We start from the raw sequence: 57,530 nt of genomic DNA, 5'->3' as shown, positions 1-57,530 counted from the left end.
CGTGCGGGCCCGGCGTGCTGCCGCGGTACCGGCTGGTGCCGCAGAAGACGGAGTTCACGCTGTGGTTCCGGCCGGTGCCGGGTCACTGAGCCGCGTCTCAAAAAGTCTCATAATTCGTCTCATTAATCCGCGGCGGGCAGGTGGCGGTAGATCGTCGCCCGGGAGACGCCGAGCGCGGCCGCGATGTCGGACGGCGCGCGCCCGGCTTCGTGCAGGCGCCGGGCCGCCTCGATCTTGTCCGCGGTCATCGCCGACGGCCGGCCGCGGCGGCTCCGGCCCCCGGGGCCGGCGGTCTCGATCGGGCTCGTCGCGGAAGGCCGGCTTCCGCCCGCGGGCACGGCGGTGAACAGCCGGTCGACGCCGTCCAGGATCGCCCCGCGCAGCTGCGCCTCCGGGGCGTCGGCGAAGAGGACCACCGGGTCGCTGAGCATGGCGATCGCCTGCGCCGCGCGGACCCGGCCGCCGAAGTCCGCGTCCGGCCCGGCGACCAGGTCGTTGGCCCGGAGCATGCCGTCGCGGAACCGGTCGAACACCGCCGCCGACGCGGTCAGGCCGAGGTCGCGCAGGTTCATCCGGAGCAGGTACCGGTGGGTCAGCCAGACGTCGACGAGTCCTTCGATCGCGGCCCGGCGGGGGTCGAGGGACTCCGCGGCCTTGGCCAACGCGGCTTCGAAGTCGGCCAGCATCGGCTCGGCGAGCGCCGTGACGATGTCCGCCTTGCCCGGGAAGTGGTAGAGCACCGCGGTCTTGGTCACGCCGACGCGCTCGGCCAGCTCCCGCACCGACGTCTCGTGGTAGCCGCGCGCCGAAAACTCCTCCAGCGCCGCGCGCAGGATCCGGACCCGGGTGTCGTCGGTCATCCCCCGAGCCTAGCCGCTTGCCTGACCATCGGACAGGAGAGTAGCGTCGGCACTGACCGATGGTCAGGACTTGAGACAGGGGCCCACCATGACCGAACAGACCGTGCTGATTTCCGGTGCCGGAGTCGCCGGGCCGACGCTGGCCCACTGGCTGGCCCGCGCGGGCTTCCGGCCCACCGTGGTGGAACGGGCCGCGGGCCTGCGCTCGAGCGGCAGCCCGGTGGACGTCCGCGGACCGGCAGCGCGCGTCGCGGAGCGGATGGGCGTCACCGCCCAGCTGCGCGAAGCGAGCACGAGCGCGACGTCGCTGAACTTCGTCGACGACGCGGGGCGGCGCACCGGCCGGATCCCGATGGGACTACTGGGGTCGGCCGGTGACATCGAGCTGCCCCGCACCGACCTCGCGGCGATCCTGCACGACGCGGCGCGCGACCACGCCGAGTTCGTCTTCGGCGACTCGATCACCGAGCTCCGCCAGGACAGTGGCGGCGTCGACGTCACGTTCGAGCGCGGCGCCCCGCGGCGGTTCGACCTGGTGATCGGCGCGGACGGGCTGCACTCGGCGGTGCGGCGGCTGGCGTTCGGCCCGGAGCAGGCGTTCGTCGAGCACGTCGGCGTCTACATCGCGACGCTGCCGCTGGCCGGACCGCCGGCCGACGCGGCGGCGATCGAGATGTACAACTCTCCCGGCCGGGCGGTCGCGGTGCACCCGGCGGGCGGCCACGGCATCGCGGCGTTCATGTTCCGCGGCGACGCGGTGCCGGGGTTCGACCACCGCGACACCGCGCTGCACCGGCGCATGCTCGCCGAAGCCTACGAAGGCGCGGGCTGGCGGGTACCGGAGCTGCTGGAGCAGGTGCGCTCGGCGGAGGACCTGTACTTCGACTCGGTGAGCCGGGTCCGGATGGACGGCTGGCACACGGGCCGCATCGTCCTGGCCGGCGACGCGGCATCGTGCGTGTCCCTGTTCGGCGACGGCTCGACGCTGGCCATGGCCGGGGCGTACACGCTGGCGGAGGAGCTGGGCCGGACACCGCAAGACGCGGCGGCGGCGTTCCGGCGCTACGAGACGGCGCACCGGAAGCTGGTGGAACCGAAGCAGCGCACGGTATCCACGGCGGCGGCGCTGCTGATCCCGGCCACGCGCGGCGGCCTGGCGGCCCGCAACCTCGGCACGCGCCTGCTGCCGCTGGTCTCGGCGGCGCGCCGGTTGGTTCCCGCCCGCGCCGCGTAGAGGCGGTGAGCGAGGCACGGCCATCCAGCCGAAGGGCGGCTTCCCGGCAGCCGCTGGTCCTCGCTCGCACCGACTGATCAGCTTCGCAGCATGGGCGGGTACAGCACTTCAGCCGCACCTCGCCGGTAGAGGCGGGCCGGGCGGCCGCCGTCGCGGGTGGTCGTGCGGCCGGTCGGCTCCAGCAGCCCCTCGGCTCCGGTCACCTTGCGGTGGAAGTTGCGCGGGTCCAGCCGGGTTTCCCAGACCAGCTCGTACACCCGGCGCAGCTCCGCGACCGTGAACTCCGGCGCGCAGAACGCCGTCGCCAGCGGCGAATACTCCAGTTTCGCGCGGGCGCGTTCGAGGCCGTCAGCCAGGATGCGGTCGTGGTCGAACGCCAGGCGCTCGGCCCGCAGCGCCCGCACCGGCGCCCACCGGGCCTCCGCCGCGTCCGTGCCCGCGCGCGGGACCGGGAGGTCCGGCGCCAGCGCCAGGTACGCCACCGTCACCACCCGCATCCGCGGGTCCCGCTCCGGCGCGCCGTAGGCCGCGAGCTGTTCGATGTGGACGGTCCCCGGCGCGAGTCCCGTCTCCTCGGCCAGCTCGCGCCGCGCCGCGCCCGGCAGGTCCTCGTCCTCCCGCACGAACCCGCCGGGCAGCGCCCATTCGTCCAGGAACGGCGAAACTCCCCGGCGGACCACCAGTGCGCACAGCTCGTCGCCGGTCAGGGTGAGCACGACGAGGTCGACGGTGACGGCGAACGGCGGGTGACCCATGCCACCACCCTACCCGCTAATCGTCATCTTGACGATTAGGCCACCGTCCGCATATCGTCACGCTGACGATAAGAGGAGGCTCCATGGCCGACATCGACCGCCGGTTCGGGTTCCGGCACCTGCGCGGCGCCCCCACCGTGCACATCCGCCACTACCGCCGCGGCCGGCTCGCGCACGACGGCGTCGGGCTGTCGTTCTGGTACCGGCCGCTGACTGCGGTGGTCTCGGAGGTCCCGGTCGACGACCGCGAGCTGCCGCTGCTGTTCCACGCCCGCACGGCCGACTTCCAGGACGTCACCGTCCAGCTCGCGCTGACCTTCCGGATCGAGGACCCGGCGCTGGCCGCGCAGCGGATCGACTTCTCCATCGACCCGGACACCGGCCGGTGGCGCAGCGACCCGCTGGGCCAGATCAGCGGGCTGCTCACCGAAAACGTCCAGCAGTACGCGGTCGAGGTGCTGACCCGCACTCCCCTGGCCACCGCGCTCGTCGACGGCGTCCGCGCGGTTCGCGACCGGATCCGCGCGGGCCTGGCCGAAGAGGACACGCGGCTGGCGCAGACCGGTTCGGCGGTGGTCGACGTGCGCGTCGTCTCGATCCGGGCGCAGCCCGAGGTCGAGAAGGCGCTCCAGACGACGGCACGGGAGAAGGTGCAGCAGGAGGCCGACCGCGCGACCTTCGAGCGGCGCGCGCTCGCGGTCGAACGCGAGCGCGCGATCAGCGAAAACGAGCTGCAGAGCCAGATCGAGCTGGCCCGCCGCGAGGAGCAGCTGCTCGCCCAGCGCGGTGCGAACGCCCGGCGTCAGGCCGAAGAAGCGGCGGCGGCGAACCGGATCGAGACGGAGGCGCAGGCCTCGCGCGAGGAGCGGCTGACGCAGGTGAAGGCCGCCGGAAAGCGCGCACTCGGCGAAGCGGAAGCGGCCGGCGAGGCGGCCCGGCTGGCGGCGTACCGGGACCTGCCCGAGGGCGTGCTCGCCGGGCTGGCGCTGAAGGAACTGGCGGGGAACCTGCCGCAGATCGACAGCCTGGTCCTGACTCCCGATCTGCTCACGCCGTTGCTGACGAAGCTGGGCGCGCGGTCGTGAGCATCGCCCCGCGCGTCGTGCTGGTGCACCGGCGCACCGAGCTGGACGAGCTGCTCGCCCGGCACGGCACGCGCGGCCAGGCGGAGTTCTTCCTGCGCACGCGCGGCCGGGACCTCGCCGAAGTGACCGAGGCGGACGCCGCCGTGCGCGCGGCGCTCGCCGCGGCGTCGGCGGCGATCCCGCTGGATTGGCGCCGGGGCGAGGTGGAACGCGCGGACCTCGACCGGTTCCTGTTCACCCCGGAGGACGTCGTCGTCGTGGTCGGGCAGGACGGCCTGGTCGCGAACGTGGCCAAGTACCTCGACGGCCAGCCCGTGATCGGCGTCGCGCCCGGCGCGCCCGGCGTGCTGGTCCGGCACCCGCCGGCCGCCGTCGCGGAGCTGGTCCGCGCCACCGGCGACGTCGAGCACCGGACGATGGCCGAGCTCACCGCCGACGACGGCCAGCGGCTGCTGGCCCTCAACGAGATCTACCTGGGGCACGCCGGGCACCAGACCGCCCGCTACCGGCTGGGGGTCGGTGGCGGGCGGGCGGAACGGCAGGCGTCGTCGGGGATCCTCGTCGGCACGGGCACCGGGGCGACCGGCTGGTGCGGCTCGGTGTGGCGGGAGCGCCACAGCGGACTGCGGCTCCCCACGCCCGGCGAGGCCCGGCTGGTCTGGTTCGTGCGGGAAGCGTGGCCGTCGCCGGCCACCGGGACCACTTGCACCGAGGGGGAACTGACGAAGGCGCCGTTGACGGTCGAGGTCGAATCGGACCGCCTGGTCGCGTTCGGCGACGGCCTCGAAGCCGACACCGTCGCCCTCACCCGCGGCCAGACCGCGACGGTCGTCCCCGCGGCGAAGACCGTCCGTCTGGTGCGGTGACCCACCGGCCCGGCACACCGAGGGGGCGTGCCGGGCCGGTGCGTCAGGTGCCGTAGCGGGCCTTGACGATCGACGGCGTGTCGAGGTTGTGGCCCGCGTCCATGCTCTGGGCCAGCCGCAGGTACTGCCCCTCGGCCCACATCAGCGGGCCCGCGCTGCCGGTCGGACGGCCCAGCCCGAAGCAGCCGGCGTCCGCGCGGTCCCAGACCTGCTCGGGCACGAAGTACCCGTCGTTGACCGAGTCCGCCATGGACTTCAGGTACACCGCGGCCGAGCGGCCGTTGGCCAGTTCGTACTCGCCGCGCTCCCCCGACAGCACCGGCCACAGCCGCCCGAACCGCTGCGGGCCACCGGCCGGCCAGCCGCTGCAGTTCGCGGTGCTTTCGCCGTAGTTGTCGTGCGGGTAGCGGTGGAAGTAGACGTCGCCGTTCGGCAGCGTCACCTGCATCGCCGCGTTGCCGTCGGAGGCGGCGGCCGTGGGTGCCACCGAGTTCGCGATCGTCGCGTCACCGGCCGGGCGGATGCCGAGCCGCACCAGGTCGAGGAACCCGAAGTCGGTGACGTCGTGCTCGTAGAAGCAGCCTTCGTCGAAGCAGATCGTCGCGCCGTCGTTCGGGTTGCCGGCCCGGTCGAGCCGTTCGTAGTAGGTGTGCCCGCCCCAGTAGCCCGACGTCGTCACGGTCCACCCGGCCAGCGAGTTCCGCCAGGAGTCCGCGGTGGACTCCCACGACGACGCACTCGCGGTGTCGCCGTTCGCGCGCGCGATGGCCCCGGCCGCGATCAGGCCGGCGATCTCCGCCGCGACCGACGACGGCGACTTGCCGTACTGCTCCTCCCACCGCTCGGTGGTGTCCGGGCCGGTCGAGACGATGTGGTTCGCCGTCGTCTTGACCTTGGCGTAGGTCGAGGCGTCGGTGAGGCCGGTCAGCCAGGCCAGCAGGATCGCATCCGCGTCCTGGTCGAGCTGTTCGCAGCAGCCGAGCTGCTGGGCACTCGCGCCCGCGACGCCGGAAACCGGGCTGTAGCGGGGAAACGACCCGGCCGGGTACGTCGTGCCGTCGCCCGCCGTGGGGCCGCCGATCCACTGCGAGTTCCAGAGGAACTGGGCCATCCGCTTGGCCTGCGCGCTGTCGCCGGCGGCCAGGAGGCCGGTCGCCTGCTGGTAGAGGTCGCGGCCCCAGACGCGGTGGTAGCCGTCGTTGAGGTGGTCGCCGTTCGTGAAGTCGCCCCACGGCGTCGCCAGGCCCGCGACGCTCGCGCCCGGGTGCTGCTTGTCCTCGGCGGTCTTCAGCGCCATCGCCGCGACGTAGTAGGCGCGACGCCGTTGCGTGTCCCCGGAGACGCTGGCGGGGGCGGGCTTCAGGCTGCCGACGTAGGAGTTCCAGCCGCTGCGGTAGGCGCTCGACACGGCGGAGAACCCGCTGCCGAGAGACCCGGTCGCCGCCGAGGACGCGGCCGCCGCGGTGCCGCCGAAGCCGAGCGCGACGGTGAACGTCGTGTCCGTGCCGACCGGAATCTGTCCACACTGGACGACGTTGCCGTTCCCGGAAACGGTGTCGAACTGGTTGTTCAGGGTCTTGTCGGCGCGCAGGTCGACCAGGCAGTCGCTGGCGGCACCGCTGTAGCCGTTGTCGTGCGCGGTGAAGCCGGTCGAAACGCGCAGCGCGGAAACGACCGTCGTGGCCGTTCCGCCGAACAGCGTCTCGGTCCCGCTCGCCATCAGCGCGCCGCCGTCCCACCAGGCGTTGTCACCCGCGCCGCCGCCGGCCATCGACGGGTTGGCCAGCAGGTAGAGCCGGTAGCTGCCGCCGTCGAGCGACTGGAACCGGGTGTTCGTGACGAGCGTGGCGCGAGCCGGATCGGTGACGTAACTGGTGGTGATCCGGTACTTCCCGCTCTTGGCGGTGTTGGTGACAGTGTACTGCAGCGCCTTCTCGTCGGGCATCGACACGACGTGGTTCGTGGCGTCGCGTTCCAGGTCGACGAAGCTCGAGCCGTCGGTGACGACGAACTGCATGTCCTGGGTGTTCGGGACGTCGGCCCGCGGGTAGAAGACCTCCGAGGTGACGCCGGCGGCGACGGTGAACCACACCGGGCTGCCGGTGGTCGTCGAGGTGCCGAGCGCGGCCTTGTTGCCGGTCGCCCACGAGGCCCCGCCGCCGCAGCAGTCGGTCGCGGTCCCGCTGGCCCGGGCTGTGCCGGGCAGTGCCCCGGCGAGCAGAATTCCCGCTCCGGCGCAGGCCAGAACCGCTTTCCACCTGATCATGGGGACCCTCCGACGGCGTTGTCGTCAATATGTTGCGCGCCGCAACATATTGAGCCGCTTCCGGGTGACAAGCAATGTCCGATCGAACTGGATCGATCCAGCCCTGCGCCGGACGGCTCAGGCGTCGGCTATCCGGTCCAGCCATTCGGCCAGCAGGACGCGCTCGGCGCCGGTGAGCACGGTGGCGCCGTCGAGTCCGGCCCGCAGCGCGATGGCGCGCTCCGGCAGGTCCGAACCCGCCGGTTCCGCGGCGCCGGTGAGGATGCGGCTGAGTACGGTCTCCCGGGCCGTCTCCGACAGTTCGGGATCGCGCTCCTCCTCCGGGGTGGCGATCAGGCTCAGCACGACCCCCATCCCGGTGGCGTGCACCAGCCGCGCCGCGCGCTCGACGCTCACCCGGAGCCGGCCGGCCGCCGCGACGCGCTCGACGATGCTCCGCAGCATCGCCTCGGCTTCCCGCCCGGCGGGCGAGGTACGGCCCGGTCGCGCGTCGCCGTACATGAGCACGTAGAACTCCGGGCGGGACAGCCCGAACTCGATGTGCAGGTCCCAGCCGCGGCGCAGGTCCGCCACCGCGTCACCGGTCGAACCGAGCGCACGCTTGCTCGTCAGGTACTCGTCGAAACCGTACGCGGCGACGGCGTCGAGCAGGCCGTCCTTGTCGCCGAAGAGCCGGTACAGCGCGGGCGGCTGAACCCCGGCGGCAGCACTGACCGCGCGGGTCGAAAGGCCGTCGCGTCCCGCCGCCGCCAGCAGCGCGGCGGCCGCCCGGAGGATCCGCTCACGGGTGTCCGCCGCCGTCTTCGTCACCATGGTTTCAATGATAACAAAGCTCTGGTAGCGCTCGTTCAGTCGCCGAGGTGGTCCACGGCGACGCGGCGGGCGAGCCGGCGCAGCAGCGGCGCGGCCTCGGCCATGCAGCGGGCCGGGTCGGGTTCGAGGTCCGTCAGCGCGTACGCGGCCGCGATGCCCGCCTCGGCCAGGTCCGCCGCGGACAACAGACAGCGCCCGGAGACGGCGACGCAGGGAAGGCCTGCGGCCCTGGCGGCCCGGGCCACCCCGGCCGGGGCCTTGCCGGACAACGTCTGCCGGTCGAGAGAGCCCTCGCCGGTGACGACCAGCGCGGCCCCGGCCACGGCATCGTCGAAGCCGAGCAGGTCGAGCAGCAGCTCGATGCCGGGGCGCATCCGGGCACCCAGCAGGGCCATCGCGGCGAAGCCCGCTCCCCCGGCGGCCCCGGCACCCGCGCGGGAAGCGAATCCTGGGCCGGCGACCGACGCCCAGTGCCGCAACGCCGCGTCGAGCACCTCGACATCGCCCCGGGAAGCGCCCTTCTGCGGCCCGTAGACGAACGCGGCGCCGTCCGGCCCGCAGAGCGGGTTGCCGACGTCGCCCGCCAGCTCGAAGTCCACTTCGGACAGGTCCATTCCGGACAGGTCCAGCGAAGCGAGCCGGGACAGCGCGGCGCCACCGAGGGGAAGGTCTCGCCCGGCGTCGTCGAGGAGCCGGGCCCCGAGTGCGCTCACCAGCCCCGCGCCGCCGTCGGTGCAGGCGCTGCCCCCGACGCCGAGCACGATCCGGCGGCACCCCGCCCGCACCGCGGCGGCGATGACGTCGCCGGTCCCCGCGCTGGTGGCGGTGAGCGGCTCCGGCGGGCCGGGGAGCCGGGGCAGCCCGGACGCCTCGGCCAGCTCGACCACGGCGGTCCCGCCGCGCACCGCGTAGGACGCCGTCAGCGGCGCCCCGGTCGGCCCGCGGGCCGGGACCGGCACCCGCCTGTACCCGGCGGCGACGGCGGCGTCGACCGTCCCTTCGCCGCCGTCGGCCACCGGCAGGGTCGCCACCGTCAGGGCCGGGTGGACGTCGGCGAGGCCGGCGGCCACCGCCGACGCCACCTCCCCCGCGGTCAGCGACCCCTTGAACTTGTCCGGCGCGACCAGGACCTTCACGCGCTCGCCTTGAAGGCCCGCCAGTCGCCGATCCCGGTGATGTCCCGCAGGGCGGCGTGCGAGGTGTAGGGCCGCCGCAGCAGCATCGCGAACGCCGAACTGCCGTCGGCCAGCTCCACCACACCGAGCTCCAGCTCGTGCGGCTCGGCCGGCAGCACCGTGTCCCGCAAGGCGTCCAGCGAGACGTCGTAGACCTCGCCGGCGACCGCCGCGCCGCCGTGCGACACCGGGTACAGCGCCGGGCACTGGTCGCCGACGGCGTAGAACCGGTACTTCGGCGCGGTGTCCGCGACCCCCACGAACGGCGATCCGTCGAGGAGGTGGTGCAGCGGCTCGCCGCGCATGGCGCCGCCGTTGAAGAACATCAAAGGCACGGGAACTCCTTACCGGAAGAGGGCTTCGACGCCGTCGATGGCGAAGTACACCGCGAACACCAGCGCCAGCAGCGACAGCAGCCAGCCGGCCTCACGCCACTTGCCGCGGCCGATCTTGATCAGCACGAAGGCGATCAGGCCGGCACCGACGCCGTTGGTGATCGAGTAGGTGAACGGGATGAGCGCGGCGGTCAGGAACACCGGGATGGTGTAGTCCGGGTCGTGCCACGGGATGCTCCGGCACTGCGCGACCATCATCCCGCCGATGACCACCAGCGCCGGTGCGGCCGCCTGGGCCGGCACCACCCCGGCCAGCGGCGTGAACAGCAGCGTCCCGGCGAACAGCAGCCCGGTGACGACGCTCGCCAGCCCGGTTCGCGCCCCCTCGCCGACGCCGGCCGCCGATTCCAGGAACACCGTGTTCGGCGACGAGCCGGTGACGCCGCCCGCGATCGCGCCCGCGCCGTCGACCAGCAGGATCCGGCCCATCCGCGGGACCTTGCCGGTCTTCGACAGGCCCGCTTCGTCGGAGACACTGGTGATCGTGCCCATGGCGTCGAAGAACCCGGACAGCACCAGGGTGAACAGGAACACCGTGGCCGCGAGCGCGCCCGCCGAGGCGAAGCCGCCGAACAGGTCGATGTGGCCGAAGAGCCCGAAGTCGGGTGCGGCGACGACGTGGTCGGGCAGGGCCGGGTCGGTGCGGCCCCAGCCGCCGACGCCGAAGCCGTCGTGCAGCACGACGGCGAGCACCGTCGCGACGCCGATGCTGATCAGCACCGCGCCCGGGACCTTGCGGGCCACCAGCACGATCATCAGCAGCAAGCCGACGCAGAACACGACGATCGGCCAGCCGGCGAGGTGCCCGTTCGCGCCGAGGCGCACCGGGACCGTGGTCCCGGCCGCGTCCGGCACCCGGGTCACGAATCCGGCGCTGACCAGGCCGACGAGCGCGATGTAGAGCCCGATTCCGATGGTGATCGCCGTCTTCAGCGGCCGGGGGATGGCGTTCATGATCCGCTCGCGGACCCCGCTGACCGCCATCAGCACGATGCAGACGCCTTCGAGCACCACGAGCCCGAAGGCCTGCGCCCAGGTCATCGACGGAGCCATCTGGAAGGCGACGATGCCGTTGATGCCGAGCCCGGCGGCCAGCGCGAGGGGTGCGTTGCCGACGACTCCCATGAGGACGGTCATCACGGCGGCGGCCAGCGCGGTCGCCGTGGTCACCTGCGCGGCCGAGAGCCGCGCGCCGGTGATGTCGGCGGAGGCGCCGAGGATGAGCGGGTTGAGCAGCACGATGTAGGCCATCGCGACGAACGTCGTGACGCCGCCGCGGACCTCCCGCCCGATCGTGCTCTGCCGCGCCCGCAGCTCGAAGAGCTTGTCGAGCAGTGAACGGCGCTGGGGTGGTCCGGGTACTTCGTCTGCTACTGGGGCGTCGATCTCGGTCTGGGTCATGCGTCCTGCCCTTGCCGATGGGGGTTGGCTCCGGTCAGCCGGCCTGGTGGGTCAGTAGTCGGTGCGGTCGCTCTTGCCGAGCCACGCCGCGAAGGGCGCGAAACCGTCCTTTGCGGACACTCGCGTGACGGGGACCGTCCAGGTGTCGCGGGGACGGTCGAACAGTTCGTAGAACGCGCGGTCGTCGAAACCGGCCTTGGCCGCGTCGTCGCGGTCCGCGGCGAAGATCACCTTGTCCACCCGCGCCCACAACGCGGACGACAGGCACATCGGGCACGGCTCGCAGCTGGAGACGAGCACGCAGCCGTCCAGCTTGAAGGTGCCCAGCTCCTGGCAGGCCGCGCGGATCGCGACCACCTCGGCGTGCGCGGTCGGGTCGAGGTTCGCGGTGACCCGGTTGACGCCGGTCGAGACGACCTGGCCGTCCCGCACGACCAGCGCACCGAACGGGCCGCCACCGTTCTCGACGTTGCGGGTGGCGATCCGGACGGCTTCGTCCAGCCACTCCCGCTCGACGGAAATCGACGTGGTCATCTCAGACTCCGGTGATGTGCTCGGGGCGGATCGGGACGCGCGGCAGCTCGAGGCCGGTGGCCGCGCGGATGGCGTTGGCGATCGCCGGCGTGGCGGAGATCGTGGGTGGCTCGCCGACGCCGCGGACGCCGTAGGGCGCGTGCGGATCCGGCCGTTCGAGGACCTCGACGCGCATCGGCGGCACGTCGAGGATCGTCGGGATCAGGTAGTCGGTGAACGACGGGTTCCGGACCTTGCCGCCCTCGACCAGGATCTCCTCCATCACGGCGAGGCCGAGCCCCTGCGCCGAACCGCCCTGGATCTGGGCGACGACGGCGTCGGGGTTCATCGCCTTGCCGACGTCCTGGGCGCAGTCGAGCTGCACCACCTTGACCAGGCCGAGGTCGAGGTCGACGTCGACCACCGCGCGGTGGGCCGAGAAGCCGTACTGGACGTGGGCGTCACCCTGCCCGGTCTCCGGGTCGAGCGGGTACGTCGGCCGGTGGTGGAATTCGCGGGTCTCCTCGATCGCGGTTTCCCCCAGCAGCTCCGCCAGGTCGGCGACGACTGCGCCGCCGGCCGCGACGATCTTGCCGCCGGCGAGTGTCATGCCTTCGGAGACGTGGCCCAGCCGGGCGTACACCGCTTCCGCGACCGCGCGGCAGGCGTTGCGGACCGCGCCACCGGTGACGTAGGTCTGCCGCGACGCCGAACTGGACCCCGCGTCGCCGACGCTCGTGTCGGCCGGGTGCACGCTCACCCGCGTCACGCCCAGCTCGGTGCGGGCGATCTGCTGCTGCAGCGTGACCAGGCCCTGCCCGACCTCCGCGGCGGCGGTGTGCACCATCGCCACCGGCTCGCCGCCGAGCACCTCCAGGCGGACCCGGGCGGTCGAGTAGTCGTCGAGGCCTTCGGCGTAGGAGATGTTCTTGATCGTGACGCCGTAGCCGACACCGCGGACGACCCCTTCGCCGTGGGTGGTGTTGGCCGCGCCGCCGGGCAGCTCCCGGATGTCCCGTGCGCCGAGGGGCTCGGGCGGCAACGGCAGGTCGCGGACCCGCTGGACCAGCTCCGCGACCGGCGCCGGGAAGTCGACCACCTGGCCGGTGACCACAGTGGACCCTTCGCTCAGCGCGTTGCGGATCCGCAGCTCGGCCGGGTCCATGGCCAAGGCCGCCGCGAGCTTGTCCATTTGCGACTCGTAGGCGTACGTCGGCTGCACCGCGCCGAGGCCGCGCATGGCGCCGCAGGTCGGGTTGTTCGTGTAGACGCCCCAGCCTTCGATGTGCGCGTTCGGGACGTCGTACGGGCCGACGCCCAGCGTGGTGCCGTTGCCGACCACGACCGGGGTCTTGGACGCGTACGCGCCGCCGTCGAAGTACAGCTTCGCCCGGACGTAGACGAGCTTGCCGTCGCGGGTGGCGCCGTGCTCGTAGTACATCTTCGCCGGGTGGCGGTGGACGTGCCCGAAGAACGATTCCAGCCGGTCGTAGCTCATCTTCACCGGACGGCCGGTGCGCAGCGCCAGCATGCAGGAGTGGATCTGCATGGACAGGTCTTCGCGGCCGCCGAACGCCCCGCCGACCCCGGACAGCGTCAGCCGGACCTTCTCCAGCGGCAATCCCAGGGCCTTGGCCGTCTGGCGCTGGTCGACGTGCAGCCACTGGGTGGCGAGGTAGAGGTCGACGCCGCCGTCCTCGGCCGGGACGGCGAGCCCGGACTCCGGGCCGAGGAACGCCTGGTCCTGCATGCCGATCTCGTAGACACCGGACACGACGACGTCCGCGGTGGCCTCCGGGTCGCCCTTGACGATCCGCTGGTGGCGCACCAGGTTTCCGCCCGGGTGCAGCTTCGGCAGGGTGTCGTCGTGCGCGGCCCGCTCGGGGTCGGTGATCGGCTCCAGGACGTCGTACTCGACGACGATCTCCTTGAGCGCCTGCCGCGCGATCTCCGGGTGGTCGGCGGCGAGGATCGCCACCGGTTCGCCCTGGTGGCGCACGACGCCTTCGGCCAGCGCCGGGGTGTCCTGGACCTTGAGGCCGTAGACGTTTTCGCCGGGAACGTCCTCGTGGGTGAGGACGGCGTGCACGCCCGGCCGGGCCAGCGCGCGGGAGACGTCGAGGCGGACGATCCGGGCGTGCGGGTGCGGGCTGCGCAGGGTGGCGCCCCACAGCATGTCCTCGTGCCACAGGTCCGAGGAGTAGGCGAACTCGCCGCGGACCTTGAGCGTCCCGTCCGGGCGCAGCGGGCTCTCGCCGATGCCGCCGGCGATGGTGTCGTGCAGCTCCTGCGGGGAGCGGGCCGGGGCGCTCATCGGACGGCCTTCTTCGCGGCGGCGTCGCGGACGGCGTCGAGGATCTTCTCGTAGCCGGTGCAGCGGCACAGGTTCCCGGCGAGGGCTTCGCGGATCTCGACGTCGCTGGGCTCGGGCGTGCGCTCGATCAGGTCGTGCGCGGCCACCAGCAGGCCCGGCGTGCAGAAGCCGCACTGGACGGCCCCGCGTTCGACGAACGCCTCCTGCACCGGGTCCAGCTCGTCCCCCGCTGCGAGCCCTTCGACCGTGACGACCTCGCGGCCCTCGGCCTGGCCGGCCGCGATCAGGCAGGCGCAGACCGGGACGCCGTCGAGGTAGACCGTGCAGGAGCCGCATTCGCCCTGCTCACAGGCATTCTTGGAGCCCGGCAAGCCGAGCCGCTCGCGCAGGACGTAGAGGAGGCTTTCGCCCTCCCAGACGTTGTCCGCCCGGCGGTGCTCGCCGTTGACGGTGACGTTCACGCGCACTTCGCGCTCCCTTCGCAGTATTCGCTCCAGGCCCAGGTCAACGTGCGCCGCGCCATCACGCTCAACGCGTGACGCCGGTAGGCCGCACTCCCCCGGACGTCGTCGATCGGCGCGGCGGCCGACGCAACCAGATCGCCGAAGCGGCGCTTCACCGAGTCGGCGAGGGTCTTCGGCGCATCCCAATCCAGCTCGCCGGCCAGGAACTCCTCCGCTTCGAAGGCCCGGCGGGGCGTGGGTGCGGCCGAGCCGATGCCGGTGCCGACCCGCTTTTCCGATGGGTGCAGGGCCAGGCCGAAGGCGGCCACGGCGATGACCATGGCGTTGCGGGTGCCGATCTTGCTGAACTGCTGCGGTCCGGTGGCCGGGGCCAGCAGGACACCGGTGATGAGCTCGTCGGGTTCGAGGACGTTCCGCTTCACGCCGGTGTAGAAGTCCTTCGCCGCCACGGTCCGGGTGCCGCGGACCGAGGCGATTTCGACCTCGGCGTCCGCCGCAGGAGGGCCGGGTGCGAGTCGCCCGCCGGGGAAGCCGCGCCGAGGTTGCCGCCCACCGAGCCGCGGTTGCGGATCTGCGGGGACCCGACGGTCCGCGCGGCCATCGCCAGGCCGGGCAGCTGCGCGCCGAGCTCGGTGATGACGCGGGTGTAGGGCACCGCGGCGCCGATCCGGAGCCGGCCGCCGTCGGTGCCGTGCTCGTGCAGCTCGGGCACGCGGCCGAGGTCGAGGAGCGACTCCGGGCGGCGGTGGTCGCCGCTCGAGGCACTCTTCACCGCCGAGGGCGCATCAGCGCAGTTGATTTCGACCATCACGTCCGTTCCGCCGGCGATCGGGACCGCGCCGGGGTTCGCGGCCTTCGCGGCGAGCGCGTCGGCCAGCGAGGCGGGTCGGAGGAATTCCACTGTGGACGTCCTTTCGGGGGTGCTTCGCCTCAGGAGTACACACGCTGGGGTGTGGCCGCGACCACGGCAAAACCCCTGAAAGACGGGTGAATTTCCGGCTCGCGTTTGTACTTTCCGACAACCGCCGTCGTGCGCGCGCGGAAAGGCCGCCGTGCGAGGTCGTGGTCTCGCACGGCGGCCGTGGTCACGCGGGGTGCTACGCGGGCTCGAACTCCTTGACGGCGTCGAGGGCGGCGCCCATGGCGGCGTTGCCCTCGCGCTCGATCATGATCTCCACGAGGACCGGGCGGCTGGTGCGCTCGGCCTCCTTGCGCGCCCACTCCAGGGACGTGCGGATCTCCCCCGGCTCGTGCACGCGGGTACCGGAGCAGCCGTAGGCCTCCATGATCTTCACGTTGTCCGTGCCGATCGAGTCGTAGTGGATGTCGACCTCGAAGTTCATCTCGTACCCGGTCTCGGCCTGGCGGATCAGGCCCAGGTACTCGTTGTTGAGCATGATCAGCACGAACCCGACGTCGTACTGGGCGGCGACCGCCAGCTCCTCGACGAGGAACTGGAACGAGTAGTCGCCGACCACGCCGACGACCTCCGCCTCCGGCCGCGCCTTCTTGACCCCGATCGCGGCCGGGATCTCCCAGCCGAGCGGGCCGGCCTGGCCGCACACCTGGTAGTGCCGCGGCTTGTGCGCCTTCTGGAACTGGCCCGACCAGATCTGGTAGAGCCCGATCGCGGTGACGAAGTAGGTGTCCTCGCCGAAGGTTTCGTTGATCTCCTTGAACACCCGCGGCGCCTTGATCGGCAGGCTGTCGAAGTCGTCGCGCCGCGGCAACGCCTCCTTCAGCTCGCCGATCCGGGCGACCCAGTCGCGCCGCGGTGACGGCGAGCGGCGGTCCAGGGCGGTCAGCAGCGCGTCGAGGAACTCCCGCGTGTCCGACACGATCCCGAGGTCGGGGCCGAACACCTTGCCGAGCTGGGTCGGCTCGATGTCGACGTGGATGAACTTCCGCGCCCCGCGGTACACCGACAGCTCGCCGGTGTGCCGGTCGCCGAACCGGGCGCCCAGCGCCAGCACCAGGTCGGCCTCCAGGAAGGCGGCGTTGGCCCACCGCTGCGACGTCTGGATGCCGGCCATCCCGGCGAACAGCTCGTGGTCCTCGGGGAAGCTGCCCTTGCCCATCAGCGTCACCTGCACCGGGACGTCCAGCCGTTCGGCGGCGGCCCGCAGCTGCTCGCTCGCCTCGCCCAGGACGACGCCGCCGCCGGCCAGGATCAGCGGGCGTTCGGCGGCCAGGAGCAGGTCGAGCGCCCGCTCGACCCGCGCGGGCGCGGGCCGCACCGCGGTGACCGGCAGCGGCGAGTCGATCGAGGAGTCCCACTCGATGTCCTGTTTCTGGACGTCGATCGGCAGGTCGATCAGCACCGGCCCGGGCCGGCCGGAGCGCGCGATCCGGAACGCCTCGCGGAAGATCCACGGCAGCTGCGCGGCCTCCTTGACCTGCACCGCCCACTTCGTCACCGGTTTGGCGATCTCCACGATGTCGACGGCCTGGAACGCCTCCTGGTGGAGCTTGCCCGTCGCCGCCTGGCCGGTGATGCAGATGATCGGGATCGAGTCCGCGTGCGCGGTGTAGAGCCCGGTGATCATGTTCGTGCCGGCCGGACCGGACGTGCCGATGGCGACACCGACGTTGCCGTTGGTCCTGGCCCAGCCGTCGGCCATGTGCGTCGCGCCCTCCTCGTGACGGACGATCAGGTGCTCGATCGCCCGGCCTTGTAGGGCGTTATACAGCGGGAGGATGGCAGCGCCGGGGCAGCCGAAGACGGTGTCGACGCCTTCGCTCTCCAGGACGTCGACGACCGCCTGCATCGCGGGGATCCTGGGCATGTCACACCTCCGCCGGGACGCGGCCCGACAACTGTTCGACGACCTTCAGCAAGGCCGAGTGGTCCAGGGAGCCGTAGCCCATGGCGCGGCCGGCGGCGACGAGCTGGGCGACCAGCCCGGTGAGCGGGAGCGCGACGCCGGCCTGCCGGGCGGCCGCCAGCGCGATTCCCATGTCCTTGTGGTGCAGGTCGATCCGGAAGCCGGGCGCGAACTTGCGGTCCACCATGGACCGGCGTTTGAGCTCCAGGATGCGGCTGCCGGCGAGCCCGCCCGCGAGCACGTCGAGGCCCGTGGCGGCGTCCACACCGGACGCTTCGAGCAGCACGATCGCCTCGGCGACCAAGCCGTAGATCCCCCCGACCACCAGCTGGTTGGCCGCCTTCACCACCTGACCGGCGCCGTGCGGGCCGACGTGCACGATGGTCTTGCCGACGGCTTCCAGCACCGGCTCGGCCGCCTCGAAGTCTTCCTCGGTGCCGCCGACCATGATGGACAGCGACGCCTGTTCGGCGCCGGCCTGCCCGCCGGAGACGGGAGCGTCGAGGACGCGGATCTTCTTGTCCGCCGCGGCGTTCGCGACCTCGATCGACGTCTCCGGCCGGATGGTGCTCATGTCGATCAGGAGCGTGCCCGGTCCGGCGGTGTCCAGGACACCGCCCGCGGCCAGGACGACCTCCTCGACCTGCGGGTGGTTCGGCAGCATCGTGATCACCACGTCCGCGCCGGCCACCGCGTCGGCAACCCCATTCGCGGCCCGCCCGCCCGCGGCCGCGAGCTTCTCGCCCGCGGCCGGGTGCACGTCGTAGCCGCTCACGTCGTGTCCCGCGGCGACCAGGTGCGCCGCCATCGGGGCGCCCATCACGCCCAGTCCGATGAAACCCAGTTTCATGCTCGTCCCCTTCGGGTGATCGGCAGCCAGTCGAGCGACGTGAGGGTGTCCGGCTCCGGGACGTACTCGATCCCGACGAACCCGTCGTAACCCGCGGTCTGCAGCTTCGCGAGGTGCCCGTCGATGTCCAGGGAGCCGGTGCCGGGCTGGTGCCGGCCGGGCGCGTCGGCGATCTGCACGTGCCCGATCCGGGAAATGTGCCGCGTCGCGAGTGCGTCCAGGTCGTCGGAGTTGACTGCCAGGTGGTAGAGGTCGGCCAGCAGCCGCACGTTGCCGCGCCCGAGGTCGTCGAGCACGGCCACGGCGTCCGCGGCCGTCTTGAGCGGGTAGCGGTCCGCGCCGGAAAGCGGTTCGAGGACCAGCTGCGCGCCGATCCGCGCGGCGGCGTCGGCGGCCTTGTCCAGGTGCACCCGGGCCAGGTCGTCCTGCTCGGCCGGGTCCTCGCCGTCGAGCCGGTTGCCGTAGAGCGCGTTGAAGCTGCGGCAACCGGTGCGTTCGGCGATGCCGAGGGCCACGACGAGGCTGTCGGCGAACTCGGCCTCCCGGCCGATCCACGAGACGAGGCCCCGCTCCCCCGCCGCCATGTTCCCGGCGTAGAAGTTCAGCCCCCGCAGCCGGATCCCGTCGAGGCTCTTGACGAAGGCGTCCACGTCTTCGCGAGCGGGCACCGCGGAGCCGAACGGCCACCAGAACTCGACATCGGTGAACCCGGCGTCCCGCGCGGCGGCGGCGCGCTCGAGGAGCGGAACCTCCTTGAACAGGATCGACAGGTTGGCGACGTACGGCAGGGAGTGGCCCTCTTCAGGCATCGCGACCTCTAATTTCGCTATACGGAATCTTTCTTTCGTATATCGAGAATAGCTCGCGGTGCGTCTCGGGGTCAACGGCGAGCCGGCGCGCGCTCGAGCCGGCCCAGCGCGAAGACACGCCAAGGAGGTCCGGACGGCCTGTAGCCGTCCGGACCTCCTTGGCGGACCTCAGATCAGTCCTCTGCCCCCTACAGCGGACGGACCCGGAGCGCCGTCCGCGGCAGCTTGCGATCTTCGGGCTGGACGTCGATGGAGAACAAGGCCTCGTCCACGGATTCGTCGTCCCCGCCCCAGCGGACGACGCCGCCCAGATCCGCGATGATCCGGCGGATCGCGGTGACCTGCGGGGCGTAGAAGCCGCCGCGGGAGCCCGGCGGGTAGTGACCCGGCCGGATCCTGACCGCGGTCCCCGAGGCCAGGTTCGACTCGGGCAGTGCCGGGTCGACCGTGGCCGGGGGGCACCAGCCGGTCACGTCGCCGTCGCGCAGTTCGTCCACGTCACAGTGGAACCGGTGGATGACGTGGGCCAGCACCGCGTCCACCACGCCGATGCGCAGCTGCACCCCGGACAGCGGCGTGCCCGGCACGGGGCGCGTGTGGATGTTCCCGCGGCCGTCGGCGACCTTTTCCATCTCCCAGCCGTTGTGCGACGGCGCTCCGGTCAGCACGTCGTTCTGCTTCGGCTGCCGGCGCTTGATCGCCTCTTCCGCCTGATCCGTTTCGGCGTCCGCCGCCGAGGCCGGAGCCAGTACCACCGTTGCTCCGGTCACCGCCGCGGCGATGAGGAATGTCCGACGTCGCAAGGGCATCGCCTCTGCTCCTCCCCTTCTCACAGGTGCCGCGAGATGCCGTTGTACTTCTCGAGGATGTGGTACAGCGCCATGCGTTGCCCCGCGTGCTTCTCCGCTTCCTCACCCCAGCCCTGGTAGCGGCGCAGGATCTCGAAGATCTCCCGCTCGGTGTAGTTCAACGCGATCGGCCGCAGCACCGTCTCGCCGGCCGGCGGGTTCTGGCCGCCCGGTTTGCCGTCCGCACCCCAGATGTGGATCATCGCCACGGTCCGGAGCGCGTATTCGTCGTTCCTGACCTGCCTCCAGGCTGCGTAGATGTCGTCGTCGGCGGCGGTGTCCCGGATCGGGCCGCTGGCCACCCCCTTGGTGATGCAGTGGTTCCACGCCAGGATCGCGGTGGCCCCGAAGATCTGGGCGATACCCGTCGACGAGTCCCTCGGCGCATTCGGTGGCGGCGGTAGGCCCGGCTGAGGGTCGTGGTAAGCCACGACCAACACATCGACGGCGTCGTCGACCGCGTCCCAGTGCCGCATCTCCCAGTACGCCGACGCCTGGATCAGCGCCTTCCGCATGGCGTACCGGTTCGACAGCTCGGTGATGACGTCGTCGTGGTCCAGCACGGTGGTTCGCAGGCATCGCTCGTGCGTGAAGTCCCGTGTGCCGCCGTTGTTCGGGAACCCGATGGACTCCATGTACTTGCCGACGTCGAGTTCCAGCGCCGGGTACACCTCCGGCGCCAGCCGGGTGTCCGGCACGACGGTGCGCGGCGGGTCGAACGAGCTCTGCCCGGTGTCACGGCCCGAGGCGACGTCGACGTCGACGTTGATCAGGCCGTCGCCGGAACCGATCGTGCGCGTCACGATCTGGTCGTACGCCCAGTCCTCCGGCAAGGGGTAGCCCAGGTTGCCGGAGAACCCCGAAGACATGTCCGACACGAAACTCGCCGTCGAGTGTCCGGCCGCGGCGACCCGCGAGCACACGTTGCGCGGGCCGTAGATGCCCACCAGGTACGGGTTGCCGGCGTCCGCCACGGAATCCACGATGCCCTTGAAGTACGGCAGGACGTCCGAGGTCACCTCGCCGTCCAGCGCGTCGAAGTCGACCGCGAAGAAGATTCGCGTGCCGTTCTTGAACCCGTGGTCCCGTGCCGCGTTCATCGCGGCGTAGCCGGCGGCCCGCCCGGTCTCGTACTTGAAGCTCGCCGCGTCCCGCGCGAACGTCTGGTAGATCGGGAAGCACCGCAGGCCGTTGCCGGCGATGGTCTGCAGCTCCCCCGGCTGGATCGGTTTCTCCGGCAACGAGGTGGTGCTCAGCGCGGTGAGGTAGCGGCCGACGTACCTGATGCCTTGGGCCTTCAGCGTCGCCGCGCGGGCATCGGTGATCTTGGTGACGCCGTCGCATGCCTCGCCGCTGCGGGTCTGGTCGCCGTAGGAGACCAGCAGCGACGCCCAGGTGGCGAAGTCGCCGTCGCCGGTCACCGCGAGCTTCGCGAACGACTGGAACGTCCGGACGGCGCTGCCCACCGAGGAATCGAACGTGCCGGTGAAGTCGACCGGCCGCTTGTTCAATGCCAGCACCGCCGAGAACAGCCACACCCAGATTCCCGTGTTGCCGAGGGAGACCGTGTGCTGCTTCAGGCCCGCCTGCGTGCCGGGACCGAACACGCCGGTGGCGGTCCCGTCGGCCATGCCCAGCTCGTACTGGATCGCGAACAGGACCGACTTGGCCACGTCCCGCGAATGGTGGCCGTCGCAGGGGATGACGAAGAAGTCGCGGCGGCCGATGTAGCGCCCGTTCAGCCACTGCTGGATCTCGCGGACCGTCGCGGAACCGGAGTTGACGTTGACGTAGGCGTCCATGGTCAACAGCGCCTTGAACACCTTCGGTGTCAGGTCGCTGCCGGGGAACACCGTCCCGACGCCCATGTCCTCCTTGAGCTTCGTCACCGCGGCCTGGACGCGTGGACCGTAGGCGCCGTTGATGCCGTCGCCGTCGTAGCCTTTGCAGTACAGCGCCGACTGGATGATCCGGCAGAAGTCCGCCGAAGGCATCGTGCCGAAGTTCAGCTTCGGGTACTTCGCCGTGAGCGTGGACAGCGTGGTCGGCCCGAAGCTGTTGGTCACCGGCGAGATGTCCAGCTGCCACTGCAGCGCGCGGGTGAGCGCGTACATGACCTCCCACTTGGTGAAACCGTCCTCCTTGACCGTCATCCCGATCCGGCTGCCGTAGACGTCGTTGACGAACCGCTGGGCCTGTCTGACCATCTCGTCGGCCATCGTCAGCCGACCTGGAACTCGTCGGCCTTGTCGTTCCAGCCGAAGCTGCGGAAGTCGGAGTAGATACCGTTCGCCTTCAGGTACGCCCGATCGTCCGGGAGCACGGAGACGTAGTTGACCAGCGTGGCGCCGCCCTGCGGCCGGTGCACCGCGGCGCTGCTGGCCATGTCGCGGAAACCCCAGTTGGTCAGCTTCTTCGTGCCCGGCACGTTCCACTGCAGGCGCTTGCCGGTGTGGTCGATGTTCTCCCACAGGCACACCCAGGTGATCTGGCAGTCCTCGGCCGCGGCGGGACCGAACCGGCCCGTGGTGGCCGCGAATTCCTGCGGAGTCCGGAAACAGCGGACGTCGCCCACCGCGAACTCGGCGCAGACCTCGGCGTCCGCCCAGCCTTTGCCGAGATCGATGGTCGTGCCGTGGTAGGAGGCCGGTACCCCCACCGGTTCGGCGTTCGCGGGCACCTGGGTGATCGAAAAGGTTCCGATCACCGTCGCGGCCAGGACGGCTGCACTCGACTTGCGCATGGTTCCCCTCGGTTTTCGTGCGTTCTCACGGGTAGTCGGGACGGAAGCGACCGACCATCGTGGGTCTCCCCCCGTCGACACGACTGCGATCGAGGGGAGCTTGGCACTGTTCACTGCAATTGCGCTGCAGTCTTACGGAACGTGACCGGTCGGAGGTACTCGGGGTCGGTCACTTGTTCTCGACGTGCTGCCAGCCGAAGCGGCCCTTGATGCACAGGTTGCCGTGCGTCACCGAGCTCTCGTGCGGTGACGTCACCTTGACGATCTCGTTGTCCTGGACGTGCAGCGTCAGATTGCAGCCGACCCCGCAGAACGTGCAGATCGCCGTGGTCTGCGTCTGCCGCTGTTCGTCCCACGTGCCGGCTTCGCGCTTGTCGTACTCGCGTTTGAAGCTCAGGGCCCCGGTCGGGCAGACCTCGACGCAGTTGCCACAGTACACGCAGGCGCTGTCCGGCAACGGGTTCGAGAACTCCGTCGAGATCCGCGCGTCGAAGCCCCGGCCGGCCACGCTGATCGCGAACGAGTTCTGCCACTGGTCGCCGCAAGCGTCGACGCACTTGTAGCAGAGGATGCACTTGCCGTAGTCCCGGACGTACAGCTCGTTGTCCACCAGGGCCGGCTGGGCCACCGTCGCCGCGTCCGGGCCGAAGCGGTCCGGATCGGCTCCCGTCGAGGCCATCCACTCCGCGACGCCCGGCGTCGTCGACAGGTCCGTCGCCGAGGCCAGGAGTTCGAGGACCACCCTGCGGCTGGTGCGCGTCCGCTCCGAATCCGTGTGCACCACCATGCCCGGCTCGGCCTTGCGCGAGCACGACGGCACCAGCGTCCGTGCGCCCTCGACTTCGACCATGCAGACGCGGCAGGCGTTCGCCGGTTCCAGGGTGTCGCCGTAGCAGAGGGTCGGGATCGCCTTCCCCGCCGCCGTGCACGCGTCGAGGATCGTCGAACCTTCGGGCACCCGGAGCGTCTCACCGTCCACAGTGAACTCGACCAGCCGCTTCGGAATACCGATGTCCACAATGGTCACTACAGTGCTCCCAACCGGTCGATGGCGGATTCGATGGCGTTCCAGGCGGTCTGGCCGAGCCCGCAGATCGAGGAGTCGCGCATGACCTGCCCCACCTCGCGCAGCAGCGGCCGCTCCGCCGAACCGGACGCCAGGACGCGGCGGATCGCCTCCTCCTGCCGCACGGTCCCGATCCGGCACGGGACGCACTGTCCGCACGACTCGTCGCGGAAGAACTCCGCGATCCGCAGCAGGAACCCGCCGAGGTCGGCCAGGTCGTCCAGCACCAGGACGACGCCCGAGCCCAGGGTCGTCTTCGCCGCCCGCGCGTCTTCGAAGGTGAGCGGCAGGTCCAGCTCGTCCGGCCGGACGAACCCGCCCGCGGCGCCGCCGAGCAGCACGGCACGCAGCGAACGACCTTCGGGCACTCTCCCGGCCGAGGCCAGGAGCTCCCGCAGCGTCGTGCCGAAAGGAACCTCGTAAACGCCCGGACGCTCGATGTTGCCGGACAGGCAGAACAGCTTCGGCCCGGCCGAGGCACCGGTCCCGATGGCCCGGTACGCGGCCGCGCCTTCGGTGAGGATCAACGGGATGTTGACCAGCGTCTCGACGTTGTTGACCACGGTGGGCTTGCCGAACAGCCCTTGCTCGACCGGGAACGGCGGCTTGGTGCGGGGTTCGCCGCGGAAGCCCTCGATCGAGTTGAAGATCGCGGTCTCCTCGCCGCAGATGTAAGCCCCCGCGCCGCGCCGGATCTCGATGTCGAACGAGAACCCGACGTGGCCCATGACGTCGACGCCGAGGAACCCGCGCTCGCGGCAGACGTCGAGGGCGTTCCGCAGCAGCCGCAGCGCCCGTGGGTACTCGCCGCGGAGGTAGACGAACCCCTGGGTCGCGCCGATCGCGTACGCCGCGATCGTCATGGACTCCACCAGCGCGAACGGGTCACCTTCGAGCAGCACCCGGTCCTTGAACGTGCCGGGTTCGCTCTCGTCGGCGTTGCACACCAGGTAGTGCGGCCCGGCGGGCTGGGCGGCGGCCGCCGCCCACTTGCGCCCGGTCGGGAACGCGGCCCCGCCGCGGCCGAGCAGGCCGGAGTCGGTGACCTCGCGGATGACCGCGGTCTGCCCCATCCGCAGGGCGTTCCGCAATGCGGTGTAGCCGCCGGTGGCGCGGTAGCCGTCCAAAGCGGACGGATCGACGACGCCCACCCGGCGCAGGAGCCGCCGCCCTTCCTCCTGGTGGATGACGGGCGGCGACCCCTCGGAGTCAGCCGGTTCCCGCCGGGCGGCGAGCACGGCCGACGCGCCGGTCGCCGGGGCCAGCAGCTCGGTCGTCGCCGGGTCGCCGGCTTGGAACGTCAGCGCCGCGGGGGCTCGTTCGCAGACGCCGAGGCACGGGCTGCGCAGCCACGTGACCCCGCCGCGCGCCTTCCCCGCGGCGCCGACGTGCTCGGTGAGGACGTCGCACACGGTCTCCGCGCCGTTGACCCGGCAGGCCAGGTCGGTGCACACGTGCACCACCCGCTCCGGGCGTTCCGCCAGCGCGAACTGCGAGTAGAAGCTCGCCACGCCGTACGCGTCGGCGGGCGGCACGTGCAGCGTCTCGCAGATGAGGTTCAGCGCGCCCTGGCTGATCCAGCCGATCCGGTCGTTGACCGCGTGCAGGGCGGGCAGCAGCTGGTCACGGCCACCGCCGGCGAACCCGGCGACGGCGTCGCGTTCCTCGCGGGTGGCCACGGCGTCCAGGAACTTGAGATCCACCTCAGGCTCCGAGTTCCTGGAGCTTGTCGACGCGGATCGCCGCCGCCTTGTACTCGGCGGTTCCGGCGATCGGGCAAGTCGCCTCGATGGTGAGGACGTTGACGTCGACCTCGTCCGGGAAGTGGAAGGTCATGAACGCGAGCCCCGGTTTCAGCCCCTTGTCCAGCCGCACCGGCGCCACGATCGCACCCCGCCGCGACGAGATCCGGACCAGTTCGTCGGGCTCGACGCCGAGGGTGCGCGCGTCTTCGGGACAGAGGTCGAGGGTCTCGCCCCGCCGCAGCGGTGACGGGAACCCGCTGGACTGGACGCCGGTGTTGTAGGAATCCAGGCGCCGCCCGGTGGTGAGCCGGATCGGGAACTCCTCGGTGAGCAGGTCGACCGGCGGGCTGTGCTCGAGCACCGTGAACGGCGCCGGCCGCCCGCGCTCGGCCGGGTCATCGGCCCACAGCCGCGCGTGCAGGAACGTCGGTTCGAGGGTGTCCTCGGAGTAGCACGGCCACTGGATGCCGCCGAGCTCTTCCAGGCGCGCGTAGGACATCCCGGCGTGCATCGGCGACAGCGAGCGCAGCTCGTCCCAGACCTCCTCGCCGCCGGTGTGGTGCCAGTCGTGGCCGAGCCGCCGGGCCAGCTCCACCAGCAGTTCGATGTCGTCGCGCGCGCCTTCCGGCGGCTCGAGGGCCTTGCGGACGCGCTGGACCCGCCGTTCGGAATTGGTGAAGGTGCCGTCGCTCTCGCACCAGGCCGCCGTCGCCGGCAGCACGACGTCGGCCAGCTGCGCGGTCTTGGTCAGGAAGATGTCCTGCACCACCAGGTGGTCGACGTGGGCCAGCCGCTTGATCGTGTGCTCGCAGTCCGCTTCCGACTGCACCGGGTTCTCGCCGATGATGTACACGCACGTCAGCTCGCCGCGTTCCATCGCGTCGAGCATCTGGGTGAGGTTGAGCCCCTGGTGCGGCGGGATCGACGAGCCCCACGCGGCGTCGAACTTCGCCCGGACGTCCGCGTCGAGGACGTCCTGGAACCCCGGGAGCCGGTCCGGGATGGCGCCCATGTCGCCGCCGCCCTGGACGTTGTTCTGCCCGCGCAGCGGGTTCAGCCCGGCGCCGTAGCGCCCGACCTGGCCGGCGAGCAGCGCCAGGTTGATCAGCGACAGCACGTTGTCGGTGCCGTTGTGGTGCTCGGTGATGCCGAGGGTCCAGGACAGCTGCGCGCGGTCGGCGCGGGCGTAGGTGTGGGCCAGCTCGCGGATGAACTCGGCCGGCACGCCGGTGGTCTTCTCGGCCACTTCGAGGGTCCACGGCTCCACCGACGCGGCGAACTCGGCGTAGCCCTCGGTGGCGCGCTCGACGAAGGTCGTGTTCGCCAGTCCGGAGTGGATGATCTCGCGCGCGATGGCGTGCGCCAGCGGGATGTCGGTGCCGACCTCGAGCTGCAACTGCCGGTGGGCCCAGCTCGCCGTGCTGGTCTGCCGCGGGTCGACGACGAAGAGCTTCGCTCCCCTGTGGACGGCCTTGAGCACGTGGTGGAAGAAGATCGGGTGCGCTTCGCGGGGGTTGCCACCCCAGATCACGATGACGTCGGCGTCCTCGATCTCCTGGTAGGAGGACGTGCCGCCGCCGCTGCCGAACACCCGGGCCAGCCCGGCGACGCTGGGCGCGTGGCAGGTGCGGTTGCACGAGTCGACGTTGTTCGTGCCGATCACCGCGCGGTGAACTTCTGCGCGACGAAGTTCAGCTCGTTGGTCGCGCGGGCGCACGAAAACATCCCGAACGCCTCGGGCCCCTTTCCGGCCAGGGTGCGGCGGATCCCGGTGGCGGCCCGGTCGAGGGCCTCTTCCCAGGTCGACGGCCGCAGCACGCCGGAATCGCGGACGAGGGGCCGGGTGAGCCGGACGTACGGTTCGGTGTTCCTGCGCTTCACGGGGACCTCCGGTCAGTGCGACCCGACGGGGACGGGCGTTTTGCTGGTGTGGTCGAGCAGCGAAACGGCGGCGTGGACGTACCGCAGCGCCGGCGCGGGCACGCCGGTGAGGCCGGCCAGCTCGACGACCGCGCCGATGATCGCGTCGATCTCGAGGGGCTTGCCCGCTTCGAGGTCCTGCAGCATCGAGGTCTTGTGGTGGCCGACGCGCCAGGCGCCGTCGATGCGTTTCTCGACCGAGATCTTCGGGTCGGCCCCGGCCGCGCGGGCGATGGCCAGGGTCTCGGTCATCATCGTGGCGACGAGCTCGCGGGTGTCGTCGTGCTCGCACATCTGCGCCATGGTCGCCCGGGTGAGCGCGGAGAGGGGGTTGAAGGCGACGTTGCCCATCAGCTTGACCCAGATGTCGTTGCGCAGGCCGGGTTCGACCGGCGCCTTGAGCCCGCCCGCGATCATCGCCGCGGCGAGCAGCGTGCAGCGCGCGGAGATCTCGCCGTCCGGCTCGCCGAGGGAGAACCGGGTGCCCTCCAGGTGCCGGATGACGCCCGGCTCCTCGATGACCGTCGAGCAGTAGACGACGCAGCCGATCGTCCGCCGCAGCTCGAGCACCGCGGTCACCGAGCCGCCGGGGTCGACGGTCTCGACCCGCGTTCCTTCGAGCGGATGTCCGTGGAGCCCGTGGAAGTACCACCACGGGATGCCGTTCTGCGCGGCCACGATCGCCGTCTCCGGGCCGAGCAGGGGGGCGAGCAGCGGTCCGCACGACGCGTACGAGTGGGCTTTCAGGCCGAGGAACACGTAGTCGACCTCGCCCACCTCCGCGGGGTCGTCCGTGACGTGGGGGTGCGCGGTGAAGTCACCGCGCGGGCTGAGCACGCGGACGCCGCGTTCGCGCATCGCGGCGAGGTGGGCCCGGCGGGCGATCAGGTGCACCTCGGTCCCGCCGCGGTGCAGCGCGGCCCCGACGTAGGCGCCGATCGCCCCGGCCCCGACAACAGCCACCTTCATGATGTGCCTCCCTCTTCGGTCCAGCACGTAATTGCATACAGTATCCTGGATCCATGTCGGAGACCAGGCCGAACGTGCGCGAATCTCGATAGCGTGAGGTTCTGGGATTTTGCATACCAAAACCTGTATCCTGGGTGGAGATCATCGCGTTCTCTTCCCATCGAGGTGTCCCGTGAGCCAGCCCGCTTCCCCGCTCCCCGGCCGCGGCCCGACCGGCCGGCGCACGGCCAAGGGCTCGCTCGGCTCGGCCGCCGCCAAGCGGGTCGAACGACCCGCCCCGCTGCGCCAGGTCGTCTACGAAGCACTCGCCGAGCTGATCGTCAACCGCACCCTCGAACCCGGCCAGCACCTGGTCGAAGCCGACCTCGCCGAATACCTCGGCGTCAGCAGGCAGCCCGTCCGCGAAGCCCTGCAACGGCTGCAGAGCGAAGGGTGGGTCGACCTCCGTCCCGCCCAGGGCGCGTTCGTGCACCTGCCCACCGACGAGGAAGCCGACCAGCTGCTGAGCGTCCGGAGCGTGCTGGAGACGCACTCCGCGAAGCTCGCCGCCGGCAACGCGACCCCGGAAGACGTCCGGCGCCTGTGGGAACTGCAGCAGGCCGGGGTCGACGCGCTGCACGCGGAGGACACCGAAGGCCTGGTCGCGGCCAACGCCGCCCTCCACGCGTTCATCACCGGGCTGTCGGGGAACGCCGTGCTGGCGGAGCTGATCGGCCTGGTCGAGCGCCGGGTCCGCTGGTACTACACGCCGATCGCCCGCCCCCGCGGGCGGGACGCGTGGAACGAGCACGACGAGCTGATCCACGCGATCTCCGACGGCGACGCCGAGGCGGCGGAACAGATCATGGCCAAGCACACCGAACGGACCCGCCAGGCCTACCACGAACGTCCGGAGGCTCCCCGATCCTGATTTCGGCAGGACCGGGGAGCGCGGATTCCCCGGGGACCCGCCAGGGGCAGGTCCTCGGCGCCCCCGAAAGCCGGGGCCCGGATCAGCCGCCGGCCGCCGCCGACGGCCGCGCCACCAGCTCGGTTCCGGCGAGCTGGTGGCCCGGCCGGCCGGGCTGGCGCAGGAACAGCGTCAGCACCGCCGAGAGGAGCGCGATGCACCCGGCGAGGACGTACGCGCCGGTGTAGCCCCACGCGCTGATGACGCCGGCGGCGAGCCCGCCGCCACCGACCCCACCGATCAGTTTCGCGCTGTAGACCAGGCCGTAGTTCGACGCGTTGTTGTTCTCGCCGAAGTAGTCCGGCACCAGCGCCGCGAACAACGGGTAGAAAGCGCCGCCCCCGAACCCGGTCAGGAACGCGAACACCATGAACAGGACCAGGTTGTGCGTGTTGCCGGCGTACATGACGCCGAACTGCGCCCCGCCGGCGATCACCAGGACGACGGTGAGCGTCTGCCGCCGGCCGATCCGGTCCGAGACCCAGCCGACCACGGCGCGGCCGGTGCCGTTGACGATGGAGAGCACCCCGGCCGACGACGCCGCGACGAACGCCCCGAACCCGCTCTCCTTCGCGAAGGGCACCTGGAAGTTGATGCCGAACAGCGAAACCCCGCCGATGATCACCAGGCACACCCACATCAGCGGGAGCATGCCGGTCCGGATCGCCTCCATCGGGGAGAACTGCTTCACCGCGGGCGGGTTCTTGGCCAGGCCACCGGACTTGGAGCGCCGGGTGGCGGCCCAGTTCTTCGGGTCGACCTCCGCCGGCCACCAGCTCTTCGGCGGGTCCTTGAACAGGAACCCGCAGACCGCGACGACGAGCAGCATGTAGACGCCGATGCCGTCGAGGATCACCGAATAGTTGGCCGGGGTCAGGAAGGCGGCGAACACGTAGATGAACGGGACGGCGCCGTAGGCGAACCCGCCGTTGACGAACCCCGTCCGCGCCCCGCGCTTCTCGGGGTACCACTTCCCGACCATGTTGATGCAGGTGGCGTAGACCAGCCCGGCTCCGGTGCCGCCGAGCACGGAGTACCCGGCGAACGCCACCGCCAGGTTGCCGCTGTGCGAAATCGTGAAGTAGCCGATCCCGCTGCACACGGCACCGGCCAGCATCGCCGTCTTCGCCGAAACGATGTTCTTCTCCCGCAACCGGCCGGCCGGGAACGCCACCCCGGCCTGGAAGACGGCCCAGATGCTGGCCAGCCAGAACGCGTCCGACAGCGTCCAGCCGTACTTCTCTTCCAGGGTGCCTTCGACGGCGCCCCAGCCGTACTCGAACACGCTGACCGCCATCATGGCGATCCAGGGAAGCCAGACCATCCAGCTGCGCGAGCGCCCCATGATGTCGTGCGGGGACTCGCCCACCCGGTAAACTCTTCCGTTGTCGTCAACTATCTCCTGGTACGTGGCTGCGGTCATAAGAGTTCTCTTCCGTCACCGTTGACTCATGTCCCTCTGCTGCCGTCGTGCGGTGGATCTTCGTCCTTTCCGTGTGGATGGGCCAGCCCCTGTGGAGGACGTTCAGAGCAGCCCCGCGGCCCGCGCCCAGCGGTACTTCGCGCCGAGCACGGCGACGGGCTTCTCGGTCGTGTACGGGTACGCGACGACACCGTGGGCGTAGAGGTGATCACTCGCCTCTTCGACTTCGACATCGCCGGACAGCGACGCGACGACGGGCTTGTGAATGCCCTTCGCCCGGTATTCCTCGACCACTTCGGACACCAGTTCCGCGAACACCATCGGCGGGGTGACGATGGTGTGCCAGTAGCCCAGGATCAGGGCGTGGATGCGGTCGTCCTCGAGGCCCAGCGCGATCGTGTTGCGGTAGGTCGACGGCGGCTCGCCGCCGGTGATGTCCACCGGGTTGCCGGCCGCGCCGAACGGCGGGATGAACTTCCGGAACGCCGTGTCGAGGTCCGGCGGGATCTCCATCAGGTTCAGCCCGTTGTCGACGCAGGCGTCCGAAAGCAGCACCCCCGAGCCGCCCGCGCCGGTGATGATGACGACGTTCTCGCCCTTCGGCGCCGGCAGCAGCGGGATGCCGCGGGCGTACTCGAGCATGTCGTTCAGCCCGGGCGCCCGGACCACGCCGCTCTGCCGGAGGATGTCGTCGTAAACCTTGTCGTTGCCGGCCAGCGCGCCGGTGTGCGAACTGGCGGCCTTGGCGCCCTGGGACGTCCGGCCGGCCTTGAGCACCACGACCGGCTTGCGCTTCGAGACCCGCTTCGCCGTCTCTGCGAACGCCCGGCCGTCCTTGAGGTCCTCCAGGTGCATGGCGATGAGCTCGGTGTGGTCGTCGTGTTCGAAGAAGGTGAGCAGGTCGTCCTCGTCGATGTCGGCCTTGTTGCCGACGCCGACGATCGCGGAGACGCCCATCTTCGCCGACCGGCTGAACCCGAGGATCGCCATGCCGATGCCGCCGCTCTGCGACGTGAGGGCCACGCCGCCCTTGACGTCGTACGGCGTGCAGAACGTGGCCGACAGGTTCTCCGGCGTGTAGTAGTAGCCGTAGATGTTGGGCCCGAGGATCCGCACGCCGTGCTTGCGCGCGATCGCGACGACCTCGTCCTGCAGCGCGGTGTTGCCGGTCTCGCCGAAGCCGGACGGAATGAGGATGGCTCCGGCCACCCCCTTCTTGCCCGCTTCTTCCAGCGCCGCGGGAACGAACTTCGCCGGGATGGCGAACACCGCGACGTCGACGTCGCCGGGGACGTCGGCGATGCTCGGGTAGGCCTTGCGGCCGAGGATCTCGGCGGCCTTGGGGTTGACCGGGTGGATCTCCCCCGCGTAGCCGCCGTCGACCAGGTTCTTCAGCACCGAGTGGCCGATCTTCCCGGCCTCGGCCGACGCGCCGATCACCGCGACCGCCACCGGCTTCATGATCCGGTTCATGGCGGCGAGGATCTCCTCCTGGGTGAACCGTGGGGGCACCTTCGCCGCGTCCGGGTCGACGAGGATCCGGACGTCGGCCGCGGTGGCCCCGGCCGCGGTGGCGAGCACCGGGTTGAGGTCCACTTCGGACAGCTGCGGGAAGTCGGTGACCAGCTGCCCGAGCCCGGTGATCACCGCGGCCAGCGCGTCCCGGTCGACGGGAGCCGCACCGCGGACGCCACGCAGGATTTCGGCGGCTTGGATACCGTCGACCATCGACAGCGCTTCCTCGGTGCTCGTCGGCGCCAGCCGGAAGGTGACGTCCTTGAGCACCTCCACGAGCACACCGCCGAGGCCGAACGCGACGATCTTGCCGAACGTCGGGTCGGTGACCGAGCCGATGATCACCTCCTGGCCTTCCGTGAGCATCTGCTGCACCTGGACGCCGAGGATCCGCGCATCGGCGTCGTACGCCTTCGCGTTCTCGAGGATCTTGACGAAACCGGCCTTCACCGCTTCGGCGTCCTTCAGGCCGACGAGCACACCGCCGGCCTCGGTCTTGTGCAGGATGTCCGGCGAAACGATCTTGAGCACCACCGGCAGGCCGATGGCGTCGGCGTGGGCCACGGCCTCGGCCGCCGTGGTGGCCAGCCGCTCGGCCGGGGTCGGGATACCGTATGCCTCGCAGACCGCGCGCCCCTCGGGCGCGGTCAGCGACGAACGCCCTTCCGCCGCCGCCTGGTCGAGGATCTTTTCGACCGCCGCACGATCCGCCACTCAGATCACCCCCGCCGCACGGAACTTGTCCAACTCGGCTTCGCTGTAGCCGAGTTCGGCCAGCACCTCGTCGTTGTGCTCGCCGAGCAGCGGCGGCCGTTCGATGTCCACCGGGGAGTCGGACAGCTTGAGCGGGCAGCCGACGGTCTTGAAGGTGCCGCGCTCGGGGTGCGGGACCTCGACGACCGAGCCGAGCTCGGCGAGGGTCTCGTCCTCGATGAGCTCCTTGGTCGACAGGATCGGGCCGCAGGGGATGTTGCCGGCGTTGAGCTTCTCCATGACTTCCCACTTGGTGTGCTTCTCGGTCCACTCCTCCACCAGCGCGAACACCTTGTCCAATTTGGACAGCCGGACGTCGGGGGTGGCCCACGCGGGGTCGTCGGCCAGCTCGGGCCGGCCGATCAGCCGGGTCAGCGGCGCCCAGCCGGGTGGCTGGATGATCACGTAGATGTAGTCGTTGGGGCCGCCGGGCGCGCACCTGACCGCCCAGCCGGGCTGGCCACCGCCGGAGGCGTTGCCCGAGCGCGGCACCTCGTCGCCGAACCCGTCGTTCGGGTATTCGCCGAGCGGGCCGTGCGCGAGCCGCTGCTGGTCGCGCAGCTTGACCCGGCAGAGGTTGAGCACGGCGTCCTGCATGGCGACCTGGACGCGCTGGCCGCGGCCGGTGGAGGTCCGCTGGTAGAGCGCGGCGAGGATGGCGGCCACCAGGTGGATGCCGGTGCCGGAGTCGCCGATCTGCGCGCCGGTCGCGATCGGCGGCCCGTCCTCGAACCCGGTGGTGCTCATCGCGCCGCCCATCGCCTGCGCGATTACCTCGTAGGCCTTGAACCCGGCGTAGCGGCCGGGGCCGAACCCCTTGATGGAGGCGTAGACCAGCCGCGGGTTGAGCGCGGCCAGCCTCTCCCACGGATAGCCGAACCGGTCGACCACGCCCGGGCCGAAGTTCTCCACCAGGACGTCCACCCCGGACACGAGCTTCTCGAAGACTTCCTTGCCCTCGTCGCTCTTCATGTTCAGCGTGATGCTGCGCTTGTTGGCGTTCAGCATCGTGAAGTAGAGGCTGTCCACCCCGGGCAGGTCGCGCAGCTGCCCGCGGGTGATGTCGCCGCGGCCCGGGGTTTCGAGCTTGATCACGTCCGCGCCGAGCCAGGCGAGCAGCTGCGTCGACGACGGTCCGGACTGCACGTGCGTCATGTCGAGGACGCGCACGCCCTCCAGTGCCTTGCCCATGCCTTGGCCTCCGCTCACTTGTACATGGTCTGGTTCACGGTTCCGGGGGCGTACACGTCGGGATCGACCCAGACGTTGATCAGCGACGGCTTGCCGGATTCGCGGGCCCGCAGCAGCGCCGGCCCGATGTCGGCCGGATCGCGGACTTCTTCTCCGTAGCCGCCGAGCATCCGCGCGAACTCGTCGTAACGGACGTCGCCGAGGGTGTTGCCGACGCGCTCGCGCGGCAGGCCGTACTTCGCGGCCTGGCCGTAGCGGATCTGGTTCATCGACGAGTTGTTGCCGACGATCCCGACGAACGGCAGGTCGAACCGTACGAGCGTCTCGAAGTCCCAGCCGGTGAGGCTGAAGGCGCCGTCGCCGAAGAGCGCGACGACTTCCTTGTCCGGGCGCGCGTGCTTGGCGGCCAGGACGAACGGGATGCCGACGCCGAGGGTCCCGAGCGGACCGGGGTCCATCCAGTGCCCGGGCGACTTGGGCTGCACCACCTGGCCGGAGAAGGTGACGATGTCGCCGCCGTCGCCGATGTAGATCGAGTCCTCGGTGAGAAACTCGTTGATCTCGTGGACCAGCCGGTACGGGTGGATCGGGCACGCGTCGGAGTGCTGCAGCGGCAGCCGCTTCCGCTTCGCCGCTTCCTCCACGGCCTGGAGTTCTTCCAGCCAGGCCTTGCGGCCGACGGCGCCGTTGTCGCTGCGCCCGGTCGCCGCCTGCGCCACGGCGGCGAGCACCTGCCCGGCGTCGCCGACGATGCCGAGGTCGACGTCGCGGTTCTTGCCGACCGTGCGGTAGTCGAGGTCGATCTGCACGACGGTGGCGTCCTTCGACAGCCGCTTGCCGTAGCCCATCCGGAAGTCGAACGGGGTGCCGACGATGACGATGACGTCGGCGTTGTCGAAGGCGTACCGGCGCGAGAGCTGGAAGTGGTGCGGATCGCCCGGCGGCAGCGTGCCGCGCCCGGCACCGTTCATGTACGCCGGGATGTTGAGCGTGCGCACCAGCTCGGTGGCCGGCGTGGTGGCCCGGGTGGTCCAGACCTGACTGCCGAGCAGGATGGCCGGTTTCCTGGCGTGCACCAGCAGGTCGGCGAGCTTCTCGACGTCCGCGGGATCGCCGGCGTTCTTCGTGGACGCCCGGTAGCGGCCGGCTGCCGGGATCCGGGCGCTGCTCAGGGGCACCCGCGCGTCGAGGACGTCACGCGGGATTTCGAGGAAGGACGGTCCCGGCGCCCCGGCGTAGGCCTCGCGGAAGGCCATCGAGACGAGGTCGGCCACCCGGGCGGTGTGCGGCACGGTGGCGGCGAACTTCGTGATCGGCGTCATCATGTCCACGTGCGGGAGGTCCTGCAGGGACCCCATCTTGTGCTGGGTCAGCGCGCCCTGGCCGCCGATCAGCAGCATCGGGCTTTCGGCGCGCAGCGCGTTCGCGACCCCGGTGACGGCGTCGGTGGTGCCCGGCCCGGCGGTGACCACCGCACAGCCGGGCTTGCCGGTGATCCGCGCGTAGCCGTCGGCCGCGTGCGCCGCGACTTGTTCGTGCCGGACGTCGATGACCTCGATGCCTTCGTCGACGCAGCCGTCGTAGATGTCGATGATGTGGCCGCCGCACAGGGTGAAGATCGTGTCGACCCCTTCGGCCTTCAGCGCCTTGGCCACCAGGTGGCCGCCGGAGATTTCGGCCGGCGCGGGCTCGGCGCCGTTCGTCGCTGCGGCACTCTCCCCCGCGGTGGTGCCGGTCCTGGTCAGCGCCATGGCTCAACTCCTCTGGTCCGCCGCCGGATCTCTCTGGTCCGGCGGTGCGTGTCGCCTCTTCTGTCATCAGCTGAGTTCCGAGGTCAACGGGCCCTTCGCGGCAGACTGTAGATTGCATACCGTATGGGGTAGGCATATAGTCACTCTTCTGGCAGCCCGTGTCCAGGGCCATCCGCAGGTTTTTCCGGCACTCGAAGCGGCCCCCGCGGACCACCACCCCGTGCCCGGACACGGCGGACTTCCTGGCCCTGCCCGCCGCGGAAAGGACGCCCCCGCATGGACCTCTTCGAACACGAAGCCCGGGCTCTCTTCGAGAAGCACGGCGTACCCGTCCCCCGCGGCCGGGTCGCCGCCGATCCGGCCGCGGCCCGTTCCGCGGCGGCGGCCCTCGGCGGTCCGGTCGTGGTCAAGGCGCAGGTGAAGACCGGCGGCCGCGGCAAGGCGGGCGGCGTCCGCGTCGTGCCTACCGCCGACGACGCCGAGCAGGCCGCCGACGACATCCTCGGGATGGACATCAAGGGCCACACCGTGCACCGGGTCCTGGTGACCGAAGCGAGCGAAATCGCCGACGAGTACTACGTTTCCTTCCTGCTCGACCGTGCCGGGCGGACGTTCCTCGCCATGGCCTCGACCGAAGGCGGGATCGAGATCGAAGAGGTCGCGGCGTCCCGGCCGGACGCCCTGGTTCGCGTTCCGGTGGATCCGCTGACCGGGGTCGACGCCACGGCCGTCGCGGCCGCGTTCCCCGCCGGCGTCCGCGCCGAAGTCGCCGGGGTGGTCGAAAAGCTGTGGAAGGTGTTCGTCGCCGAGGACTGCACGCTGGTCGAGGTGAACCCCCTGGCCGCCACGTCGGCCGGGATCGTCGCACTCGACGGCAAGATCACCCTCGACGACAACGCGTCCTTCCGCCGTTCCTCGTCCTACGACGATCCTGCCGACGGCGATCCGCTGGAGCGCGCGGCGCGGGCGAAGGGCCTCAACTACGTCAAGCTCGACGGGGACATCGGCGTGCTCGGCAACGGCGCCGGCCTCGTCATGTCCACTTTGGACGTCGTGGCGGCGGCCGCGGCGGAAGCGGGCGCGCGGGGGCCGGCGAACTTCCTCGACATCGGCGGCGGCGCGTCGGCCGAAGTGATGGTCGACGGGCTGACCGTGATCCTCGGCGACCCGCAGGTGCGCAGCGTGTTCGTCAACGTCTTCGGCGGCATCACCGCCTGCGACGCGGTGGCGACCGGGATCGTGCGATCGCTGGCGGTCCTCGGTTCGCGCGCGACCAGGCCCCTGGTCGTGCGGCTCGACGGCAACAACGTCACCGAAGGCAGGCGGATCCTCGACGAAGCCCGCCACCCCCTGGTCACCGTGGTGGCCACCATGGACGACGCCGCCCGCCGGGCGGCCGAGCTCGCGATCGCGGAGGTCTGACCGTGGCCATCTTCCTGGACGAGAACAGCCGGATCGTCGTCTCCGGCATCACCGGTTCCGAAGGCGCGAAGCACACGCGGCGGATGCTGGCCGCCGGGACGAACGTCGTCGGCGGGGTGAACCCGCGCAAGGCCGGGCAGCACGTGGACATCGGCGCGGCGTCGCTGCCGGTGTTCGGCAGCGTCGCGGACTCGATGGCGTCGACCGGCGCCGACGTCTGCGTCTTGTTCGTGCCGCCGCCGTTCGTCGCCGACGCGGTCATCGAGGCGGTGGACGCCGGGATCGGGCTCGCGGTGGTGATCACCGAAGGCGTCCCGGTGCACGACACCGCGCGGCTGTGGGCGCACGGCGTCGCCGCGGGCGGGCGGACCCGGATCATCGGCCCGAACTGCCCGGGCATCGTCTCCCCGGGCAAGGCGAACGCCGGCATCATCCCGGCCGACATCACCGGGCCGGGCCGGATCGGCCTGGTGTCGAAGTCGGGCACGCTGACCTACCAGCTCATGCACGAGCTGCGCGACATCGGGTTTTCGACGTGCGTCGGCATCGGCGGAGACCCGATCATCGGAACGACGCACATCGACGCGGTGGAGGCGTTCGAGAAGGACCCGGAGACCGACCTGATCGTGCTGATCGGCGAGATCGGCGGCGACGCCGAGGAGCGGGCCGCGGAGTTCGTGCGGGCCAACGTGTCGAAGCCGGTCGTCGGGTACGTCGCCGGGTTCACCGCTCCGGAGGGAAAGACGATGGGCCACGCGGGCGCGATCGTCTCGGGTTCGTCGGGGACGGCCGCGGCGAAGAAGGAAGCACTGGAGGCGGCGGGAATCCGGGTCGGGCGCACGCCGAGCGAGACGGCAGCACTGGCTCGCGAGGTCCTCGGGGTCCGGTGACGGAGCTGCCGGCCGGCGGTGGTGGCGGTCGCCGAGGAGGACGGGTTCACGGCGGCCGCCCAGTGCCTGCGGACGGTCCAGTCGACGGGTTCACGGCGGCCGCCCAGTGCCTGCGGACGGTCCAGTCGACGGTGGTCCGGGCGCTGAGGCGTTACCGGCTCAGCTCGGCTGAAAGCCCAGGCGGTCCGGTCGCGTGTAGACGTTCATCGACGTCCCCCGCAGGAAGCCGACCAGGGTCAGGCCCAGCTCGGCGGCCAGGTCCACCGCCAGCGACGAGGGGGCCGACACCGCGGCCAGCAACGGGATCCCGGCCATCGCCGCCTTCTGCACCAGCTCGAACGACGCCCGCCCGCTCACCATCAGCGCCGTCCCGGACAGGGGCAGCTCGCCGGCCCGGGTCGCCCAGCCGATCACCTTGTCCACCGCGTTGTGCCGGCCGACGTCCTCTCGCAGGCACCGCAGCTTCCCGTCGGCGTCGAAGAGCCCCGCCGCGTGGAGACCGCCCGTGCGGTCGAAGACCCGTTGCGCCGCACGGAGTTCGTCCGGCAGCGCGGCCAGCGTCGCCGGGTCGGTGGCGAACGGGTCGCCGTCGACCGGCCCGGTGATCGTGGTGCGCACGGCGTCCAGGCTCGCTTTGCCGCACAGACCGCACGAAGACGTCGTGTAGAAGTTCCGCTCCACCGAGGCGTCCGGCGGCGCGACGCCGTCGCCGAGCACGACGTCGAGGACGTTGTACGTGTTGCCGCCGTCAGCCGTGGCGCCGGCACAGTAGCGGATCGACCGGATGTCGGCGGCCGCGCGCACCACGCCTTCGCCGACCAGGAAACCGGCGGCGAGATCGAAGTCGTCGCCCGGGGTCCGCATCGTGATCGACAGCGGCTTCCCGGCGACCCGGATCTCCAGCGGCTCCTCGACAGTCAGCGTGTCCGGCCGGGTGACGTGCCCGCCGTCGTGGACGCGCAGTACCAGCCGCCTGCTGGTCATCCGGCCCACGTCACGCCACCGGCAGCAGCGACTTGGGCCGGCCCGGCTGGGTCAGCCGCCCGGACAGCACCGCCGCCACCACGCTCAGCACCCCGGCCGCGGTGAACGCGCCGACGAACCCGTGCGCCGCCACGACGAGGGCGGCCGGCCCGATCCCGACCACCGCGCCGACGGCCTTGGCGCTGTAGAGGATCCCGAAGTTCTGCGCCGTCGACTCGTCGCCGAAGTATTCGCGTACCAGGCCGACGAGCAGCGTGTAGCAGCAGCCGTTGCCGAGGCCGGCCAGCGCGGCGCCCAGCAGCAGGCCGACGGTGTGCCGGTGTTCGCCGGAGTAGAACAGCACGAACTGGGCGACGCCGCCCGCGAGCAGCGCGAAGCGCAGGATCCGGTGCCGGCCGAGCCGGTCGGCGAGCCGTCCGATGAGGACCCGGCCGCTCCCGGTGGCCGCGGCGAGCAACGCCAGTGCGGCCGCCGCGAGCCCCGGCCCGCTGCGCGCCGCGGTGAACGTCGCCAGGTAAGCGAGGTCGAACAACAGCACGGCGGCCGCGAGCACGACCACGAGGTACAGCGAAAGCGTCGTGCCGCAGCGGAACAGTTCCGCCGGCCGGTAGTGCCGGACCGCCGGACGCCCGTTGTGCGCCCGGTCGAGCGCCCAGGTCCGCGGTTCCGGCGTGGCCGGCCACCAGTGCCGCGGCGGGTACCGCAGCAGCGCCGCGCACCCGGCGATGACGGCGAACACGACGGCCGCGGTGACGTCCAAGAGCACCGGCCGCGCGGCGGGCAGAGCAGCGGCGAACACGACGAAGGGAACGCTGCCGAAGGCGAAGGCCCCGCTCACGATGCCGGCACGGGACCCGGTGCGGTCGGGGAACCAGGCGAGCACCGCGCCGATGCAAGTGGCGTAGACCAGGCCGGTGCCGAGCCCGCCGAGCACGGAGTACCCGAGGAACACCGCCGGCAGGCTGGTCGCGTGGCCGAGCGTCACCAGCCCGGCCGCGCACAGGACCGCGCCGGCGGCCATCGCCGCCGGCGCGGGAAGCAGTCCGCGGTCGCGGAGCCACGCCGCCGGGAACGCGGTCCCGGCCTGGCAGATCGCCCACACCGCGAGCGAGAGCACGATCCCGCCGAACGTCCAGCCGGGTGTCCGGGCCAGCGACGGCACGATCGCGCCGAAGCCGTACTGCTGCACCCCGGCGGCGAGCATGGCCGCCGCGGCGAGCCACGTGATCCACGTCCGCGGCCGGCCGAGCAGCTCGCGGTCGGACTCCCCGACGCGGTACCGCCGTCCGTTTACGTCCCGGAGTTCGCGGACCTCGGCCATGGCGACCGCCTCCTCGCACCAACTGAAGATTGTATGCAGTATGGAATAGGCCGAGTGTGCGCCGATCCGCCGAGGATGTCTACAGGTGGTTCGGCCGGCCGCCCGGATGGACGATCGAGGCCCGTTACGCGAGGAAGAAAGGCGGCCCGGTGGCCATCGAGGGAGGAGGCGGCCACCGGACCGGTGCTCCGCCGCGGTACCGGCCGCGCGGAGCACTGACAGTCTGGCCAGTCGAGCCGCTCGCCGACAAGCTTTCGCCGCGGTCAACTGCGCAATCCGGGCCGCGACCGCCCGGTGGTGTCCACATCGAACCGGGCGGGTGACGGTGAGACACGAAAGGGATACCGAACGCCACTCGAGAAGACTCAAGCGACGGCGTGCCGACGAAGCCGCGCCGACCGGCGCGGCTTCGTCGGCACGAAGACAGCCTTCAAGACTTCTTGCGGGTCGTTCGCTTGCGCGCCGGCTTGGCTTCAACCGGCTCGGCCGCCGCGGCCTGGTCGGCCTCGAAGCCGGCGATGATCTCGCTGGAGAGGCGGCCGCGTTCGGCGACCTCGTAGCCGTTCGCCTGCGCCCACTCGCGGATCTGCCGGTTGCGCTCGCGGTCGGTGCCCGAGCCGGCCGGGCCGGACAGCGACTGGCCGCTCGCCAGGCGGACCTTGCGGCCGCCGATGCGCCGCGCGGCGGCGACGTAGCGAGCGAGTTCGTCCCGCAGCGTGGAGGCGTTCTCCTCGGACAGGTCGATCTCGTACGTCACCCCGTCGAGACTGAAGGGGACGGTCTGCGAAGCCTCGCTGCCGTCGAGGTCGTCCACCATCTGGACCTGCACCCGTTGCGCCATGATTCGTCGTTCCTCATCTTCTCCAGAACACGGTCGGACAGACCCTAACCTGTCGAATCATGCCCGGCACGCTCGACACCCTGAAGCGTCCACAATGGCCGCTCGGGCGAGCGGGTCGCTCCCGTCCAGAGTGACCTCAACCGAGCCGAAATGCTCGTCATCTGGCCGGGGATTCAATTTCGTGATATGCTCGAAATCGAATCGATACCGCGGCGGGATGAAACCCACCGACTTTCCCGGTATTGCGCCCCGCGTCAGCCACACCGCGTTCACCGCCGCCGCCGCGCCGGCAGCGGATTTGCTCGCCGACGCCGGGCCGAACCCCTTCTCCGGCTCCCCTGTCCACCGGCCTTCTCGGCGACCGCACCGAGAACTCCTGACCTGCCACCGGCTCCACGGCCGACGTCCGATCCCGGTCGGCGCCCGCGCCGAAGCAGTGTGCCGGACCGGGTTCACCGAAGCACGCCCGATGCGCATCAATTCCGGTATATACCAGTATCCGATTCCGGGTGCCGGCTCGATTCGTTCACGTATCGGACCGCACCGGACGATTGCGGCCGTGCGAGACCGGCCACTGGCGGCCCGGGCGGTCAAACGGGAACGGCCGGTCGGTGCCGAACCGGCTACGGTCACCTTCGCGCCGGTCGCCTTCGAAGCCGACCGGCTCCGGGAACCGCCGTCCAGAGTGGACTCGACCCGTTTCGCGCCGTGTCCGCCGGCTGGCTGGGTGTCACCGCGTACCGGACGCGGACGGCGATTGCCGCGGCATTGAGGCACCCGGCGGATTCGCGCCGGATCGGAAATCGTGACCGATCACCTGCCTCCGCGGAACGCGGCCGGAAACGGCCACGCCGACACCCCCGGGCGATGGCCGCCGCCGCACAGGGTGGGCCATGACGCAGGTTCCTGCCCCGCGGCGCGTCCGTGCTCAGGGGCGAAGCTCGGCGCGAGGTCGCCGAACAGCCGACAGGCGGCGCCCGCGCGCATTCCCCGCCGAGCGCCGCATTTTCCGGGCGGCGCGGCCGTCCCGGTCAGTCGGGCAGCATCGGTACTTCGAGGTCGTCCGGCCGGCCCAGCAGAACCGCCCGGGTGACGGCGGCCTTCCCGAACCGGTCCCGCACCGCGTCCAGCGCGGAATCGAGTTCGGTCGCCCGCTGCCGCTCGAACGGCAGAGCGGGCTGGAAGGGATTTTCGTCCGCCAGGTTGGACAGCGCCGCGCCCAGCAGGGTGATCCCCCGGTCGGCGATCAGCGGCTGCGCCGCGTCGAGCAGGTCCCGCGCCGCGGCGAGCAGCACGCCGGTGCCGGCGGTCGGGTCGGTCAGCGTGTGCGAGCGGGTGGCCCGGGAGAAGTCGGCGAAGCGCAGGCGGATCGTCACCGTCCGGCAGACGCGCCGGGCGGCGCGCAACCGGCGGGCGATCCGGTCGATCAGCGCCACCAGCACCACATCGAGCTCGGCCGGGGTCCGCCGGCCGCGCCCGAGGGCCCGCTGGGCGCCGATCGAGCGCCGTCGCCTGCCGGTCTCCACGCGGCGCGGGTCTTCGTTGTGCGCCAGGTGGTGCAGGTGCGCCCCGGCGGCCCGGCCGAGCAGGCCGACGAGGTCCACGTGCTCGGACGCGGCCAGCTGGCCCACGGTCGTGATCCCCCGCGCCCGCAGCTTCTCGGTGGTGACCTTGCCGACGCCCCACAGCGCCGAAACCGGCAACGGGTGCAGGAACTCCAGCTCCGCGTCGTGCGGCACGACGAGCAGGCCGTCGGGCTTGGCCACGCGGCTGGCGACCTTGGCGAGGAACTTGGTCCGCGCCACCCCGACGGTGATCGGCAGCCCGGCCCGCTCGGCGACGGCCGCCCGCAGCCGTTCGGCGATGCGGCTCGGCCGCCCGCCGATCCTGGCCAGCCCCCCGACGTCGAGGAAGGCCTCGTCGATGGAGATGCCCTCCACCCACGGCGTGGTGTCGTGGAAGACCTCGAACACCGCCCGGCTGGCGGCCAGGTACGCCGACATCCGCGGGCGCACGACGACCGCGTGCGGGCACAGCCGGCGGGCCTGCGCGCCACCCATCGCGGTGCGCACGCCGTACGCCTTGGCCTCGTAACTCGCCGCGAGCACCACCCCGCCGCCGACGATCACCGGCCGTCCCTTGAGCGCCGGGTCGTCACGCTGTTCGACCGAGGCGTAGAACGCATCGAGGTCGGCGTGCAGGATGGGCCCCTCGGCGGTCATAGAACACATGTTCGCATATCCGCGGGCCGAAGGCCGCTCGTCCGCCTGCCGCGGCCGGCCTGCCGCCGGTCGAAAGTGCGCGTTTTTCCGGTTGTCCGCGCTCTGTTGCCCCGCTCACACTCGAAGGATCGAACGACCCGACCACTGGGGGCGACATGACCGAGAAGTGCCGATGCGGCGACCACCACGCGTGGGCCACGCCGAACCCGCAGGACCGGCCGGCCGCGGCGCGGCAGCCGCTGCTGGCCGCGACGCTGGCGCGCGAAGACCGGGGGGAGGACGCCGGCGGGCTCGACCCGACCGACCGCGTCACCTGCCGCACGCACCGCCGCTGGCTGCACGACTGCGTGGCGTCACCGGTGCACACCAACCCGGCGATCGGGTACCGCTGGTGCCGCAGCTGCGACCACCAGGCGCTCGTCGCGGTGGACGAGCTGGCCGGCGAGGTGACCATCCACTGCGGGCTCTGCGGCCGGATCCCGCGCAGCCGCGCCAACCAGGAACTCGTGGAGCTGTGCCGGCGAAGCCTCGCGTTGGCCCGCTCGGGCCGGTTCCCGGAGAGCGCCGTCGCCTGAGCGCCGCTGTCACCCGACTGCCCTGCCATGATGCGAGAGTGCCCGAATCCGGAACCACCGCGCTGGTGATCCTGCTGCCCGCCGCCGAGCCCGTGCTCGCCGCCGCCCGGCGGGTCGATCCCGCCCTGGTCCGTCCTGGTTTGCCTGCTCATGTGACGGCGTTGTACCCGTTCCTGCCGGACGGCTCGCTGACCGACGAGGTTTTTGCGGCGATCCGGGCATTGGCGGCGGCATTCGCGCCTCCTGAGGTGCGGCTCACGGAGTTCGTGGCGGCGCCGGGGTTTGCGGCTCTTCCGGCTCCTGCTCTTCAGCCGGTCGCCGATGCGGTTTGTGCTCGGTGGCCGGAGATTCCGCCCTACGGGGGCCGGTTCGGGCCGCGCCCGGTCGCGCACCTGACGGTCGCGATGGGCGGCTCGGAGGAGGCTCTCGAGCGGGTGGCTCAGGAGGTGCGGCCGCTGCTGCCGCTGACCGATCGGGCCGGCGCTCTGCAACTGGTCGCGCTTACGGAACGCGGCTGGGAGCCCAGGCTGGAAGCGCCGTTCGGCGGTGAGCGGCCGGTGCAGTGACCACAGTTGTGTAGTCAGTGCACCTTCGAGGTCACTGCGCCTGTGATGTGACTACACCTTCGGCGTCACTGCACCTTGGCGGGCGCCATTCCCTCCAGCTTCCGGTACGCGCGGGCGATCGCTCGCAGCCGGGCCACGTCCGCGGCGAACGGTTCCGTCGCCGCGGTGGGCGGCTCTGTCTCGTCCGGCTCGTCCGGAAGGTCGCGCACCAGCCGCGCCGCCGCCGGGGGCGCCAGGTCCGGGGTCACGCCCGCCAGGATCAAGCCGTCGTTGGTCTCGCTCATCGCCGTCAGCAGGCGCTCCCGGCGGGACGGGCCGCCCGGGTCGATGCGGACGATCTGCGGGAACCGCCGCGTCAAGTGCGCACGCAGGGGCCGCAGCAGGCGCAACGTCCGGGCGTCGCGCCGTGACGCCGCCAGGCCCGGGACCGCCGGGATCGTCAACCCCAGCACGATCAGCAGCACCGACACCGCCGGGAAGCCGACGTCGAGCGCGCACGGCAGGGTCGAGAACGGCCCGCGGCACAACGCCTTCGCCGGGTGGTCGGCCTCCAGGGCGCGGATCGTCGCGACCACCTTCCCGGCCAGGTACGCGACCGCGAACGCCGACGCCAGCAGCAACAACGCGAGTCCCACGCGCAACGCGCCGCCGCTCGCCCGGATCGTCACCGCCGCCACGGCCCCGATGTCGAGCACCGCGAAGCCCAGGTACACGGTGTAGGTGAACACGTAGACCACCAGCGTCGGGTGCGTGCCGTACAGCTCGTCGAACAAGCCGAGGCCGCGCGGCAGCCCGGACGTGCTGAAGAACGTGACCACCAGCACCGTCAGCGCCACCCCGAGCACGCCGAGCCGGGTGCGGCGGCCGCGGTCGCGGGTGCCGCTGATCTCCGCGACCGTCAGGCCGATGCCGTACGCGGCGACCATCGTCGCCAGGTTCGACAGCAGCCGGCCGAGGCTCGGGTAGAGCTCGCTCTCGAACTGCTGCGCGCGGTTGGACAGGAAGCAGAACGCCGCGCCCAGCGCGACGAGCGAGACGGCCAGGCCCGCACCCGCGCCGGTCCGCCGGGCGCGGACCGCGCGCCAGATTCCGGCGAACAGGGCGAACAGCCCGACTCCGACGAAAAGTATGTCGATCACGGGACGCGACTATCCCAGGAGTGCCGCCAGCCGCCTAGCCTGGTCCGCCGCCCGGCCGGACGCGCCCGGCTGAACGGCGGACGGCTCGCTCGTCGCCGCGCTCATCAGCAGGACGGCGATCAGTTCGGCCTCGTACTCGTCGGTGCCGGTCGTGACGCGGGTCAGCAGGTGCGACAACGCCCGCGGCGCCAGGTCCGGGGCGAGCTCGGCGGCCTCGGAGTCCGACATCAGGCAGGTCCCGGTGTGCGCGCACAGCATGTGGGCCAGCTCGTGGGTGATGATGTGGTCCTGGTGCAGCGCCGACGTGTGCTCGGTGTAGGCGATCAGGTCGTAGTCCGGGCGGGCCTGCCACGCGCCGGACGGCTGCCCGGGCCGGTACGCGATCGGGACGAGGTCGATCTCGCGCCCGCGCCACGCTTCGAGGCCGTCGACCCAGGCGTTCATCGACCACGGCCGGGGCAGTGGGACGGCGGCGAGCACCGTCCGCACGCGCTCGCGTGCCCGGTGGCGGAGGTCCGGTAGGCCGCGCTCGTCGATGGGTCCTCCCCGCTCACCAGGCGCCAGCCGGGTGCACCGGGGCGCGATCACGGACAGGCTCATCGTAGCCGAGCCGACCGGAGTCACTCCGGCTTCCGGCGCCGGCCCGCCCGGCGCCGGGTGTCGTCGTAGCTGCTGAGCTGGTCCAGCAGCGCGGTCACGGTTTCGCGGTCCCGCGGCGAGAGCCGCATGGCCCGCTGCGCCAGGTTCCGCGCCTCGGTGTCGCGCCACGCCACGACGTCCTCGACCTGCTGATCGACCTGTCCGGCGACCTCGTCGTCGAAGAAGTACGTCACCGGCACGCCGAAGAACTGGGCCAGCGCCTGGATGTGCGAGCGCTTCGGGTCCTTGCGGGCGCCGACGGCCAGCTGCTGCACGTGGGTCGCCGACATCGTCACGCCGGTCTGTTCGGCGACGCCGTGCGCGATCTCCCGGTAGGAGTACGGCTTGCGGTCCGGCGGGTGCACGGTCGCGATCAAGTGCGCCAGCCGATCGGCGAAACTGCGCTCTTCGCTCACCACACACCGCCTACAGCCATGAAACGTGACACCGGCCAGAGTAGCTGTTCCGAAAACTTGACACCGCGTGTGCCGGAAAGACTACGATACCCCTGTCCGGTGTTTCGGAAACGTAACAGCGGGCCCGGGGTGGCGCAGCGGCCGCGGGTGACTCACGTGGCCGCTGGGGGTGGCCACGCGCCCAACCTTCCCGCCGCGCCGCCCCTCCTTCCACCGCCTCCGGGCGCGCTCTCGCCGCGAACAGCGGGCGCACCATTCCGGGCGGCCGCCTCTGGTGTGCTCCGGCACGAACAGTTGACGCACCACCTCAGCCGACCAACCTCGGCGGGCTCCGGCACGAACAGCCGACACAGCACCTCAGCCGACCAACCTCGGCGGGCTCCGGAACAAACAGCCGACGCACCACCTCAGCCGACCACCCCATGTGCTCCGGAACAAACAGCCGACGCACCACCCGGCGACCGTTCACCCGGACCCGGTCACCGCCTGAGAATCAACGCACCACCCGGCGGCGGCGACCGGGTCGTCCTGCAAGACCCCGAGGGGCACCTTTTCTGCCTCGCCGAGGGTTGAAACCGTGGTGGCCCCTCGACGCCGAGGGGCCACCACGGCCGTCATGAGCGCGCCGTGGTCGCGGCGCCGCGCGCCAGGTTCGTGCCCGGCACCGGCGGGGCGACCACACGCAGCGAGCGGGTCTCGATGCCGACGTTGCCGCGACCGTCCCGGGCGTAGAGGTAGAGCTTCCAGACACCCAGCTGCCGCGGCGCGGTGACGGTGAACGTCCCGCTCCCGGTGAACGGGGCCGGGATCAGACCGGCGGCGTTGTCGATGTACTTGCTGTTGTAGCCCATGGTGTAGGTGATCGGGTCACCGTCCGGATCGGACACCGCGGCCGACACCGTGAACGTGCTGCCCGCCGGGACGTCGGTGCCGCGGCTGAGGTTCATCGACGCGATCACCGGCGGGGTGTTGCCACCCGTCTGTCCACTGTAGATCCGGCGGACGGCGTACCAGGACAGCCGCTTCTCGCCGACGGTGGTGATGTTGAACCAGACGCCGCCGAAGTCGCCCTCGGTGCCGTAGTGGAAGAGCGTCGCGCCGAGCGCCACCCCCGGGTGGGCCAGCACGCAGTTCCAGGCGTTGACGTAGCCGTCGCGCTTCTGCTGGTCGGTCGGTTCGGTGGGCACGCCGTCGACGTCGTTCGGCACCTCCCATTCACCGGCCGGGCCGGACTCGGTGATGAGGTACGGCTTGGTGTAGCCGCCCGCGAGCCAGTCCTGCTTCACCTGGCAGACGTGGGCGTAGGAGTTGACCGAGTAGAGGTCGAGGTTCGGCGCGTACGCCTGGTAGTACGGCCACGCACCGGTCCAGGCGTCGGTCGACGTCACCGGGTGGTTCGCGTCGATGGCGTGGATCGCTTGCGCGGCTTGGTCGACGAAGCGGGTGTAGGCGATCCGCTCCTGCTCCAGCTGGGTGCCGGCGTAGCAGTTCTGCATCCCGAGGACGGACTCGTTGCCGACGTTCCACATCAGCACGCCGGGGTGCGCCCGGTAGGCGGTCACCCACTTCCGGATTTCGGCGAGCATCGTGTTCTTGTAGTTCGTGTCCGTCGTGTAGGCGACGCAGCCGCCGCTGCCCGGCCCGCCGCCGGGCTGCAGCCAGAATCCGCTGACCACCTTGATCCCGTTGGCCGCGGCGGCGTCGAGCAGTGGCTGGGTGGTGCCGTCGGTGCCCCACGTACGGACGGTGTTGACGCCGATCGCGTGCAGCTCGGGCATCCGGGTGGCCGCTTCGCCGACCGGCGGGCCCCAGGTGAGACCCTTGACGGTCCACGGTATCCCGTCGACCGTGAGCTGCCAGTTCCCCTGCGTACCGGTCACCCGGGTGATGCCCGGGCCGTCCTGCGTCGGCGTTCCCGGAGTGCCGCGGACCTGGAATTCCCAGAGCGAATAGCCGTAGCCGCCGACGCGGTGAGTGCCGTAGAGGCGCACATAGCGGCCGTGACCGGTGACGGCGAGGGTTTGCATCCCGCCGGTCGCGGTCGTCGTGCTGTATACAGTCTGCCAAAACGCGGCATTGTCCGAGATCTGGATTTCGTATGCAGTCGCGTAGGCGGCTTCCCAGTTCAGGGTGACCTGGCTGATGTCGGCGGGCGCGCCGAGGTCGACCTGCAGCCACTGCGGGTCGCTCCAGGCGCTCGCCCAGCGGGTGCCCGGGTCGCCGTCGACGGCCGCCGAGGCCGCAGTCCCCGCGCCTTCGCTGCTCGACGCGGTGGCCGGTCTGCCCTGGGAAAGCAGCGTGGCGGCGTGTGCCGGGGACGGGCCGGCGAGCAGGCCCAGCACCAGCAGAGCCACCAGCGCGGGGACGGCACGGAGAAGCGACGGTCGGTCCACGATGACTCCCGTACGGCAGGGGAACGAGGGTTTGGAGAGCGCTCTCCAGCCTGACCGATGGTTCGACACGCGCCCCGCGTTGTCAATATCCGCCCCCGAACTCGACAATGACTGTCCGGCAGGCGAACCGGGTGCTCCTTGACAGGGTGGTGACCGGTGCTCATGCTATGGGAGAGCGCTCTCCCATCCTTGGCACCTCACCGTGGAGGACCCTTGGCAACGAAAGCCGCGCTCCTCGCCTGCACCGCCGCCACCGTGCTGGCAGGCGCCTTCCTGACCGCGGCCACCTGGTCGCCCGCCGGGGCCGACGACCTGGTGACCCACCACGAGTTCCAGGTCAACTGCTCCCCCAGCCACCACCAGCCGGACGACCCGATCGTCTTCCCCGGGCTGCCCGGCGCGTCGCACGACCACACGTTCCTCGGCAACAAGACCACGAACGCGGCCACGACCCTGCAATCCCTGCAGGCCGCGGGCGTCGGCAACACGACCTGCCTGGCCCCGGACGACCTGTCCGCGTACTGGTTCCCGACGGTGTACAACGGGAACCAGGTGGTGCTGCCGAACTTCGCACAGGTCGTCTACTACAAGTCCGGCATCCTCGACTACACGAAAGTCGTCCCGTTCCCGCCCGGCCTGCGGTACGTCGCCGGGAGCGTCACGGCAACGCAGGACGAGTTCCAGCACGCGCCCGGCGCGATCGAGGGCTGGGAGTGCGGGGACAGCTTCCACAACTGGGACGTTCCCGTGCGGTGCGTGGCCGGCAGCCAGCTCAACATCCGCTACCAGGCGCCGAGCTGCTGGGACGGCGTCCACCTGGACTCGGCCGATCACAAGAGCCACCTGGCGTACCCGGACCGGGCGACGCTGACGTGCCCGGCCGATCATTCCGTGGCCGTGCCGATGTTGGAGTTCAAGATGGCCTTCCCGGTCAGCGGCGACATGTCCGGGGTGCACCTGGCCAGCGGGCGCGGGTACTCGTGGCACTACGACTTCTACAACGCGTGGGACCCCGAGACGCTGGCGGCGCTGGTGAAGCACTGCATCAACGGCGGCCTGCAGTGCGACCCGCGCGGGTTCGACCTGTACAAGCCGGACCGCGGCAGCGTGCTCGGCCCGAACTACCGGCTGCCCGGCCGGCCGTGACCCGACGGGTCCTGGGGGCGGCGGTGGTGGCGCTGGTCATGGGCGGATGCGCCACCACCGGTCCCGCCCCGGCGGCCCCCGGTCCGACGCCCTTCAACCCGACGGACGTGGCCTGGCTGCAGCTGGTGGTGCCGATGACGGACAACGCCCGGTCCGCGGCCCTGCTCGCACCGGACCACGCGGCGAGCACGGCGGTCCGCTCGGCGGCGGCCGCCTTCGCCGGCACCCAGGAACGGCTGCTGGTCCGCCTGCGGGCCGCCCGCGACCGGGCCGGACTGCCCGCCGCCGACGTCCACACTGGACACCGGATGCCCGGCATGGTCACGGCGGCGGATCTGGTGGCGTTGCGCACCGACCGGGGCGCCGGCTTCGACCGGCGGCTGCTCGCGCTGCTGCGGGCGCACGCTGCGCAGCTCGTTGTGCTGGCCCGCGGCGAAGAAACCTCCGGTGCCGACGCGCAGACCCGGGAGCTGGCCCGGGACGTCGGCGCCGAAGGAGCGCACGAAAGCGAGGTGCTCGCGCGAACGGCCTGAATACGTGAAGGCCGCCTTGAGAAACTCAAGGCGGCCTTCACGTTGTTCGATCGGTGGCTCAGTACGAGACCGTGACCGGCGCCCGCCCCGGGTGGGCCGGTGCCGTCACCGTCAGCGTCTTCGTGGCCGCGTCCCACTGCCAAGCCGACGACGGCGCCCAGCCGGTGCCGACCTTCACCCGGTTCGGAGCCGACGTCACGCCGAGGAACTTCACCGTCCATTCGCGCTGCGCCACCTGGCCCCGGAACCCGCCGGCCGTAGGCGCCACCGTGACCGTGTGCGCCCCGAAGCGCTCGGTGTAGGTGATCTTCGTCGACGACGAGCGCGCCGACGAAGTGCCGTTGTCCTCGTACAGCGAGAACGTTCCCGAGCCGCCGGGCGCGACCGTCACCGTCACCCGGTTCAGCGGGTTCTGGACGTCGTTGGCGACGTCCGCCGTCCGGGTGGCCGTGATGCCGCCCGCGCGGAGGAACACCGGCATCGTGCCCAGGTCGGAAGTGACCTGCTGCGTCGTCCCGCCCGCGTAGGTCTTGCCGGTGAAGTAGTCCGTCCACTGCCCCGGCGGGAACCACACCGACGTCGTCGCCGAGGTCCCGGGGGACGTCACCGGCGCCACCAGCATGTCCGGCCCGTAGAAGTACTCGCTCTGCGCCGCCGCGTACGCGGCCGGCTCCTCCGGGTACTCCAGGTACGTCGGCCGCACCACCGGAACGCCCGTCGTCGCGGCCTCCTGAGCCAGCGTGTAGGTGTACGGCACCAGGTTTTCCCGCAGGTTCAGGAACTTCTTCGCCGAGTCCTTCGCCGCGCCGCCGTACTGCCAGGGCAGCCGGTCGCTGTGGTTGCTGTGCAGCCGGTCGATCGGCTGGAAGGTGCCGAGCTGCACCCAGCGCGCGTACAGGTCGTCCGGCAGCTTGACCGTCTGGCGCTGCTGGCCACCGGAGGTGTAGGTCTCGCTGCCGCGCAGGCCGGTCGTGTCGTTGTGGCCGCCGATGTCGTGGCTGATCGCCGACATGCCCGTCGCGGCCGACTCCGCCGGCGTGATGCCGACCTCCATCCGCAGCGTTCCCCACGTCGAGGACGTGTCACCGGTGAAGTGGAGCGTGCTGCGCTTGTCCGCCCACGGCCCGGTCGCCAGCCCGGTGGGACCGCCGTAGCCGCCGGCCTGCAGCGACCCGTACGCCCGCGAGATGACGAACCCGCGGCCGGTCGCGGGCGCCGCGAGGTCGGCGTACTGCTGGTTGATCCAGGCGTCCGGGGTGACGCCGGGCAGGCTCGAGCGCGAGGCGTCGCAGCACCAGTCGAGCCACCAGAAGTCGTTGCCCTGCTGCATCATCCCGGCGTGCAGGTCGAGGTAGGCCTTGAGCTGGTCCGGGTCGCCCCAGTCGAAGACGTAGCAGTCGGTCCCGCAGCCGGACTTGACCAGCTTGCCCTTCGCCGTCGCCTGGGCGCGGGCGAACTGCGGGTCCGAACCCATGATGCTGGGGTGGATGTTGAGGTTGTTGTGCAGGCCCTGGGCCTTCGACCAGGCGAAGAACCCGGCCGGGTCGGGGAACTTCGCGGTGTCGAACTGCCAGCCGTTCCAGGTGTCCGGCGCCTTGAAGTCGGTGTCGGTCACCAGGACGTCCAACGGGACGCCCTCGCTGCGGAACCGCGGCAGGATGGTGTCGCGGTAGTCGGCCGCGGTGCGGTCGATGTACTCGGAGTACCAGACGCCGTAGGCCCACCGCGGCAGCAGCTGCGGCGGCCCGGTCAGGGTCGCCAGGTCGCGCAGTCCCGCCTTGTAGTCGTGGCCGAACGCGAAGAGGTAGCCGTCCTGGTAGGGGTTCCCGCCGTGGGACGGCCGCTGCGTCACCGCGCGGGTCCGCGTGTCGTACAGCGCCGAGGGGCTGTCGTCGAGCAGGTACCAGCCGTCCTGGTGCAGGAGCCCTTCGGTGGTGGACGGCGCGCCGTTGTCGCCGTTGACGCCGTCCAGGCCACGCCGGTAGCCGCCGAGCGCGAGGTGCGGCGCCGGGGCGGCGCCCCCGGCCGGGGTGACGGCGACGGTGTCGACGTTGACGTGGCAGCTGGTGTCGTCGGGGCAGCCCAGGACGACGTCGTTCGTGCCCACCTTGAGGTCGACCGGCACGGACGCGCTCTTCCAGGCGTCCCAGCCGTCGGTGACCGGAAGGGTCAGCGTGCGGGTGACGCCGTTCGCGGTGACAGCGGCAGTGCGCATTTCGTGGCGGCCGTCGCCGCCGGTGCCGTTGGCGTACCGGACGTGCAGCAGGTAGGTGCCGTCGGCCGGGACGTCCGCGACGCGGTGGGTCAGCGTCGAGCCGCGGTGGAGCTCGGCGACGAACCCTCGCCCGGCGTACCCGGTGTGGTCGGTCGCCACGACGGCGGACCCCGTGCGGAGCCCGGCTTCCGCCTCGCAGCTCACCCCGGCCGGGCAGCCGGTGAACGCGCGCGCCGAAGCCGGCGGGAACGGCGCACCGGTGGTCAGGACGGCCAGGGCGTCGAGGTTGACGTTGCCGGAATCGGCCGCGGACCGTTCGACGCGGACGCTGTGGCGACCGGCGCCGAGTGCGACCGGGACCGAGGCCAGGGCCCAGGCGTTCCAGTCGGCCGTCGCGGGCAGGGAGAGCTTCTGCGCCACGCCGCCGTCGACCGAAACGCTGAGGGTGCGCGTGCCGTGCTGACCGTCGCCGCCGGTGCCGTTGGCGTAGCGGGCGGTCAGCGAGTACGTCCCCGCGGCGGGCGCGAGGACGTCCGCCGTCACCGAGTTCCCGGTGCTCTCGAACCCGGCGAGGAAGCCTTCGCCGGTGTAGCCGGCGTGGTCGGTGGCGACGCCGAGCCCGTCGGTCGTGAGGTCTTCGGCCTCGCACAGCGCGCCGGCCGCGCAGGTCAGGTGGCGCCAGGGGGCCGCGAGCACCGGGGTCGCACCGGCGGTCGTGCGGAGCTGGAGGTTGCCGCCGTCGAAGGGGCCCGAGTTCAGCCGGTAGGTCAGCGTCGCCGCGCTCGTCCGGATCGTGAGCACGCCGCCGGAAACCGTGCTGGTGTACGGCGTCGGTGTGAAGGCGCCGCGGCCGACGGCGTTGAAGGTGGCGGCGTCGGTGAAGCGGCCGTCGCCCGCGTACTCGGTGCGGATCAGGGTCGGGGACAGCACCTGGAAGCGGGCGTTCCCGGCGGTGACGGTCTGGCGCACGGGCCCGGCCACGGCCGGGGTCGCGACGGTCACCGCCGCGACGGCGCTCCCCGCGACGGCGAGCGCGCAGGCCCGCCGGATGGTTCTCGCTGTTCTGCTCCGCACGGCGGAACTCCGTTCCGGTGAAGGGGACTCGGCGGCGTTACAACGTTGAAAATCTGAGCACAGTGCATCGCTCGATGTCCAGACCACTGGGCGGGCCTGTCCCGGACAGATCAGCGGCCGGTCACGTCGTCGATCTGTTCCCGCAGGATGTCGGCGTGCCCCGCGTGCCGGGCGGTCTCGCTCGTCATGTGGGCGAGCACCCACCGCAGGGTGTGGAACTTGCCGTCGACCGGGACCGCCACGGGGGTGTCCGGGTCCCCGGCGGCCCGGATCGCGGCGTCGCTCGCCTCGATCGCCGCCCGGTAGCCGGTCAGGACCTCGGCCGCGGTGAGCCCGTCCGGGACCGTCATCTCCACGTCCCCGAGGTCCGGTCCGCCCGCGACGTGGTGACCGAACCAGACCCGCTCGGCGCCGGTCAGGTGGTGGACGAGCCCGAGCAGCGTCGTGCCCGAGCCGACCAGGACGCGGCGCAGCTGCTCCTCGGTGAGCCCGTCGGTCTTCTTGAGCACGCACTCGCGGGCGAACGACAGGAACGCCGTCGCCGTGTCGAGTTCGCCGCCGTCGTTGCGCGGCACGGGTTTCCGCTGGGTCTCGGGCATGCCTGCGAACCTAGCGCCTCAGGCGGAGTCCCGGACCACCAGTTCCGGGTCGAAGATCACCGACTCCGCGCGCAGGGCCGGGTCGGCCATCCGGTCGAGCACCATGCGGGCCATCGCCGCGCCCATCTCCTCGACCGGCTGGCGGACCGTCGTGAGCCGGGGGCGGCAGCTCAGCGCGACCCGGCTGTCGTCGAAGCCGACCACCGCCACGTCGTCCGGGACCCGCCTGCCCGCTTCACGCAACACCGTCAGCGCGCCGTAGGCCATCAGGTCGTTGGCCACGAAGAGCCCGTCCAGCGCGGGTTCCTCGGCGAGCAGGCGTTCCATCGCCCGTTCGCCGCCGCGCTCGGTGAAGTCGCCCTCGGCGACCGCGACGTAGGCGTGGCCGTGGCGCGCCATCGCGTCGCGGAAACCGGCCAGCCGGTCCTGCCCCGCGGGGGTGCCCGCCGGCCCCGCGATCGTGGCGATTCGGTGACAGCCGCGCGAAACGAGCCTGTCCGCCGCGAGCCGGGCGCCGTCCTGGTGGGCGACGTCGACGTAGCAGACCGGCGCCGGGCGGGCCGGGCGCGCGAACAACGCCGTGGGGACGCCGGCGTCGGTCAGCACGCGCGGCAGCGGGTCCTCCGCCGGGTGCAGCGAGATCAGCAGCACGCCGCTCACCTGCTCCTGGCGCAGCTTCGGCACCAGCTTCGCGCGCTCTTCGTCGCTGTCGACGAGCATCAGCAGCGGGTGCAGACCGTGCGGGCGCAGGTGCGCGACCACCCCTTCGACGACCCGGCCGAAGAACGGGTCGCCGAACACCCCGCCGGTGAACGCCTCGACGTGCCGCTCCGGTTCGGACACGACCAGCGCGATCCCACCGGTGCGCCGGGTGACCAGCGAGCGGGCGGCCCGATTGGGGACGTACCCGGTGTCGGCGATGGCGCGTTCGACCGTCTCACGCAGCTTCGGGTCGACGTTGCGCACGCTGTTCACCACGCGGGACACCGTGGCGCGCGAGACGCCGGCGACCCGCGCGACGTCCTCCAAGGTGGGCGGCTGCGTCGTCACCAGTCTTTTGTAGCACGCTGTGAGAGCGCTCTCCCACTGCCGCGGGCGAATGTCGGGCACGGCCGGCGCGGAACGGCACTGCCCCGCGAGCGGCCCCCGCGACGAGCATTCCGGCATGACCGGAACCGAAACCGCCGGCTTCCGCCGGTGCTACTGCTCACCGGCGCGTACGCCGGGCTGTCCCTGTTCACCTTCGTCGTCATCGGCGTGTTCCAGAACCACCGAGGCCGAAGGCGCCCGGATCGCCCGCGACCTGCAGGACCTGCTCGGCCACTCGCTCACCGCGATCACGGTCAAGAGCACCTCGGCCACCGACGTCGTCGCCCCGGACCGCCAGGAGCTCTTCGGCTGGGTGGTGCGGGAGGGCCTGCCGAACGTCGCGCGACACGCTCGTGCGTCCCCGGTGCAGCGTCACCCTTTCGGCCGCTTCCGTCGAGGTGGCCGACGACGGCGTGGGCGGGGCGGCGAGCGGACTGCCGCGTCATCATGCTCACGACGTTCGGCCGCCTGGCTACCTGCGGCGCGCGATGGAGGCGGGCGCCGCCGGGTTCGTGGTGAAGGACGCGCCCGCCGAAGTGCTGGCCGACGCGATCCGCCCGCGAACGCGACGTCCTCGTCACGGCCCGGACGGCGCCACGATCGCAGAAACCGCTTCGCGCTCTACCTGTCGGAGGGAACGGTCCGCAACTACGTCTCGGCGGTGATCACCAAGACCGGAGCGCGCAACCGGGTGGAACCGGTCCGGATCGCCGACGAGCGCGACTGGCTGTAGCTCGCGGAGCAGGTGCGCCAGTAGGTTGGAGCCATGCCCGAACCGATCCTGATCTCCATCGCCGCCGCCCTGGCGGCGAAGGGTGCGACCGGACTCTACGACCTGGTCAAACGCAAGTTCGCCAAGAACCCCACGGCCATCGCGGCCCTGGAAGCTGCCTCGGCGGCTCCGGACGACAACCGCCCGATCACGGCGCTGGCCGAGCGGCTGTACGAGGCGGAGGTGGAGGACGGCCAGTTCGCGGAGGCGTTGCGGGAGGAGTGGGAGAAGCTGCCGGAGAGCCGGGTTTCGCAGGGCGAGGTGCACAACACGGTGACCGGGAACGTCACGGGGAAGGTCGTGCAGCTCCGGGACGTACACGGCAACATCAACCTCTGACCCGTGGAGGACGACCGGCCGCCGGCGGCGGGCAACCAGATCTACGGGAACTCCGGCACCGCAGCGCAGATACAGAACGTCTATGGCGGTGTGCACCTCTACGGGAGCACACCCGCGCCAGAGCCGGAGCCGGTCGTCGCGCCGCCTCTGGGGTGGGACGAGCTGCCGGAGCTGCCGCCGGCGGTCCAGGCTCTGCTTCGGCGCCAGGTTGAAGTCGCGCAGGATCTGCCCTACCGGCTGCGCGGTGCTCGTCAGACATCGCTGCAAACGGTTCACGTGCGTCAGGACGTCAGCAGCGGTTCGGATACTCAGTCCTCCGAACCTGCGCGTCCGCTGCCCATGGTCGACGACCAGGGCAAGCCGATCGACCCGCCGGCCCGTCCAGTGCCCCGGCTGATGGTGCGTCCGCCGTCACGCACGGTGCGAACGGCTCTCGACGACGATGATCACCTTCTGGTCACCGGAGGGCCTGGCCAGGGGAAGTCGACGCTCTCGCTGCGGCTGGCCGCTGACATCGCCACTCACTGGACCCGCCAGGACGGCGAGGCGCCGCTCGCCGAACCGGTGGTCCCGTTGCGGCTGACCGCTCGTGAGCTAGCCAAACGGCTCCACCTGCCCTTCTTCCAGGCGCTCGCGGAGAGCACCCAGACCGAGTACGGAGCTCTGCTGGCGGTCCCGATCGATGCCGGAACTCTAGCGGGCCGGGTGGTGGGTTGCCGCTGGCTGCTGCTCGTGGACGGGCTGGACGAAGTCGCCGACCTAAGACCACGTCTCATTTGGGGTTGTTGTGGGTGAGCAGGTCCAGCTTGATAGCCCGGCGGTAGCAGATCACCGCGCAGGCGAGCTGGGTGAATGCC

The 57,530-nt window shown here is 71.5% G+C and carries 48 protein-coding genes and 4 pseudogenes (1 of these 52 running past the window's edge); 16 read left to right on the top strand and 36 right to left on the bottom strand.

Features of this window, described 5'->3' with window-relative positions; all coding sequences use genetic code 11:
* Positions 1-89, top strand: partial view of a glycoside hydrolase family 2 TIM barrel-domain containing protein gene (locus tag AB0M80_RS25505; RefSeq protein WP_364569590.1) — the 3' portion only. 2,749 nt of this gene lie to the left of the window's left edge; only the last 89 of its 2,838 coding nucleotides appear in the window; its start codon lies off the left edge, out of view; its stop codon occupies positions 87-89.
* A 33-nt stretch (positions 90-122) separates the two neighbouring features.
* Here AB0M80_RS25505 and AB0M80_RS25500 read toward each other — a convergent pair whose 3' ends face one another.
* The gene (locus AB0M80_RS25500; RefSeq protein WP_364569587.1) at positions 123-860 is read right to left on the bottom strand and encodes a TetR family transcriptional regulator; all 738 of its coding nucleotides are present in this window, start codon (positions 858-860) and stop codon (positions 123-125) included.
* 88 nt (positions 861-948) lie between these two features.
* Here AB0M80_RS25500 and AB0M80_RS25495 point away from each other — a divergent pair, with 88 nt between their 5' ends.
* Positions 949-2,094: an FAD-dependent monooxygenase gene (locus AB0M80_RS25495; protein WP_364569584.1), complete on the top strand. Its 1,146-nt coding sequence runs from the start codon at positions 949-951 to the stop codon at positions 2,092-2,094.
* Positions 2,095-2,171: 77 nt separating this feature from the next.
* Here AB0M80_RS25495 and AB0M80_RS25490 read toward each other — a convergent pair whose 3' ends face one another.
* Positions 2,172-2,849, bottom strand: a complete 678-nt coding sequence (locus AB0M80_RS25490; RefSeq protein WP_364569582.1) for an NUDIX domain-containing protein — start codon at positions 2,847-2,849, stop codon at positions 2,172-2,174.
* An 83-nt stretch (positions 2,850-2,932) separates the two neighbouring features.
* Here AB0M80_RS25490 and AB0M80_RS25485 point away from each other — a divergent pair, with 83 nt between their 5' ends.
* Positions 2,933-3,934, top strand: coding sequence for an SPFH domain-containing protein (locus tag AB0M80_RS25485; protein ID WP_364569579.1), 1,002 nt, complete (start codon positions 2,933-2,935; stop codon positions 3,932-3,934).
* Entirely contained in the window at positions 3,931-4,800 is an 870-nt protein-coding gene (locus AB0M80_RS25480; protein ID WP_364569576.1) for a hypothetical protein, read from the top strand. Before AB0M80_RS25485 ends, AB0M80_RS25480 begins: the two co-directional genes overlap by 4 nt.
* Positions 4,801-4,843: 43 nt before the next feature.
* Here AB0M80_RS25480 and AB0M80_RS25475 read toward each other — a convergent pair whose 3' ends face one another.
* The 19 genes and pseudogenes from AB0M80_RS25475 to AB0M80_RS25385 all read right to left on the bottom strand — a co-directional run bounded on the left by AB0M80_RS25475 (position 4,844) and on the right by AB0M80_RS25385 (position 27,916).
* Positions 4,844-7,066, bottom strand: a complete 2,223-nt coding sequence (locus tag AB0M80_RS25475) for a glycoside hydrolase family 15 protein (RefSeq protein ID WP_364569573.1) — start codon at positions 7,064-7,066, stop codon at positions 4,844-4,846.
* Positions 7,067-7,183: 117 nt separating this feature from the next.
* The gene (locus AB0M80_RS25470; RefSeq protein WP_364569570.1) at positions 7,184-7,879 is read right to left on the bottom strand and encodes a TetR/AcrR family transcriptional regulator; all 696 of its coding nucleotides are present in this window, start codon (positions 7,877-7,879) and stop codon (positions 7,184-7,186) included.
* Positions 7,880-7,914: 35 nt separating this feature from the next.
* Positions 7,915-9,015, bottom strand: coding sequence for a glycerate kinase (locus AB0M80_RS25465; RefSeq protein ID WP_364569567.1), 1,101 nt, complete (start codon positions 9,013-9,015; stop codon positions 7,915-7,917).
* A complete protein-coding gene (locus AB0M80_RS25460; protein ID WP_364569564.1) occupies positions 9,012-9,389 on the bottom strand; it encodes a gamma-glutamylcyclotransferase in 378 nt (125 codons plus the stop codon). The genes AB0M80_RS25465 and AB0M80_RS25460 overlap by 4 nt, the downstream gene beginning before the upstream one ends.
* Before the next feature lie 9 nt (positions 9,390-9,398).
* On the bottom strand, positions 9,399-10,850 hold the full coding sequence (locus AB0M80_RS25455) for an NCS2 family permease (protein ID WP_364569562.1): 1,452 nt from the start codon (positions 10,848-10,850) through the stop codon (positions 9,399-9,401).
* 51 nt (positions 10,851-10,901) lie between these two features.
* The gene (locus AB0M80_RS25450; protein ID WP_364569559.1) at positions 10,902-11,384 is read right to left on the bottom strand and encodes a nucleoside deaminase; all 483 of its coding nucleotides are present in this window, start codon (positions 11,382-11,384) and stop codon (positions 10,902-10,904) included.
* A gap of 1 nt (position 11,385) precedes the next feature.
* Positions 11,386-13,677, bottom strand: coding sequence for a xanthine dehydrogenase subunit D (gene pucD / locus AB0M80_RS25445; protein WP_364569556.1), 2,292 nt, complete (start codon positions 13,675-13,677; stop codon positions 11,386-11,388).
* Positions 13,674-14,144 carry a (2Fe-2S)-binding protein gene (locus tag AB0M80_RS25440; protein ID WP_364569553.1) on the bottom strand — a complete coding sequence of 157 codons (471 nt, stop codon included), beginning with the start codon at positions 14,142-14,144 and terminating at the stop codon, positions 13,674-13,676. Before AB0M80_RS25440 ends, pucD begins: the two co-directional genes overlap by 4 nt.
* Positions 14,135-15,042, bottom strand: a pseudogene (locus tag AB0M80_RS25435) (FAD binding domain-containing protein). Before AB0M80_RS25435 ends, AB0M80_RS25440 begins: the two are co-directional and overlap by 10 nt.
* Before the next feature lie 196 nt (positions 15,043-15,238).
* On the bottom strand, positions 15,239-16,927 hold the full coding sequence (gene gcl, locus AB0M80_RS25430; RefSeq protein ID WP_364569550.1) for a glyoxylate carboligase: 1,689 nt from the start codon (positions 16,925-16,927) through the stop codon (positions 15,239-15,241).
* A gap of 1 nt (position 16,928) precedes the next feature.
* Positions 16,929-17,816: a 2-hydroxy-3-oxopropionate reductase gene (locus AB0M80_RS25425; RefSeq protein ID WP_364569547.1), complete on the bottom strand. Its 888-nt coding sequence runs from the start codon at positions 17,814-17,816 to the stop codon at positions 16,929-16,931.
* Complete coding sequence (locus tag AB0M80_RS25420; protein WP_364569546.1) at positions 17,813-18,625, bottom strand: TIM barrel protein; 813 nt, start codon at positions 18,623-18,625, stop codon at positions 17,813-17,815. Before AB0M80_RS25420 ends, AB0M80_RS25425 begins: the two co-directional genes overlap by 4 nt.
* A 188-nt stretch (positions 18,626-18,813) precedes the next feature.
* Complete coding sequence (locus tag AB0M80_RS25415) at positions 18,814-19,434, bottom strand: M15 family peptidase (RefSeq protein WP_364569543.1); 621 nt, start codon at positions 19,432-19,434, stop codon at positions 18,814-18,816.
* A gap of 20 nt (positions 19,435-19,454) precedes the next feature.
* A complete protein-coding gene (locus AB0M80_RS25410) occupies positions 19,455-21,692 on the bottom strand; it encodes a glycoside hydrolase domain-containing protein (RefSeq protein WP_364569541.1) in 2,238 nt (745 codons plus the stop codon).
* Between the two features lie 2 nt (positions 21,693-21,694).
* Positions 21,695-22,216: a peptidase inhibitor family I36 protein gene (locus tag AB0M80_RS25405; protein ID WP_364569538.1), complete on the bottom strand. Its 522-nt coding sequence runs from the start codon at positions 22,214-22,216 to the stop codon at positions 21,695-21,697.
* A gap of 169 nt (positions 22,217-22,385) precedes the next feature.
* Positions 22,386-23,243 (bottom strand): 2Fe-2S iron-sulfur cluster-binding protein, encoded by an 858-nt coding sequence (locus AB0M80_RS25400; protein ID WP_364569535.1) that lies wholly within the window; start codon positions 23,241-23,243, stop codon positions 22,386-22,388.
* Positions 23,243-24,985 (bottom strand): NAD(P)H-dependent oxidoreductase subunit E, encoded by a 1,743-nt coding sequence (locus AB0M80_RS25395; RefSeq protein WP_364569533.1) that lies wholly within the window; start codon positions 24,983-24,985, stop codon positions 23,243-23,245. The genes AB0M80_RS25400 and AB0M80_RS25395 overlap by 1 nt, the downstream gene beginning before the upstream one ends.
* Before the next feature lies 1 nt (position 24,986).
* Positions 24,987-26,908, bottom strand: a pseudogene (locus AB0M80_RS25390) (molybdopterin-dependent oxidoreductase).
* Positions 26,909-26,920: 12 nt separating this feature from the next.
* Positions 26,921-27,916, bottom strand: a complete 996-nt coding sequence (locus AB0M80_RS25385; RefSeq protein WP_364569530.1) for a 2-dehydropantoate 2-reductase — start codon at positions 27,914-27,916, stop codon at positions 26,921-26,923.
* Between the two features lie 172 nt (positions 27,917-28,088).
* On the opposite strand from AB0M80_RS25385, the gene AB0M80_RS25380 reads away from it, so the two are divergent.
* Entirely contained in the window at positions 28,089-28,826 is a 738-nt protein-coding gene (locus AB0M80_RS25380) for a GntR family transcriptional regulator (RefSeq protein ID WP_364569527.1), read from the top strand.
* A gap of 82 nt (positions 28,827-28,908) precedes the next feature.
* Here the strand turns inward: AB0M80_RS25380 and AB0M80_RS25375 are convergent, their stop codons facing one another.
* From AB0M80_RS25375 to AB0M80_RS25360, 4 genes are all read right to left on the bottom strand, one after another.
* Positions 28,909-30,288 (bottom strand): OFA family MFS transporter, encoded by a 1,380-nt coding sequence (locus AB0M80_RS25375; RefSeq protein WP_364569524.1) that lies wholly within the window; start codon positions 30,286-30,288, stop codon positions 28,909-28,911.
* 102 nt (positions 30,289-30,390) lie between these two features.
* Complete coding sequence (locus AB0M80_RS25370) at positions 30,391-32,517, bottom strand: acetate--CoA ligase family protein (RefSeq protein WP_364569521.1); 2,127 nt, start codon at positions 32,515-32,517, stop codon at positions 30,391-30,393.
* Positions 32,518-33,747, bottom strand: coding sequence for a formyl-CoA transferase (gene frc / locus AB0M80_RS25365; protein ID WP_364569831.1), 1,230 nt, complete (start codon positions 33,745-33,747; stop codon positions 32,518-32,520). It abuts the gene before it with no gap.
* Between the two features lie 14 nt (positions 33,748-33,761).
* On the bottom strand, positions 33,762-35,498 hold the full coding sequence (locus AB0M80_RS25360) for a thiamine pyrophosphate-binding protein (protein ID WP_364569518.1): 1,737 nt from the start codon (positions 35,496-35,498) through the stop codon (positions 33,762-33,764).
* A 276-nt stretch (positions 35,499-35,774) separates the two neighbouring features.
* On the opposite strand from AB0M80_RS25360, the gene sucC reads away from it, so the two are divergent.
* Both sucC and sucD read left to right on the top strand, forming a co-directional pair.
* A complete protein-coding gene (sucC, locus tag AB0M80_RS25355) occupies positions 35,775-36,920 on the top strand; it encodes an ADP-forming succinate--CoA ligase subunit beta (protein ID WP_364569515.1) in 1,146 nt (381 codons plus the stop codon).
* 2 nt (positions 36,921-36,922) lie between these two features.
* Positions 36,923-37,810 carry a succinate--CoA ligase subunit alpha gene (gene sucD / locus AB0M80_RS25350; protein ID WP_364569512.1) on the top strand — a complete coding sequence of 296 codons (888 nt, stop codon included), beginning with the start codon at positions 36,923-36,925 and terminating at the stop codon, positions 37,808-37,810.
* 159 nt (positions 37,811-37,969) lie between these two features.
* Here sucD and fdhD read toward each other — a convergent pair whose 3' ends face one another.
* From fdhD to AB0M80_RS25335, 3 genes are all read right to left on the bottom strand, one after another.
* Positions 37,970-38,803 (bottom strand): formate dehydrogenase accessory sulfurtransferase FdhD, encoded by an 834-nt coding sequence (fdhD, locus tag AB0M80_RS25345; protein ID WP_364569509.1) that lies wholly within the window; start codon positions 38,801-38,803, stop codon positions 37,970-37,972.
* A 1-nt stretch (position 38,804) separates the two neighbouring features.
* Positions 38,805-40,115: an OFA family MFS transporter gene (locus tag AB0M80_RS25340; protein WP_364569506.1), complete on the bottom strand. Its 1,311-nt coding sequence runs from the start codon at positions 40,113-40,115 to the stop codon at positions 38,805-38,807.
* Positions 40,116-40,545: 430 nt separating this feature from the next.
* Complete coding sequence (locus AB0M80_RS25335) at positions 40,546-40,956, bottom strand: Lsr2 family protein (protein ID WP_364569503.1); 411 nt, start codon at positions 40,954-40,956, stop codon at positions 40,546-40,548.
* Positions 40,957-41,173: 217 nt separating this feature from the next.
* Between AB0M80_RS25335 and AB0M80_RS25330 the strand changes: the two genes are divergently transcribed.
* The gene (locus AB0M80_RS25330) at positions 41,174-41,728 is read left to right on the top strand and encodes a hypothetical protein (RefSeq protein WP_364569500.1); all 555 of its coding nucleotides are present in this window, start codon (positions 41,174-41,176) and stop codon (positions 41,726-41,728) included.
* Positions 41,729-41,987: 259 nt separating this feature from the next.
* Here AB0M80_RS25330 and dinB read toward each other — a convergent pair whose 3' ends face one another.
* Positions 41,988-43,178: a DNA polymerase IV gene (gene dinB, locus AB0M80_RS25325; protein ID WP_364569497.1), complete on the bottom strand. Its 1,191-nt coding sequence runs from the start codon at positions 43,176-43,178 to the stop codon at positions 41,988-41,990.
* 155 nt (positions 43,179-43,333) lie between these two features.
* Here dinB and AB0M80_RS25320 point away from each other — a divergent pair, with 155 nt between their 5' ends.
* On the top strand, positions 43,334-43,753 hold the full coding sequence (locus AB0M80_RS25320; protein WP_364569494.1) for a hypothetical protein: 420 nt from the start codon (positions 43,334-43,336) through the stop codon (positions 43,751-43,753).
* A 38-nt stretch (positions 43,754-43,791) separates the two neighbouring features.
* Positions 43,792-44,319: a 2'-5' RNA ligase family protein gene (locus tag AB0M80_RS25315; RefSeq protein ID WP_364569491.1), complete on the top strand. Its 528-nt coding sequence runs from the start codon at positions 43,792-43,794 to the stop codon at positions 44,317-44,319.
* A 65-nt stretch (positions 44,320-44,384) separates the two neighbouring features.
* Here the strand turns inward: AB0M80_RS25315 and AB0M80_RS25310 are convergent, their stop codons facing one another.
* The 4 genes from AB0M80_RS25310 to AB0M80_RS25295 all read right to left on the bottom strand — a co-directional run bounded on the left by AB0M80_RS25310 (position 44,385) and on the right by AB0M80_RS25295 (position 48,906).
* Entirely contained in the window at positions 44,385-45,458 is a 1,074-nt protein-coding gene (locus AB0M80_RS25310) for a hypothetical protein (protein ID WP_364569488.1), read from the bottom strand.
* 9 nt (positions 45,459-45,467) lie between these two features.
* Complete coding sequence (locus AB0M80_RS25305; RefSeq protein ID WP_364569485.1) at positions 45,468-46,058, bottom strand: hypothetical protein; 591 nt, start codon at positions 46,056-46,058, stop codon at positions 45,468-45,470.
* A 20-nt stretch (positions 46,059-46,078) separates the two neighbouring features.
* Positions 46,079-46,513 carry an XRE family transcriptional regulator gene (locus AB0M80_RS25300; protein WP_364569482.1) on the bottom strand — a complete coding sequence of 145 codons (435 nt, stop codon included), beginning with the start codon at positions 46,511-46,513 and terminating at the stop codon, positions 46,079-46,081.
* A 614-nt stretch (positions 46,514-47,127) separates the two neighbouring features.
* Positions 47,128-48,906 (bottom strand): discoidin domain-containing protein, encoded by a 1,779-nt coding sequence (locus tag AB0M80_RS25295; protein ID WP_364569479.1) that lies wholly within the window; start codon positions 48,904-48,906, stop codon positions 47,128-47,130.
* 213 nt (positions 48,907-49,119) lie between these two features.
* Here AB0M80_RS25295 and AB0M80_RS25290 point away from each other — a divergent pair, with 213 nt between their 5' ends.
* Positions 49,120-50,052, top strand: a complete 933-nt coding sequence (locus AB0M80_RS25290) for a DUF1996 domain-containing protein (RefSeq protein ID WP_364569476.1) — start codon at positions 49,120-49,122, stop codon at positions 50,050-50,052.
* Positions 50,049-50,585, top strand: a complete 537-nt coding sequence (locus AB0M80_RS25285; RefSeq protein WP_364569473.1) for a DUF305 domain-containing protein — start codon at positions 50,049-50,051, stop codon at positions 50,583-50,585. The genes AB0M80_RS25290 and AB0M80_RS25285 overlap by 4 nt, the downstream gene beginning before the upstream one ends.
* 58 nt (positions 50,586-50,643) lie before the next feature.
* On the opposite strand, the gene AB0M80_RS25280 is transcribed toward AB0M80_RS25285, so the two are convergent.
* The 3 genes from AB0M80_RS25280 to AB0M80_RS25270 all read right to left on the bottom strand — a co-directional run bounded on the left by AB0M80_RS25280 (position 50,644) and on the right by AB0M80_RS25270 (position 55,523).
* Entirely contained in the window at positions 50,644-53,874 is a 3,231-nt protein-coding gene (locus AB0M80_RS25280) for a TIM-barrel domain-containing protein (protein WP_364569470.1), read from the bottom strand.
* 110 nt (positions 53,875-53,984) lie between these two features.
* Positions 53,985-54,473 carry a DinB family protein gene (locus tag AB0M80_RS25275; protein ID WP_364569467.1) on the bottom strand — a complete coding sequence of 163 codons (489 nt, stop codon included), beginning with the start codon at positions 54,471-54,473 and terminating at the stop codon, positions 53,985-53,987.
* 18 nt (positions 54,474-54,491) lie between these two features.
* Positions 54,492-55,523 (bottom strand): LacI family DNA-binding transcriptional regulator, encoded by a 1,032-nt coding sequence (locus AB0M80_RS25270; protein ID WP_364569464.1) that lies wholly within the window; start codon positions 55,521-55,523, stop codon positions 54,492-54,494.
* Positions 55,524-55,572: 49 nt separating this feature from the next.
* On the opposite strand from AB0M80_RS25270, the pseudogene AB0M80_RS25265 reads away from it, so the two are divergent.
* The 4 genes and pseudogenes from AB0M80_RS25265 to AB0M80_RS25250 form a co-directional block, all read left to right on the top strand.
* Positions 55,573-55,860 (top strand): annotated as a pseudogene (locus tag AB0M80_RS25265) (histidine kinase); the annotation flags it as partial.
* A 137-nt stretch (positions 55,861-55,997) separates the two neighbouring features.
* Positions 55,998-56,295, top strand: a pseudogene (locus AB0M80_RS25260) (LuxR C-terminal-related transcriptional regulator); the annotation flags it as partial.
* Positions 56,296-56,328: 33 nt separating this feature from the next.
* Entirely contained in the window at positions 56,329-56,673 is a 345-nt protein-coding gene (locus AB0M80_RS25255) for a hypothetical protein (RefSeq protein WP_364569461.1), read from the top strand.
* 3 nt (positions 56,674-56,676) lie between these two features.
* Positions 56,677-57,468: a hypothetical protein gene (locus tag AB0M80_RS25250; RefSeq protein WP_364569458.1), complete on the top strand. Its 792-nt coding sequence runs from the start codon at positions 56,677-56,679 to the stop codon at positions 57,466-57,468.
* Positions 57,469-57,530: the final 62 nt, after the last annotated feature.

Source organism: Amycolatopsis sp. NPDC051045, from assembly GCF_040682955.1.
Taxonomy (GTDB): Bacteria; Actinomycetota; Actinomycetes; order Mycobacteriales; family Pseudonocardiaceae; genus Amycolatopsis.
The sequence above is the reverse complement of the archived record's forward strand: the minus strand, read 5'-3'. Positions and strand labels throughout refer to the sequence as shown.

Bases quoted from the DNA above. Each gene is read 5' to 3' on its own strand.
- AB0M80_RS25500 (WP_364569587.1), bottom strand. From the start codon at position 860: ATGACCGACGACACCCGGGTCCGGATCCTGCGCGCGGCGCTGGAGGAG.
- AB0M80_RS25495 (WP_364569584.1), top strand. From the start codon at position 949: ATGACCGAACAGACCGTGCTGATTTCCGGTGCCGGAGTCGCCGGGCCG.
- AB0M80_RS25490 (WP_364569582.1), bottom strand. From the start codon at position 2,849: ATGGGTCACCCGCCGTTCGCCGTCACCGTCGACCTCGTCGTGCTCACC.
- AB0M80_RS25485 (WP_364569579.1), top strand. From the start codon at position 2,933: ATGGCCGACATCGACCGCCGGTTCGGGTTCCGGCACCTGCGCGGCGCC.
- AB0M80_RS25475 (WP_364569573.1), bottom strand. From the start codon at position 7,066: ATGATCAGGTGGAAAGCGGTTCTGGCCTGCGCCGGAGCGGGAATTCTG.
- AB0M80_RS25470 (WP_364569570.1), bottom strand. From the start codon at position 7,879: ATGGTGACGAAGACGGCGGCGGACACCCGTGAGCGGATCCTCCGGGCG.
- AB0M80_RS25455 (WP_364569562.1), bottom strand. From the start codon at position 10,850: ATGACCCAGACCGAGATCGACGCCCCAGTAGCAGACGAAGTACCCGGA.
- AB0M80_RS25450 (WP_364569559.1), bottom strand. From the start codon at position 11,384: ATGACCACGTCGATTTCCGTCGAGCGGGAGTGGCTGGACGAAGCCGTC.
- pucD (WP_364569556.1), bottom strand. From the start codon at position 13,677: ATGAGCGCCCCGGCCCGCTCCCCGCAGGAGCTGCACGACACCATCGCC.
- gcl (WP_364569550.1), bottom strand. From the start codon at position 16,927: ATGCCCAGGATCCCCGCGATGCAGGCGGTCGTCGACGTCCTGGAGAGC.
- AB0M80_RS25425 (WP_364569547.1), bottom strand. From the start codon at position 17,816: ATGAAACTGGGTTTCATCGGACTGGGCGTGATGGGCGCCCCGATGGCG.
- AB0M80_RS25420 (WP_364569546.1), bottom strand. From the start codon at position 18,625: ATGCCTGAAGAGGGCCACTCCCTGCCGTACGTCGCCAACCTGTCGATC.
- AB0M80_RS25415 (WP_364569543.1), bottom strand. From the start codon at position 19,434: ATGCCCTTGCGACGTCGGACATTCCTCATCGCCGCGGCGGTGACCGGA.
- AB0M80_RS25410 (WP_364569541.1), bottom strand. From the start codon at position 21,692: ATGGCCGACGAGATGGTCAGACAGGCCCAGCGGTTCGTCAACGACGTC.
- AB0M80_RS25405 (WP_364569538.1), bottom strand. From the start codon at position 22,216: ATGCGCAAGTCGAGTGCAGCCGTCCTGGCCGCGACGGTGATCGGAACC.
- AB0M80_RS25385 (WP_364569530.1), bottom strand. From the start codon at position 27,916: ATGAAGGTGGCTGTTGTCGGGGCCGGGGCGATCGGCGCCTACGTCGGG.
- AB0M80_RS25375 (WP_364569524.1), bottom strand. From the start codon at position 30,288: ATGACCGCAGCCACGTACCAGGAGATAGTTGACGACAACGGAAGAGTT.
- frc (WP_364569831.1), bottom strand. From the start codon at position 33,747: ATGGGCAAGGCACTGGAGGGCGTGCGCGTCCTCGACATGACGCACGTG.
- AB0M80_RS25360 (WP_364569518.1), bottom strand. From the start codon at position 35,498: ATGGCGCTGACCAGGACCGGCACCACCGCGGGGGAGAGTGCCGCAGCG.
- sucC (WP_364569515.1), top strand. From the start codon at position 35,775: ATGGACCTCTTCGAACACGAAGCCCGGGCTCTCTTCGAGAAGCACGGC.
- AB0M80_RS25340 (WP_364569506.1), bottom strand. From the start codon at position 40,115: ATGGCCGAGGTCCGCGAACTCCGGGACGTAAACGGACGGCGGTACCGC.
- AB0M80_RS25335 (WP_364569503.1), bottom strand. From the start codon at position 40,956: ATGGCGCAACGGGTGCAGGTCCAGATGGTGGACGACCTCGACGGCAGC.
- AB0M80_RS25330 (WP_364569500.1), top strand. From the start codon at position 41,174: ATGAAACCCACCGACTTTCCCGGTATTGCGCCCCGCGTCAGCCACACC.
- dinB (WP_364569497.1), bottom strand. From the start codon at position 43,178: ATGACCGCCGAGGGGCCCATCCTGCACGCCGACCTCGATGCGTTCTAC.
- AB0M80_RS25320 (WP_364569494.1), top strand. From the start codon at position 43,334: ATGACCGAGAAGTGCCGATGCGGCGACCACCACGCGTGGGCCACGCCG.
- AB0M80_RS25305 (WP_364569485.1), bottom strand. From the start codon at position 46,058: ATGAGCCTGTCCGTGATCGCGCCCCGGTGCACCCGGCTGGCGCCTGGT.
- AB0M80_RS25275 (WP_364569467.1), bottom strand. From the start codon at position 54,473: ATGCCCGAGACCCAGCGGAAACCCGTGCCGCGCAACGACGGCGGCGAA.
- AB0M80_RS25255 (WP_364569461.1), top strand. From the start codon at position 56,329: ATGCCCGAACCGATCCTGATCTCCATCGCCGCCGCCCTGGCGGCGAAG.